This window comes from Rathayibacter tanaceti, assembly GCF_009834165.1.
In the GTDB taxonomy this organism is placed as follows: Bacteria; Actinomycetota; Actinomycetes; order Actinomycetales; family Microbacteriaceae; genus Rathayibacter; species Rathayibacter tanaceti.
The window spans coordinates 623,174-678,102 of sequence record NZ_CP047186.1 but is presented as its reverse complement, the minus strand read 5'-3'; the positions used below and the strand labels follow the sequence as shown (position 1 = coordinate 678,102).

Below are 54,929 nucleotides of genomic sequence, written 5' to 3'. Positions count from 1 at the left end.
GCCAGTCCTGGAGGTAGCTGCCGCGCACCGTGACGAGCCGGCCCGTCTCGCCCGCCGCCACCCGGGCCCGTGCCTCGCGCACCATCGGGTGGAAACGGTAGGCGAAGGGGACTGTCGCGACCACGCGGGCCGACGACGCGGCATCGGCGAGCGCCTGCGCCTCCTGCACAGTCGCGGCGAGCGGCTTCTCGCACACCATGTGCTTGCCCGCCTCGATCGCGGCGAGTGCGAGCTCGGCGTGTGTCGCGTTCGGCGTGCAGACGTGCACGACGTCGATGCTCTCGTCCTCGATCAGGGCGCGGGCGTCCGGGTAGGCGCGCTCGAATCCGAGCTCGGCGGCGGCCCGCTCGCCCTTCGCGGGGCTGGAGGAGGCGACTCCCGCCAGGACCGCGCCGGCGCTGCGGGCCGCACGGCTGTGCACAGCGGCCATGAAGCCTCCGCCGAGCACCCCCGCGCGCAGAGGTGCGTCCATCAAGCGAGGGTCGCTTCGCCCGGGTCCCAGTTCTCGGGGAGCGCGGGTCGCGGCGCCACTGTGCTCGTGACGAGCACCTTCTCGCCGTTCTCGGCGGCGTCGAGAAGCGAGAGCATCACGTCCGTGACGTGGTACGCCAGCTCGCCGGAGGCCGCCTCTGGCCGGTCGGCCCGGATCGCGCGGGCGAGCTCGAGCACGCCGGTGCCGCGAGAGGCGGTCGAGCCCGTCGCCGCGATGACCTCGGGCTCCTCGGAGCCGCGGCGATGCAGTGTGAGCTCGCCGTCGTGCATGTTCGGATCGGGGAGGACGAGGGTTCCCTCCGTGCCGTTGATCTCGACGAAGCCGGTGCGCGGCAGACTCGACTCGAAGCTCCACACGCCCTGGGCGGAGGCGCCGGACTCGAAGCGCAGGAGTCCGCCGATGTGCGTCGGGATGGTCACCGGGAACTCGGTGCCCTCCTTGGGTCCGGAGCCGACGATGCGGCTCGCCCGAGCCTGCGAGGAGACCGCGGTGACGCTCTCGACGGGGCCGAGGTTCTGCACGAGGGTGGTGATGTAGTACGGCCCCATGTCCAGCAGCGGGCCGCCGCCCGGCGCGAAGAAGAACTCGGGGTTCGGGTGCCACGCCTCGGGGCCGGGGCCTTGGAACAGGGTGAGTGCCGAGAGCGGCGTGCCGATCGCTCCGCTCTCGATGACGCGCTGCGCGGTCTGCAGCCCGGCGCCGAGGAAGGTGTCGGGCGCGGTCGCGACACGCACGCCCTTCTCCTTCGCCAGGGCGAGCAGCTCGAGGCCGCTCTCGCGGTCGAGCGAGAACGGCTTCTCGGTCCAGACGTGCTTGCCGGCCTCGACCGCGCGGCGCGCGACCTCGACGTGCGCGGCGGGGATCGTGAGGTTCACGACGATCTCGATGCCCTCGTGGGCGAGGAGCTCGTCGACGCTGCCCGAGGCGGGGACCCCGAACGCCTCGGCCTGGGCCTCCGCTCGTTCCACATCGATGTCGGCCACGAAGAGCACCTCGAGGTCCGGGAACACGGTGAGGTTGGTCAGGTACTGCGTGCTGATAGTGCCGGCGCCGATCACGCCGACACCCACGCGGCCCGCGCCGTTCATGCGCCGAGCCCCGAGACGTAGCGGTGAGCCGACCCCAGGCCCGCGAGGCGGTCGAGCGTGGCGGGGAGGTCTGCGGCGAGCGGCTCGCGGAGCTGGACTGAGAGGTCTGAGGGTGTGGCCACCGGCGGGGCTCCTGATCGACGTCGGACAATGGTTTCCCGACCCTACGCCGACTTTTGCTCGCCTACAAGCAAAACTCCTTCGGGAGGGGTACGCGAAGTCGGGGCTCCGGCGCGCAGAAGAGAGGCCCTGTGGTTGACTCTCGCCATGCCACCGGCCCGCCGATCCTCTGTCAGTGCGGTCGGCGAGATGCTGCTGCTCCTGGCCGACGGTGCCCCGCGCACCCGCGCAGATCTGGTCGCCGAGACCGGCCTGCCCCGCGCTGCGGTCTCGGCGCAGCTTGAGGTACTCACCGCCTCCGGCCTCATCGCCCGGCGAGACGACGCTCCCTCCTCCGGGGGCCGACCCGCCGCCCGGGTGGCCTTCGACCCCGACGCGCGCAGCCTCCTCGCGATCGACCTCGGCGCCGCCCACGCCGTGGTCGCGCTCACCGATCTCGACGGGCGCGTCCTCGCCCGGCGCCGCGAGGTTATCGCCATCGCGGACGGCCCGCTCGCCGTGCTCGGTCACGCCCTCGACGTCGCCGCCGCGCTCCTCGGCAGGACGCCCGAGGCCGGGCCGCTCGCCGGCGTCGGAGTCGGAGTGCCGGGCCCTGTCGAGCATGCGACCGGTCGCCCGGTCAAGCCGCCGATCATGCCCGGCTGGGACCGGTTCGACATCCCCGAGTTCATCGCGCGGCGCCTGCCCGTTCCCGTGCTGGTCGACAACGACGTCAACCTGCTCGCGCTCGGCGAGCACGCGGACCACTACCCCGACGTGGACGACCTCCTCTACGTGAAGGTCTCCACCGGCATCGGCGCCGGGATCGTCAGCGGCGGCGGACTGCAGCGTGGTGCGCTCGGAGCCGCGGGCGACCTGGGCCACGTGCAGGTGCCGGGAGACCGCGGCGAGGCCGACCTCGAGGCGATCGCGAGCGGCTCGGCCATCGCCCGCCGCCTCGCCGAGGCGGGCCGCGACGCCTCCTCCACCTCGGACGTGGTGACCCTGCTGACCGCGGGCGACCCGATGACCGTCGAGCTCACCCGAGCAGCCGGCCGCGACATCGGCGAGGTCCTCGCCACCTGCGTGAACCTGCTCAACCCCTCCGTGATCGTCATCGGCGGCAGCGTCGCAGAAGCGAGCCACGAGGTCCTCGCCGGCGTGCGCGAGGTGGTCTACCGCCGCTCCCTTGCGCTGGCGACCCGCTCCCTCGACATCGTGCAGGCCGCGGCCCAGGGCGGAGGCGTGCGCGGCAGCGCCCTGATGGTGCGCCGCCACCTCCTCTCGCGCGCCCAGGTCGACGCGTTCCTCGCCGCCTGAGGCGCCGGCCGCCTCGCGGATCGACACGGACGCGCGGCGTGCCGATTCGGCGCTGCGAGCGATCGAGCAGAGAATGAATCGGTGCCCGATCTGCAGCTCTCGTTCCCCTGGGAGACTCAGCCCGTCTTCGTGGACGCCGAGCCCCCGCACCTCCGGAGGGTCGTCGCCGACTCCTCGGACCGCGTCGCCTGGCTCCGCGCCCGCTCCCGCGGCATCACAGCGACCGACGTCGCCCGCCTCTCCTCCCCCGCCGCGATCGGTAGGGCGGCGCTCGACAAGCTCTACGGCACCGGCTTCGGCGGCAACGCCTTCACCGATCACGGCCGTGCCCGCGAGCCGGAGATCGCCGCCTGGGTGCGGAGCGAGCACGCGATCGAGCCCAGCAGCACCCTCTTCCACGCGAGCCAGGAGCGCCGCCACCTCGCCACCCCCGACGGCATCGGGCTGCGCGACGACGGACGGCTTGAGCTGTGCGAGATCAAGACCACGACGAAGCCGTGGCGCAGCATTCCCCGCCACTACCTGCGCCAGGTGTTCTGGCAGCAGTACGTCCTCGGCGCCGAGCGGACGCTGGTCGTCTGGGAGCAGCATCGCGACTTCGTGCCGATCGACGACGAGCCGCAGTGCCGCTGGGTCGACCGCGACGAGAACGAAATCCACGTGCTCGTCCGCCTGGCCGGGATGCTGATGGCCGAGCTGCACGAGAGAACCCGCGCGGGCGTGCGGTGACCGTCCTCCTCCTGCACGGCCTGGGCGGCGACCGCTCCCAGCCGCTCGGGCTGCTGCGATCGGCGCTCCCGGTCGGCTCCGAGGTCATCGCCCCCGATGTCCGCGCGCACGGTGCCTCCGAGGTCGAGGGCGCGCCCGGAGACTTCGCCCTCGAGTCTCTGGCGGACGAGGTCACCGAGGAGGTGGTCCGGGCCGGAGCCGCGCACAAGCCGCTCACGGTGCTCGGCATCTCGATGGGCGCCGCCCTCGGCCTGCGGCTTGCCGTGCGCCGGGTGCTACCCATCGACCGAGCGGTGTTCGTCCGCCCCGCCTTCACCGCCGAGCCGCTGCCCGAGAATCTCACGGTGTTCCCCGTGATCGCTCAGCTCCTGCACGATCACGGTCCGAAGCGCGGCGAGCGGATGTTCCGCGCCTCCGGGCTCTTCGCGCGTGCCGCCGAGGTCTCGCCCGCGTCCGCGGAGGTGCTCACTCTGCAGTTCCGCTCTCCGCTCGCGCAGGAACGCGCCGTCCGCCTGGCCGAGGTCCCGCGCAACGCCGCCTACCGCGACTCCGCCGAGCTCGGCGAGGTGATCGCCCGCACGCTGGTGATCGCGGCGGAGCGCGACCCGGTGCATCCGGTCGCGGTCGCGGAGGCGTGGGCTAGCGCTCTCCCCGGCGCGGACCTCGAGCGGGTGCCGTCGCGCGATGAGGGTTTCGCGCAGCAGCAGGACCGGATCCGCGGCCACGTGCGCGACTGGCTCGGGCAGCGCTGAGCTCCTCGACGGCGAGCACCAGGCCCACGGCCGCCAGCCACAGCACGGCGATCGCCGTCGCGACGAACTCGAGCGTGCCGCCGAGCGGGAGCCAGACCCGCAGCAGCGACAGGATCCCTCCTGTGCCGGCGACCACCGCCACCGCGATCCCGGCCGCGAGCGACAGGCGTGCAAGAGCAGGACGCTCCCGTGTCGTCGCCAGCTGGAGCATCGCGACGCACGCCGCCGCGAAGCCGAGCACAGCGGCGGACGTGTGGATCAGGTCCTGCCAACTGAAGGCCGGACCCACCGGCAGCGGGCAGCCCGCCGTGCACGTCACCTGCGAGGCCAGCGCGAAGCAGGCCGCGGCCAGGAGGATCGCCGCGGCCGGCGGGAGCGCGCTCAGCAGGCGCGCCCGCACCGCCCAGGCGCCGGCGGCGATCAGCCCGCCGCCCGCCGCGACCAGCAGCAGCGCGATCTCGAAGGCAGCGGCCGTGGGAAGGTCGGGCGCACCCATCTCGCTGACGTAGACCCAGCGGCTGCTTCCGATGCTGAACCGCGCCGCAAGGAGGACCCCGAGACCCGCTAGCACCAGCAGCGCGCCGCCCGCGAGCAGAGGTCCTCGTCGGCGGCGCATCCCCTCATCGTGCCAGACCGCTCCGGAGGCTCCTCCGCGCGGGCACGCCAATCTTCTCCCACGGGTGACACCCCCGTAACAGGGCCGACTCATTGCGTCGCTTGACTGGAGACGGCGTCGGGATGCGGGCATCGGGGGCGACGCCGGTCGACAGGACCTCCACCGCCGCGACACGAAAGGCGATGATGCACACCAGCGCGCTCGGGCACGGCCTCGCGATTGGCGAGATCCCTGAGGAGGTACTCCTCCCCGACACGATGACCGCAGCGGTGATCGACGCGCCGGGAGACGCCTCCGTCCTGCACCTGGCGACGGTGCCGACACCGTCATCGATCAACGCCGAGTTCACCGTGAAGGTGGTCGCCGCGGGAGTGAACCCGCTCGACGCGACGACGCGGGCCGGCCGAGGAGTCGCCTCGCAGATCGCGTCGTACCCGGCGGTGCTCGGCCACGACTTCTCGGGAGTCGTGGTCTCGAGCCCCTACCCCGCGCATCCGCTCCGCCCGGGCGACGAGGTGTACGGCTTCGTGATGGTGCCTCGGTACTCCGGCTCCTATGCCGAGTACGTCAGCGTCCCGAGTGTCTCGATCGCCAGGAAGCCCTCGACCCTCTCGCACGTCGAGGCGGCGGGCGTGCCGCTCGCGGCTCTGACCGCCTGGGGCATGGTGGTCGAGCTCGCGAAGGCACACGAGGGCCAGCGGATCCTGATCCACGCCGGATCGGGCGGCGTCGGCCACTTCGCCGTGCAGTTCGCCGCCTACTTCGGAGCGTCGGTGATCGCGACCGGCTCGACCCGCAACGTGCAGTGGCTCCGCGAGCTCGGCGCCTCCCGGGTGATCGACCACACCGCCGAGCGCTTCGACGAGGTCCTCGCCGGGATCGACGTGGTGATCGACCTCGTCGGCAACGCGCACGACGACACCGGCTCGCGCTCGCTCAAGGTCCTACGTCCCGGCGGCCTGATGGTCACGGCGCCGACGAGCGGCTGGCCCGGGTTCTTCGAGGAGGCCGCGGCGGCCGGCGTGCGCGCCTCCGGTTACCGCGTCGCGCCCGACGGCGCGACCCTGGCCGTCGTCTCGCGCCTGCTCGAGTCGGGTGACGTGCGCGTCCTCATCGACAGCATCCTCCCGCTCGCCCGAGCCTGCGAAGCCCACGAGCAGCTCGAGACCGGGCACACCCGCGGCAAGATCGTGCTCACCGTCTCCGAGGGCTGACCCGCCGCCATGCACTGAGGGAGCCCCGGACCGTCGAGAGGGCCTGCCCTCACGGGCGGCCTCGACGGTCCGGGTTTCCCTCACTCGCGGTCGCCTCGTCAGAGGGCGCGCTCGAGGACGAAGTCGTCCTCGTAGCGGCCGCCGACCAGGAAGCGCTTCGTGCCCACCACCTCGAAGCCGTGCTTCGCGTAGAAGCGGCGCGCCCGCTCGTTCTCCTGGTTCACGCCGAGCCACATGCCACGCGCCCCGCCCGCCCGCGCGTCGTCGATGCTCGCGACCATCAACCGGGCGGCAACGCCCGAGCCGTGCCAGGCGGGCAGGGCGTAGCACTTGCTCAGCTCGACTCCCGGCCGATGGGTAATCGTGGAATCGGCGTCCGCATCGGCGGGCTCGCCGCGGATGATCATGGTGTACCCGAGCGCCCCGGTCGCGTCCTCGGCGACGAACAGCACCCGAGCGTCATCGGCCAGGTACTCGCGGAACCGCTCGACCGACAGCACCGTGCGGATGAACTCGGCCTTCGCCTCCCGGGTCGTGTGCGGCGGGCAGGCGAGCGGGAAGGTGACCGCCGCGACCGACGAGAGCGCCGCGGCATCAGAGGCGACGGCGCGGCGGATCGTTACAGGCGAGGGGGAGGGATCGGACACTCCGACCAGTATGCCCGCCGCGGGGAGCACCCCGGAGACGACGAGGGAGGGGACCCGCCGAAGCGGGCCCCCTCCCCGTCACTGCCGAGCCGAGGCTCAGGCGAGGACGTTGACGTCCAGCGGGATGCCGGGACCGAAGGTCGTCGAGACGGCGGCCTTCTGGATGTAGCGGCCCTTCGAGGAGGACGGCTTCAGGCGGACGATCTCGTCGAGAGCAGTCTTGAAGTTCTCCTGGAGCTGCTCCTCGGTGAAAGCGGCCTTGCCCACGACGAGGTGCACGTTGGCGTGCTTGTCGACGCGGAACTCGATCTTGCCGCCCTTGATCTCGGTCACGGCCTTCGCGACGTCCGGGGTCACGGTGCCGGTCTTCGGGTTGGGCATGAGGCCGCGGGGGCCGAGCACCTTGCCGAGACGGCCGACCTGGCCCATGAGCTCCGGGGTCGAGACGGCGGAGTCGAACGAGGTGTAGCCGCCCGCGACCTTCTCGATCAGCTCGGAGCCGCCGACCTCGTCGGCACCCGCGGCCAGAGCGGCCTCGGCGGCCGGGCCGGTCGCGAACACGATGACGCGGGCGGTCTTGCCCGTGCCGTGCGGGAGGATGACCGTGCCGCGGACCATCTGGTCGGCCTTGCGCGGGTCGACGCCGAGCTTGAGGGCGACCTCGACGGTGCTGTTGAACTTGGCGGAACCGGTCTCGCGAGCGAGCGCGACGGCCTCATCGGGGCTGTAGAACTTGCCCTCTTCGAGCTTGGCCGCTGCGGCCCGGTAGGCCTTCGACTTCTGTGCCATGTTGTTTCTCCTTGAAACGAGAATGTGGTTCTAGAGCCTGGCGGGCTCTCCCACGGGGAGTTGGAGTTCTGGGTGTGCCGTGATCACGGCCGGGAGTGCTGCTCGTAGGAGGCAGAGAGCTCGCGCGGAGGCTTTTCGAGGCGCGTGATGCGACCCCATTGAGGGGTCGCCGTTGCGTTCTCGAGGCGTCCGCGGTGAGTCCGCGCTTGTCAGCGCGGGGCTGCCGCCTGTGAAGAGCGCTTCGCGCTATTCGACAGTGATGCCCATGCTGCGCGCCGTTCCGGCGATGATCTTCGCCGCGGCGTCGATGTCGTTGGCGTTGAGGTCGACCTGCTTCGCCTCGGCGATCTCGCGGACCTGCGCCTGGGTGAGCTTCGCGACCTTCACGGTGTGCGGGGTCGACGAGCCCTTGGCGACGCCGGCGGCCTTCTTGATGAGCTCCGCCGCGGGCGGGGTCTTCAGGATGAAGGTGAACGAGCGGTCCTCGTAGACGGTGATCTCGACGGGGACGACGTTGCCGCGCTGCGATTCGGTCTGCGCGTTGTACGCCTTGCAGAACTCCATGATGTTGACGCCGTGCTGACCGAGCGCCGGACCGATCGGGGGCGCGGGGTTCGCCGCGCCGGCCTTGATCTGGAGCTTGATCAGGCCGGTGACCTTCTTCTTGGGGGCCATTCTGATTCCTTTTCTCAGGGTTCGAGCGGTCGGGGGCTCCCGACCGCTCTCCCGCTCATCCGACGGTGTCGGATCGCGGTGGAGGCTCGGGCCGGCGCGCACACGGAGGGGCGCCGACACACAACCCCCAAGAGCCTACACGAGGGGCAGCGCCCCCGACAGGTCGAAGACCACCCGCGCGACCCGCAAGAGATCCAGAGCGCGAGGTCACGCTCAGACATGACGTGACCCGCGACGATCCCCTGCGGATCGCGCCCCACCGCTCGCACGGCGAACGCCCCCTCCGATCGAGCGGAGGGGGCGTTCACACGGGCAGTGCGTGGCTCGTCAGAGCTTGGTGACCTGGTCGAACGACAGCTCGACCGGGGTCTCGCGCTCGAAGAGCGACACCAGCACGGTGAGCTTGCCGCTCTCGGGCTTGATCTCGCTGATCGAACCGGGAAGACCCGCGAACGAGCCCTCCTTGATGGTGATGGTCTCGCCGATCTCGAAGTCGACCTCGGCGGGGAGGACGCGCTGGACCTGCTTCTGACCCTTGGCGCCGGGCGCCTTCGAAGGAGCGACGTCCTTGATCTCGACGAGGCTCTTCAGCATGGTGAACGCCTCCTCGAACCGCAGCGGAGTCGGGTTGTGGGCGTTGCCCACGAAGCCGGTCACGCCCGGCGTGTGGCGGACGACCGACCACGAGTCCTCGTTGAGGTCCATGCGCACCAGCACATAGCCGGGGATGCGCACGCGGGTGACCATCTTGCGCTGGCCGTTCTTGATCTCGACCACGTCCTCCATGGGGACCTGGACCTCGAAGATGTAGTCCTCGGCCTCGAGTGAGACCTTGCGGTTCTCGATGTTGGACTTCACACGCTTCTCGAAGCCCGCGTAGGAGTGGATGACGTACCACTTGCCCGGCTTGCCGCGCAGCTCGGCGCGGAAGGCCTCGTAGGGGTCGATGTCGGCCAGCTCCTCGCCGGCGGACTCCGCATCCTCTGCAGCGACCTCGGCCTCGTCCTCGACGGCCTCGAGGGCAGCCTCGGCCTCCTCGACGGTGTCGATGTGGGCCGCTCCGTCGACCGCCGAGTCGGCCTCGGGGTCGTCGACCGAGCCGATGGCGTCCAGCGCGGCCTCGAGGTCGGAGGCGAGATCGTCCTCGGACTCGTTCTCGTCGATGACGCTCAGGGCGCCCTCCTCGGCGGGTTCGACGGCGTCCTCGGCCTGAGTCTGGGTGCCACCCTCCTGCTCCTCCTCGACCTCGGACGACTGCTCGGCAGCCGTCGCCCAGTCGACGTCGTCGCGGTTTCTGTCAGACACTCGTCACAACTCTCTCTCATCGATCGGTCACGCCCCTCGGGGCGCGTCCCGCTGTCGCCGGCACGCTCCGCTCGCGCGGACCGGATGCTCTCGGGTCAGGCGGCGGGTGTGCCGAACACGTAGGTCACGGCCAGGGCGAACACCCAGTCGAGGAAGGACACCAGCGCCATCATGATGACGACGAAGATCAGTACGACCACGACGTAGTTGCCCAGCTCCTTGCGGGTGGGCGTCACGACCTTCTTCAGCTCGGCGATGACCTGCCGGATGAAGAGGGCGATGCGCGCGAACGGATTGCGCCGCGCGGCTCGCTGCTGATTCGCGATCGCGACGACGTCCTCGCTCGGCTCGTCGACTGCTTTCCCGGCCACCTGCACGCACCTTTCCCGCACCGGAACCTCCGGTGTGGCCGGCCACCCGTCCTGGGTGGCCCTGGACCGATGACCGCTGCATCGCGGGAACCGCGTGCGACGGGCATCGATGTGCAGGGCGGACAGGGCTCGAACCTGCAACCTGCGGTTTTGGAGACCGCTGCTCTACCAATTGAGCCACCGCCCTATGGATGCCGTTGCGAGCATCCGAGGAAGGAGACCGACCGACCGCGCCTCGCCGCGCGCCCTTCGCGGGCGCTGTGGATGAGGGCAGAGATCGACTACCTCAGACGAGTGTACGTGGACCCGCAGAGCGTGTCCAGCCGAGCGGCGAGGGCCCCGCGGGCCTCCTGGGCGCGCAGGATACGCTGGCCGTCGTGTCCTCCACCACGCGCATCTCCGCCCGCATCTCCGCCATCGCCGAGTCCGCGACCCTGAAGGTCGATGCGAAGGCGAAGGCCCTCCAGGCCCAGGGCCGCCCGGTCGTCTCGTACGCCGCCGGCGAGCCCGACTTCCGCACCCCCGAGCACGTCGTCGAAGCGGCCTCGGCCGCCGTGCTCGACCCGCGGAACTACCGCTACACGCCCGCCGCCGGCCTCCCGGACCTCCGCGAGGCGATCGCCGTCAAGACGGCACGCGACTCCGGCTGGGACGTCGAGCCCTCGCAGATCGTCGTGACCAACGGCGGCAAGCAGGCCGTGTACCAGGCCTTCCAGACGCTGCTCGACGACGGCGACGAGGTCCTCGTGCCGACCCCCTACTGGACCACCTACCCCGAGGCGATCAAGCTCGCCGGAGGCGTGCAGGTCGACGTGTTCGCGGGCGCCGACCAGGGCTACCTCGTCACCGTCGAACAACTGGAGGCGGCACGGACCGAGCGCACCAAGGTGCTCCTCTTCGTCTCCCCCTCCAACCCGACCGGAGCGGTCTACTCCCCCGAGCAGACCCGCGAGATCGGCGAGTGGGCCGAGGAGCACGACCTCTGGATCATCGCCGACGAGATCTATCAGAACCTCGTCTACGCCACCGGCGACCAGGACGACGCGGGCCCCCTCGAGCGGGCGACATCGATCGTCGAGGCGGTGCCGGCGCTGCGCGACCGCACGATCCTCGTCAACGGAGTCGCCAAGACGTACGCGATGACAGGCTGGCGGGTCGGCTGGATGGTCGGCCCGGCCGACGCGATCGCGGGCGCGGCGAACCTCCAGTCGCACCTCTCGAGCAACGTCTCGAACATCTCGCAGCGCGCGGCCATCGCGGCCCTCACCGGGCCGCAGGAGCCGGCAGAGGAGATGCGTCTGGCCTTCGACCGCCGCCGCCGCACGATCGTGGCCGAGCTGAACGCGATCGACGGAGTCGAGTGCCCCACCCCGGGCGGCGCGTTCTACGTCTACCCCGACGTCACCGGACTGCTGAACCGCGAGTGGGGCGGAGTGACTCCGACGACCTCGCTCGAGCTCGCCGACCTCATCCTCGAGCAGGCCGAGGTCGCGACGGTCCCCGGGGAGGCGTTCGGCCCGAGCGGATACCTTCGCCTCTCGTACGCCCTCGGCGACGACGCGCTGCTCGAAGGAGTGAAGCGCCTTCAAGGGCTGTTCTGCTGAGCCCCTCCTCCTCCGTCGCCGATCGGCCGCGGTCGGCACCACCGACCAGGCGGATCCCCGAGGGCGCCCCGCGATCCGCGAACGTTGACACGCGAATCGCCGGTCACGCTCCGCCAGGGGGCGTCGGGGACGAGGTGCGGAACTGGCATGTCCGGGCGCGGAGGGCAAGAGGGAGGCGGAAATCGGGGAACGGTGTCGCCGGGCGGTCGGGACAGGGCACGCTGGGGGGATGAGCGAAGACTCCGCCGTCCGGGTCCGCGATCTGCGGAAGGACTACGGCAGCGCGCCCGCCCTCGTGGGAGTCTCCTTCGACATCCGACGCGGCGAGACCTTCGCCCTCCTCGGCCCCAACGGCGCCGGCAAGTCGACCACGATCGAGATCCTCGAGGGCTACCGCGACCGCTCAGGAGGCGAGGCCTCGGTACTCGGAGTCGACCCGCGGCACGGCGGGCTCGCCTGGAAGGCGCGGCTCGGCATCGTCCTCCAGTCGAGCGGTGAATCGGGCAACGCCACGGTGCGCGAGCAGATCGCGCACTTCGCGAGCCTCTATCCCCGCCCCCGCGATGTCGACGAGACGATCGAGGCGGTAGGGCTGACGGCGAAGGCACGATCGCGGATCGGCAGGCTCTCCGGCGGCCAGCGCCGACGCGTCGACGTCGCGCTGGGCATCATCGGCCGTCCGGAGCTCGTGTTCCTCGACGAGCCGACGACGGGCTTCGATCCGGAGGCGCGCCACGCTTTCTGGGACCTGATCGCCCTGCTCAAGAGCGAGGGCACGACCATCCTGCTCACCACCCACTACCTCGACGAGGCCGCCCGCCTCGGCGACCGCGCGGCCGTCATCTCCGGTGGGAGGCTGCTGGCGATCGGCCCGATGAGCGCCATCGGCGGCGAGGAGGCGCGCATCCCGATCGTGCAGTGGCGCGAGGACAACGAGCTCCGCCGCCTCCGAACGACGGAGCCGGCGCAGGCGGTGGCCGCGCTCCACGCCCGCCTCGGCGAACCGGCCGCCCTCGAGGTGGTGCGTCCGAGCCTCGAGGACATCTACCTCGACCTGATCCGCGAGGACCGGGCCGGCGACGCAGTCGCTGCGATCGGCGAGCCCGCATGAGCACCCTCGCAGGCCGCGCCCGCACTCTCTCGACCGGGCCTGGCCGCACCCTGCGGCTCGGTCTCTCTCGCGCCCGCTACGAGATCCGCTCCTACTTCAGGGCGCCCGACCAGGTGTTCTTCACCTTCCTGTTCCCGGTCCTGCTGCTGACGATCTTCTCGGTCGCCTTCGGCGACGACGCGGTGATGCAGGCGAACCCGCAGGACCCGGGCATCCCGATGGCGGAGTACTACGTCCCCGGTCTGGCAGCGGCGGGGATCCTCCTCTCGGGCGTGCAGAACCTGGGCGTCGACATCGCCGTCGAGCGCAGCGACGGCACGCTCAAGCGCCTCGCCGGCGCACCGCTGCCGGTGTTCAGCTACTTCCTCGGCAAGTTCGGCCAGGTCCTCGTGACGAGCCTCGCGCAGACGGCGCTGCTCCTACTCGTCGCTGCGACGGTCTTCTCGGTCGAGCTCCCCGCCGACGGCGGTCGCTGGGCGACCTTCACGTGGGTCTACCTCGCCGGAGTCGCGACGTCCGCGATCCTCGGGATCGCCGTCTCGGCCCTGCCGCGCTCGGGCAAGAGCGCCACCGCCGTCATCGTCCCACCGCTGCTGGTGCTCCAGTTCATCTCGGGCTCGTACCTGTCGTTCACGACGCTGCCGGACTGGCTGCAGAACACGGCGAGCGTCTTCCCGCTGAAGTGGATCGCTCAGGGGATGCGCGCGGTGTTCCTGCCGAGCGGCTTCGAGGAGGCGGAGGTCGGCGGGTCCTGGGATCTCGGCGGGGTCGCGCTCGTGCTCGGCGTCTGGCTGGTCGTCGGCCTGATCGCGTGCCGGTTCGGCTTCCGCTGGATCCGGCGCGACAGCTGAGGCGGCGCCGGATGGCGGCCCAGGGCCGTCGACTACGGAAGGGTCAGACGGTGGTGCCGATCACCACGGGCTCGGGATGCAGCAGCACGCCGAACTCGGCGAGGACGCGGCCCTGGACGTAGCGCGCGAGCTCCGCGACCTCCTCGGCGGTCGCGCCTCCGCGGTTCGTCAGGGCCAGAGTGTGCTTGCCCGAGACCGCCGCACGCGAACCGGGCAGCGCGAAGCCGCGCGCGACCCCCGCGTTCTCGATCAGCCAGGCGGCGCTCAGCTTGACCAGGCCGTCGGCAGGAGCGGGAACGGGCAGTCCGACGGGAGCGCCGGCCTCGACGGCGGCGAGCGGAGTGACGACGGCCGCCTCGGCCGTGGGCTCGACCGGCCAGCGCGGTGCGGAGGATGGCAGGCCGTTCGCGAAGGCACTCGTGACCAGGGGGTTGGTGAAGAAGGAACCGGCGCTGGCGGTGTCCGGATCGGCGACATCGAGCACCATGCCCTTCGCGGCGCGCAAACGGAGGACCGTCTCGCGAACCTGCGCGAGCGGGACCCGCTCGCCGAGCGCGACTCCGAGGGCCGAGGCGAGCTGCGCGTAGGCGACGGGCGTGCCCACACCGTCGACCGCCTCCTGAAGCGCGAATTCGACGGCCAGCACAGCGCCGCGGCGGCCCTGCTTGATCACCGACGTGCGGTAGGCCAGTTCGAGTTCGGCCGCTGTCAGCCGGACCGGCTCGCGCGCGCCCTCCTCGAGGAAGTCGACGGCGACGAGCGTGTCGGAGAGTTCTTGGCCGTAGGCGCCGATGTTCTGCACCGGAGAGGCGCCGACCGTGCCGGGGATACCACTCAGCGCCTCCAGACCGGCCCAGCCCCGTTCGACGGTCTCTGCGACGAGCCGGTCCCACGACTCTCCCGCCTGCACGCGCAGGTGCACGGCGCCGGGCTCGATGGAGGGGAGCCGCTCGATGCCCGAGGTGCGCACCCGCACAACCGTGCCCTCGAACGGACCGTCGCCGACGAGGAGGTTCGAGCCGCCGCCGAGTAGCAGCCACGGCTCATCGGCCGACCACAGCCGCACGAGCGTCTCGATGAGCTCGACCTCGGTGATGGGCTCGAGGAGGCGCTCGGCCGGACCGCCCACGCGGAGGGTGGTCAGCGTCGAGAGCAGGGTCGCGGTCATCGGGAGGCGATCACGCGAATCGGACCCTGGCCTGCGCCTTGCCGAGCACGGCCTGACCCTCGACCGAGACGGCTAAGTCGATCCGAGCCCAGCCCTCCTCGACGTCGAGGGCGCCGACCTTGGCCACCACGTCTATCGCGGCGCCGGTACGCGGATCGACGACGACGGGACGGGTGAAGCGCACCTGGTAGTCGACGACGAGGCCGGGGTCGCCGATCCAGTCGACGACGACCTGCGCGGCGGTGCCCATGGTGAGCATCCCGTGCGCGAGGACGCCGGGGAGGCCGACCTCGGCGGCGATGTCGTCGCGGTAGTGGATGGGGTTGAAGTCCCCCGAGGCCCCCGCGTAGCGCACGAGCGTGCCGCGGTCGATCGGGAACCGGCCCTCGGCGACCACCTGGCCGACGCTGAGGTCGGCGAGGACGCGCGGTGCGGCGCTCATTCGTCGCCCCTGACCACGAGGGTCGAGATCGCGGTGACGACGTGCTCGCCGGAGGAGTCGACCATGCGCGACTCGGTGGTGACCATCGAGTGCGCGCCGAGCTTCTTGATGCTCGCGACCGAGAGGGTCGCGGTCAGCTCGTCGCCGGCGACGACGGGACGGGACAGCGCGAACCGCTGGTCTCCGTGCACGACGCGGCTGAAGTCGATCCCGCCGTCGGGCTCGGCGAGCAGCTGGGCGAGCGTGTATTCCTGCACGACGACGGCGAAGGTGGGCGGAGCGACCAGATCGCGGTGGCCGGCGGCGCGCGCAGCCTCGACATCGTGGTGGAGAGGGGAGGTCGCGGAGACGGCGCGCGCGAACTCGCGCACCTTCTCGCGCCCCACCTGATAGGGCTCGGTGGGCGAGAACACGCGCCCGACGAGTTCGGGATTCACTGGCACCAGGACATCCTAGGCGCTGCCGTGGGCGCCCCTCGGGGGCCGACCGCTCGACCGCGAGAGCCATGCACGTATGACCATGGGCGATTTCCCATCTGCATATGGGTGACCCGCGGCCCGACATCTCGGAAGCTGGCGGGCATGCCGACACCGACTCCTGAGCGCGACTGGGCGACATACGCCCGCGAGCTCGGCACCAACATGCACCGCGCCCGGATCGCCAAGGGGGCCAGCCAGGAGCGGATCGCCCACGCGGCGGGTCTCGCCGGGTACACCTACCAGAAGTTCGAGAAGGGCGAGTCGAAGCCGGGATCGCCCGCGAATCCGACGCTGCACACCCTTCTCGCGCTCTGCGAGGCGCTCGAGGTCGACCTGATGGACCTCCTGCCGCCGAACCCGCCGCGGACCTCACGGGGCCTCGAGTAGACGCAGCACCGCTCCGGCCAGTCGCGCCGCCGAGCTGAGGTCGAGGTCGAGCTCGCCGAGACCGTCGGCCTCGAGGCGGAGGCGGTCCTCGGCCGTCCTCCCGGGGCGGCACATCGAGAGATGCACCGTCTCGGCCGACGCCGCACCGCCCGCCCAGAGGACCACGGGGAGCGAGCGCGCCGCCGAGCGGTGCAGGCGATCCTCCACCGCTGCGAGTTCGTCGTGCTCGCCCGCGCACCACCGCGGGCACCCGTCACTGTTCTTGCCGTCCAGTCGTCCATCCACGTTCCGCACCAATCGTTCGAGGCGGCAAGCCCACCAGGCGGTACCGACATCGAGGCCCCGCAAGCCCCGGATCCGGACCGGGGTGTGGACAGGAGTCGCGCTCACGGCCGCTGTGGAGGAGCGTCGATAGGATCCCATACCCGGATGGTCCCGTTTCGGGACTGGCGCGAAGCGTCAGCGGTGCACGATCAGCCACGTCGCCACCGCGGTCGAGGCGCCCGTGTTCATCATCCGGTGCGGTCGCTCACACGGGAAGGTGATCGCGTCGCCGGCACCGAGGACCACCGTCTCGTCCTCGAACTCGATCGTCAGCTCGCCGAGCGTGACCGTCCCCATCTCGAAGCCGTCATGGCGCAGCAGCTGCCGGTGCGCGGTCGAGGTCGAGCCGGGCGGATAGGTCGACTCGAAGAAGTCCACGGCGTCGAGGGGCCGCGGCGCGAGCCGGCGGAACAGCACACCGCCCTCGAGCACCACCGGCGCCGACTCCCGAACTCGCACGACCGCGGTCTCGACCGGCGCCGGCCCGCCCTGGTCGAACACCGCCGACAGCGGGACTCCGAGCGCGTCGACGAGCGCGATCAGACGCCCGACCGACGGCTGCATCGCGCCCCGCTCGATCTGGGACACGGCACTCACCGAGATCCCGAGCCGCTCCGCGAGGGCCTTCAGCGAGAGCCCCGCAGCGAGCCGCAGCTCGCGCAGTCGCACCCCGAGGTCTCGTCCCGCCCTCTCCACCACCGCGCGCGCGGCCTCTTCGCCGCGGGGCTCCGTGCCGTCGGAGAGCATCGCCCGTCCTCTCTCGCAGATCGTCACACAGCCGTAACGGAGCCGAAACGAGCGGCGGACCCCCGGCTCGTAGCGTGGCTTCGCGTGAAGTGATCACTTCATTCGGACCGCTCCTCGCGACGATCGGCCACACCGGCCGACCGCCACGACCACCCTGACACATCCGCTCCGTGCCGCCCCACGCACGACCGCCCGAGAGGTGGATCCACCCCATGACCGACCGCGTCACCGCACCCCCCATCGACCAGCAGCCGTCCGCCGAGCCCGACCTGCCGGCCGGCGCCGCGCTGATCAAGCCCGGCTACGACGACCGTCTCGCCAACGACGACCTCGCACCTCTCGCGAAGCAGCGCTGGTCGAGCTACAACATCTTCGCGTTCTGGATGTCCGACGTGCACAGCGTCGGCGGCTACGTGACCGCCGGCTCCCTCTTCGCCCTCGGACTGGCCGGCTGGCAAGTGCTGGTCGCCCTCGTCGTCGGAATCGTGATCGTGCAGGTGTTCTGCAACCTGGTCGCCAAGCCCAGCCAGGTCACGGGAGTGCCGTACCCGGTGATCAACCGCGCGATCTTCGGCATCCGCGGCGCGAACATCCCGGCGATCATCCGCGGCCTCATCGCGATCGCCTGGTACGGCGTGCAGACCTACCTCGCCGCACAGTCGCTGAACATCGTGTTCCTCAAGTTCTTCCCGGCGATGGCCTCGTGGAACACGCCGGAGGCCTCGTTCCTCGGCCTCTCCGCGCTCGGCTACCTCTCCTACGCGATCCTCTGGGTCGCTCAGGCCGCCCTGTTCTGGCGGGGCATGGAGTCGATCCGCCGCTTCATCGATTGGGCCGGACCCGCGGTCTACATCGTGATGCTCGTCCTGGCCGTATACCTGGTGTCGCAGGCCGGCTGGGAGAACATCTCGCTGAACCTGGGCTCAGGCGAACCGCTGGACTTCGCCGCCTCGCTGCCCGTGATGATCTCGGCCGTCGCGCTCGTCGTCTCCTACTTCTCGGGCCCGATGCTCAACTTCGGCGACTTCTCCCGCTACGCCCGCAGCTACAGCGCCGTCAAGAAGGGGAACCTGCTCGGCCTGCCCATCAACTTCCTCTTCTTCTCCCTTCTGACCGTGATCACCGCCTCCGCCACGGTGCCCGTCTTCGGCGAGCTGATCACCGACCCCATCGAGACGGTCGAGCGGATCGACACCTGGTTCGCGGTGCTCCTCGGCGGCCTCACCTTCGTCATCGCGACCATCGGCATCAACATCGTCGCCAACTTCATCTCTCCCGCCTTCGACTTCTCGAACGTGAACCCCAAGAAGATCAGCTGGCGGATGGGCGGCATGATCGCCGCCGTCGGCTCGGTGCTGCTCACCCCGTGGAACTGGTACTCGAACGACACCGCGATCCACTACACGCTCGGGATCCTCGGTGCACTGATCGGCCCACTGTTCGGCGTCCTGATCGCCGGGTACTACCTGATCAGCCGCCAGCGCGTCTGGGTCGACGACCTGTACTCGATGAGCGAGAAGGGCCGCTACTGGTTCTCGCGGGGGTTCAACCCCAACGCGGTCTGGGCGACAGTGATCGGCGGAGTGCCCTCGGTCGCCTCCGTACTCGTACCGCGCTGGATCGCGGAGGCGGGCGGGGCGGAGTTCACCTGGCTCGGCGACTACAGCTGGTTCCTGGGCTGCGGACTCGGCTTCGCGGCGATGGCGGTGCTTGAGCGGCGTGCGCCGCGCATCACCCGGCTCGAGGAGGACCTCGAGAACGTCAGCGACGGCTCCCACGTCTGACCACCCCTCCGCACGTCAGGACGGAGGCGCCGGATCCCCACCCGACACCTCCGTCCTGACCTGCCGCTCCACCCCGAGGACACCATGCGCATCACCGTCGTCAACCCGAACACCAGCGCCACGATGACCGCGGCCATCGGCCGGGCCGCCCGCTCCGTCGCCTCGCTCGGCACCGAGATCGATGCCGTGACCCCGCCGATGGGTCCGGCCTCGATCGAGAGCCACTACGACGAGGCGCTGGCCGTCCCTGGCGTTCTGCACGAGATCACGCGGGCGGAGGCGGCCGGCAGCGACGGCGCGGTCATCGCTTGCTTCGGCGACCCGGGGGTCGACGCCGCGCGCGAGATCGCGAGCGGCCCCGTGGTGGGCATCGCCGAGGCCGCCATGCACATGGCGACCCTCGTCGGCCGCGGCTTCACGGTGGTGACCACCCTGTCGCGGACCAGCGGGCGCGCCTGGGACATCGCGCGGCGGGCAGGCTTCGGCGAGGCCTGCCGCCAGGTGCGGGCGTGCGACATCCCGGTGCTCGAGCTCGACAACCCGCACTCGGACGCCCGCCGCGTGATCCTCGCGGAGTGCGTCGAGGCGCTGGCCGCCGACGGCTCCGACTCGATCGTCCTGGGCTGCGCGGGCATGGCCGACCTCTGCCGCGACCTCTCGCGCGAGCTGGGGGTCCCGGTGATCGACGGCGTCGCCTCGGCAGTGCGGCTGGTCGAGGGCCTGGTCGCGATGGGGGTCACCACGTCGCGGCGCGACGAGTACGCGGTGCCGCGGGCGAAGAGCGTGACCGGCCTGCTGGCGCCTTTCGCCCTGGGCTGAGTGCCCGCACAGGGCAGGGGAAGCGGCCATCCGGTCTGCGAAGATCGACGCATGGCGATCCTCCGCGACGCGGCGCTCGGCGCCCGGCTCTTCGTGCGCGGCTTCGGCACCTGGGGCCGCTCACCGCGCGCGATGCTCCTGGGCGCGGTCCCGCCCCTCCTCGTGGGCCTGGTCTTCGTCGGCGTCCTGGTCGTGGTGCTCACCCGGGTGCAGGAGGCGGTGTCCGCGCTGACGCCGTTCGCCGACGGCTGGGAGCCGGGCTGGGCGGAGACCGCGCGCCTCCTGCTCGCGATCGCGGTGGTCGGTGCGGTGGTGGCGATCGGAGTGGTGCTCTTCGCGGCGATCACGCTGCTGGTGGGCGCGCCCTTCTACGAGCGGATCTGGCGCCGCGTCGAGGACGGCCTCGGCGGAGTGCCGGACGAGCACGAAACCGGATTCTGGCGCGGGGTCGGACGCGGCCTCCGCGACTCCGCGGTGCTGGTCGCCGCCTCGATCGGGATCGGGGCGGTGCTGGTGCTGCTCGGCCTCGTGCCGGTGGTCGGCTCGATCGCGGGACTGATCGCCGGCGCGCTGGTGGGCGGGCGGGCGCTCGCTCTCGAGCTCACCGGGTTCGCCGGCGATGCCCGCGGGCTCAGCCTCGCCCAGCGACGGCGACTGCTGGGCGAGCACCGCGCCGTCTCGCTCGGCTTCGGCGTCGCGGTCTATCTCGCGTTCCTCGTTCCCGGAGGCGCGATCGTCGCGACACCGGCGGCGACCGCGGGCGCGACCCTCCTGCTGCGAACCCTGCGCGGGGAGCCGACGCTCGCCTCCGACTCCCCGGGAGGTGCCCGCTTGGCCGCCCACCCGACCGTCCCCTAGACTCCCCCCGTGCGCACGTCGATCCGAAGCCCCTGGTGGCCCGCCTCCTAGGCGGACCGACGCGCAGACCCCTCGCACTCGACCGCCTCCTCCGGGCGGTCGTTCTGCATGTCAGGGCCCGGGTGGGGCACGACCCGATTCAAGGACCACGATGACCTCGCTCCTCTCCCGCATCCTCGCCTCCGACGGATCGCTGCCGTTCGCGATCGTCCTCCGCCAGGGACGCTCGGAGGTGGACGTCTTCACGGGCGACGTCCTCGATGTCGAGGGCCTCGCCGACATCCCACTCGTCGGCGACGACGTGCTGACCCTGGTGCCGTACCGCCAGGTGCGCGAGCGTGGCTTCGCGGCGAAGGACGACGGTGCGCCGCTGCGGAACCTCGTCGTCCGCGAGCGCGAGAGCACGCCGCTCGAGGAGGTGCTGCGCCTGCTTCCCGAGCGCGAGATCCCGGTGGAGGAACGCGGGTTCGACGTGCCGGACGACGAGTACGCCGAGATCGTCCGCCGTGTGATCGACGACGAGATCGGACGGGGCGAGGGCGCCAACTTCGTCATCAGCCGCGCGTTCGTCGCGCAGACTGATGCGCCGCCCGTCGAGGCCGTGCTCGCCTGGTTCCGCCGCCTGCTCACCGACGAGTCGGGCGCCTACTGGACCTTCGCGATCCACACCCCCGGACTCGACGGCGCTCAGACGGTCACCGCCGTGGGTGCGACGCCCGAGCGCCACGTCTCGGTGCGCGACGGGGTCGCCATGATGAACCCGATCAGCGGCACCTTCCGCCACCCTGCCGCCGGGCCGACCGGCGAGGAGGTACTCGCGTTCCTCGCCGACGTAAAGGAGAGCGAGGAGCTCTTCATGGTGGTCGACGAGGAGATGAAGATGATGAGCGCGGTCTGCCCGGACGGCGGCCGCATCCTCGGCCCGTTCCTCAAGCAGATGTCGCGCCTCAGCCACACCGAGTACCTGCTCGAGGGCCGCACCGGGCTCGACGTGCGGGAGGTGCTGCGGCTGACCATGTTCGCACCGACCGTCACCGGATCTCCGATGGAGAACGCGTGCGCCGTCATCGCCGAGTACGAGAAGGAGCCGCGCGGCTACTACTCCGGCGTGCTCGCCCTCTTCGAGCCGGAGGAGGAGGGCTACACGGTCGACGCGCCCATCCTCATCCGCACCGCCTACCTCGAACCCGACGGTCGGCTCACCGTGCCCGCCGGAGCGACCCTGGTGCGCCATTCGACGCCGGAGGGGGAGGTCGCCGAGACCCGCGCCAAGGCCTCCGGAGTGCTGTCGGCCCTGGGGCTCCTGCCGCACCGCGACGTGGCGCCGGCGATCGACCTCGCCGCCCAGCCCGGGGTGCAGGAGGCGCTGGAGGCACGGAACGAGCGACTCGCCTCGTTCTGGCTCCGGCCCCAGGCGCCCGAGCACATCGAGGGCCTGACCGGCCACACCGCGCTCATCGTGGACAACGAGGACCAGTTCACGACGATGCTCGCGCACCAGCTGCGTCACCTCGGTATGGATGCACGGGTGGAGCGCTGGTCCGAGGTCGACGACGTGCTGCGCGACGACCTCGTCGTCTTCGGCCCCGGCCCCGGCGATCCCCGCGACGACTCCGAGCCGCGGATCGCTCGCCTGCGCGAGCTGATGACCGCACGGCTGGAGGCGGAGCGCCCGACGCTCGCCGTCTGCCTCAGCCACCAGATGCTGTCGCTGCTGGCGGGTCTCCCGGTCGAGCCGCTGGCGACGCCCCGCCAGGGCGTGCGCCTGGCGGTCGACGTGTTCGGCGAGGACGCGGCGATCGGCTTCTACAACACCTTCGCCGCGGTCGCACCCGGCCTCGAGCGCACCCCGCGACTCGGGCTCGAGATCGCCGTCGACGCCGAGTCCGGGGTCGTCGACGCCCTGCGCGGCGAACATGTCGCATCGGTGCAGGGGCACCTGGAGTCGGTGCTCTCCTCCGACGGCCTGCGCACACTGGAGCGGCTGGTCCGCACCGCGACCGCGCAGCCGGCACGTCCGTGAGCGATGTGCGGCTACTCACCGCCTCGGCCTACTCGCCCGAGCTGCGGGAGGCGGTCGCCGCGAGCGTGCGCGCGGCGGCGGAGGCGGCGCGCGGCTGGTACGGCCGCGGCGACAAGCTCGCTGCGGACGCGGCCTCGGTGGCGGCGATGCGGGCGGTGCTGGCCGAGGCTCCGTTCGACGGCGTCGTCGTGATCGGTGAGGGCGAGAAGGACGAGGCGCCCATGCTCGCGAACGGCGAGCGCCTCGGGCGCGCCGCCGCTCCCTGCTGCGACGTGGCGGTCGATCCGCTGGACGGCACCCGTCTCACGGCCGAGGGGCTGCCCGGCTCGGTGAGTGTCATCGCGCTGGCACCGCGCGGCACACTGTTCGACCCGCGCGACGTGTTCTACATGGACAAGCTGGTCTGCTCCGGGGCGGGGCGCGACGCAGTCTCGCTCGACTTCACCCCGGGTGAGAACGCGGTGCGTCTGGCCGCCGCGCTCGGCAGGCCGGTGGGCGAGCTGGTGGTGGCCGTGCTCGACAAGCCGCGGCACACAGGGCTGGTCGCGGCACTGCGGGAGGCAGGGGTCGCACTCGCGCTGCGCGGCGAGGGCGACGTCTCGGTCGCGATCGAGGCGGCCGATCCTGCAGGTCGGGTCGACCTGGTGCTCGGCGTCGGAGGGACCCCGGAGGGAGTGGTCGCGGCCTGCGCCGTCCGCGCCCTCGGCGGCGTGATGGAGGGCCGCCTCGCCCCGCAGACACCCGGCGAGCGGGCGAACGCCCTGGCCGCGGGCCACGACCTCGACCGTCTGCTCACTCTCGACGACCTCGTCTCCTCCGAGGACGTGCTCTTCGCGGGCTGTACGGTCTGAACCGGCCGCCGCGGGTCGCGCTGTGGAGTCTCACTGGCGTCTCGCGGCCGAGACGAGGGGTGACGGATGTCATGGCTCCGTGGTGACAGAGGGCCGAGGCGCGCGGGCGGGCCCCTCGGCAGGCTGAGGGCATGACCTCGACCGACCTCGCCGTCCAGGCGACCGCCCTCACCAAGAGCTTCAGCTCCGTCGCCGCCGTCGCGGGCGTGGACCTCACGGTCCACGCCGGCGAGATCGTCGCCTTCCTCGGCCCGAACGGCGCGGGCAAGACGACGACCATCGACATGCTCCTCGGCCTCTCGGCCCCGGACTCCGGCGAGGTGAGGGTCTTCGGGCGGCGGCCGCGCGCCGCGATCGCACACGGACTCGTCTCGGCCGTCCTGCAGACCGGCGGGCTGCTGAAGGACCTCAGCAGGTGCAGGACGCCCGAACTCGCCGCGAGCCTTCTCGCCGAGACCCGACCGGTCGAAGTGGTGCTCGAGCGAGCAGACGTCAGGAGTCGGGCGCCGGCGTCGGCCCCTCACGATCGAGCAACAAGCAGACGCCGAGCGCCTCTAGCTCGCAGGTGCGTCGGTTCGGAAGACCGCAGACCGCATGTCCGTCAGCTCCAGCTGCGTGCGTCAACATCTCGGCCGCGCTGGCGTTCCTCGCTGACCGCGTTGAGGGCGACATCCTCGACGTCAGTGGCCTGCGCAGGTCTGCCAGCGTCGATTGCCGCCACCATGGCGGAGGAGCGAGGACGAACGAGAGCCGCACCGCGTCGATTGATTCCGGGCGACGCTCTGCAAGGAGGTTTGACATGTGGGGCAAAAGATTCGAATATCACCGACTCGCAGAGCGTCGCCTACCCTTCGACAACCGGAGCTTTCCACCGCCCTCGATGAATGATCTGCTAGCTATCAATACGCGAAAGCAAAGCGAGAACATCATCATCACCACCGCGAGCAGAGGCCCACTCAAGAAGCTCGCGCGCCTCGTGGACGCGTTGTTGATCGACAAACAACTTGGCGAGATTATAGGCGGAGTACCAGTCACCTAGCTGAATACCGCGCCGATACATTTTTTCCGCTCCGTAAAAATCGGAAAACCCTTCCATTAGAAGATCTGCGAGTTTACGAAATACGCGGGGCTGCTCGCTTGCCAGTTCCAGCTCGAGTAGCTCGCGGGCGGCACTAAATTCACCTCGAGACGCACGCACGTCTGCCAGACCTACCGCAAAATCCCCCGCATAAGGGGCCGCTTCGTTCAGCAGTGCAACGACTTGGTCGCCGGAGTCACCGAGACGTTCAAAACGAATGATTCCCGCGAGGCCCGCAGCAAATACTCTTCCCCGAAACTCTAAGATTCGAAGCTTTTCCGATATTTCGAGAGCTTCCTCCCAGGAATCAGTCCACTCGAGCGCCTCAGCAAGGTGGAGCTGCCGCCACAAGTCGCCGCCCTTCGCGCTAAATCGGAAGAACTCGACAGCCACACCTAGCTCCTCTGCATCCCAGAGAAGAGTGCCAAGGGCGAAAGCCAAATCAGTGGCCGAATCACACTCGAAGAGCGCCTTACTTACATCTGACTCACCTATATCTACATCTGGCCCAAAGTAGTCGGACAAGAAGGCGTGACGGTCTCGGACATAAAGACTGCGCACCTCTTGCAACGCAGCGGCCCGTACGTCACCGCCAAGGAAAGCCAACAATTCGGCCGGCGATCCACTAACCATTCTTATACTCCTGAAATTGGGCTTTGATGCGGCTCGAGGCCCTGTACCTCGCATCCGCCGATGAGGTGAAGCGGAGGCTCGTCGTAGCCTTCTTCGCGAACGACTGTGTCCACGACGATGGCCACCAGACCACCGTCGTGCCCCAGCGACAGCCCGCCCCGAGCGCGATCCGCGACGCCGCGCAGGCACGAGCAACACGAAAAGGCGCCGGAGAGAACTCCGACGCCTCCACCGAGACTGGCCCAGCCGATATCGTGCTGTCATCTGTGTGAATATGACTCTGCGGTAGCGGGAGCGGGACTCGAACCCGCGACACCACGATTATGAGCCGTGTGCTCTAACCACCTGAGCTACCCCGCCGCTCGTTCTCGCAGGCCTGGCCTGCGGGGAACGGAGCCCCCTGTGGGAATCGGACCCACTACCTCTTCCTTACCAAGGAAGTGCTCTACCAATGAGCTAAGGGGGCGCACCTGCGGGTCTGACGGCCCGTTCGAGGGCGCGCCCGCGATTTGGCACCGTTAGACGATAGCACCTCCGGGGCGCGACGATGACCGCGGGAGTCGCGTCCCGCGGCCACCTGGCGGTGCTACGGGCGGCTCGCCGTGTCCAGCGCTGCGAGCTCCTCCGCGCTCAGCTCGAGGGCGGCCGAGGCGGTCAAGGCCGGCAGCTGCTCGACCACCCGGGCGCTCGCGATCGGTGCGACCACTCCGGGCTGCGAGCGGAGCCACGCGAGTGCGACCGTCGCGACCTCGACTCCGTGCGCCTCGGCCGCGGTGTCGAGCGCGGCGAGCACGCGGCGCCCGCGGGCATCGAGGTAGCGGGCGGCGCCGTCGGCGCGCGGGCCCTCGGGCGTCGAGCCGTCGCGGTACTTGCCGGTCAGGAAGCCGGAGGCGAGGGCGTAGTAGGGCACGACGGCCAGGCCCGCCTCACGCGCGAGCGGCAGCAGGTCGGCCTCGATCCCACGCTCGACCAGGTTGTAGTGCGGCTGGAGCGCGACCGGCGCGTGCAGTCCCTCCTCTGCGGCGATGCGCAGCCAGGAGGCGACGCGCTCGGCGCTGACGTTCGAGACTCCGATCGCCCGCACCAGACCCTGGTCGACCAGCTCCGAGAAGACCCGGGCGATGTCCTCCATCGGCACCGCCTCGTCGTCGAAGTGCGCGTAGTAGAGGTCGATGCGGTCGGTCCTCAGGCGCTCGAGCGACGCCCTGGCCGCCGCGCGGACGGTGTCGGGCGCGAGCCCGGTGAACTGCGGGTGGCGGCTCACCTTCGTCGCGATGACCACGTCGTCGCGGGAGCCGGAGCGCCGGCCGAGCCACTCGCCGATGATCGTCTCGGACTCGCCGCCCCGATTGCCCGGGACCCAGGCCGAGTACGAGTCGGCGGTGTCGATGAAATCACCGCCCGCCGCGACGTAGCCGTCGAGGACGTCGAAAGACGTCTGTCTGCCCGCGGTCCAGCCGAAGACGTTGCCGCCGAGCGAGAGCGGGAAGACGTCGATGCCGGAGTCGCCGAGGGGTGCGCGGGTGGTCGAGGGGGAGGCTGCACTGTCGATGCTCATCCTCCGATTCAACTCCTGCGAGCAGGCCCACTCGCTCCCCATCCCGCTCATGCGCGGTAAGCACTCAGGCGTCGTGGAGCGGACCCATCGGGTAGTCCGCGTAGGCGAAGCGGGTCGAGTCAGGAGCCCAGCCCGCGACGTTGATCGTCCCCTGCCCGCCGACGAGCCGCTCCAGCACTCTCCCCGGCGCCGTCGCGGTCCGTCCGGCGAGGTCGAGCAGCCGCAGCTCCACCTCCAGGTTCTCCGGATGCCCCGACGTCCCCGCGGGATAGGACAGGTAGAGGACGTGCCGCCCGTCCGGCGACTCGTGCGGGAACCAGTCGACCGTGTCCGACTCAACCAGCCGGGTGAGCCCCGAGCCGTCGAGGGCCATCCGGAACAACTGGGCGCCCCTGCCCGCACGCTCGGAGTTGAGCAGCAGGGTGCGCCCGTCGGCCGAGAAGTCGACGCCGTCGTCGGGGAACGCGTCATCGGTGAGCGCGGTGAGCGCGCCTCCCTCCGCCGGCATCGTGTAGACGTCCGTCCGCCATTCGCCGGAGGCGTCGCCGCCTCCGATGAGGGCGAGCAGAGTGCCGTCGGGCGAGATCCCGTGCAGGTAGTGCTTGAAGCGGCCACCCTCCCGCTCGCCCGTCAGGCGGCGGGCAGGCACGGAGCCGTCGAGGGCGACCGCGTACAGGTGCCCGTCGCGCGCCGAGACGTAGGCGGTGTCTCCGGACGGAGCGAGCACATGGTCGTTGTTGAGCTCGGCAGGGACTCCGTCGAGCGGGATCGGCTCGAGCACGGGCGCCCCCTCGAGCGGAAGGCGGAAGAGCACGCCGTCGCCGTTGACCACCAGTGCCGTACCGTCCGGCGTCCAGTTCGGCGCCTCGACGAGCATCGAGTCCGAGGCGAAGACGGTCGTCGCGACTCCGCTGGCGAGGTCGTGCACGCGGAGTCGGCAGAGCTGATCGGGCAGGAGGGAGCGGGCCATGACTCCCACGCTAGAGGGCGGCAGCGCCCGTCAAGCCTCCTCCCGCTCAGGTTCTGCCGGAAGGGCCTCCGGTATTCTTGACCGACGACTGCGCTGGGTACACCTTGGGAGGAACATGTGATGCTCCTCATCCTGGTGATCTCGTTCGCTCTCGCGATCGTCACCCCGTGGGTGGTGGACCGGTTCGGCCCGAAGACGTTCTATGCCCTGGCCCTCGTGCCCGCTGCGAGCTTCATCGCCACGGCCACCGCACTGCCTGCGGTCCTCGGCGGCAGTGAGATCCGCGAGACGGTCCCGTGGATCCCAGCGCTCGACATCGCGCTCTCGTTCCGGCTCGACGCGCTCTCGCTCGTGCTCGCCCTCGTCGTCAGCGGAGTCGGCGCGCTCGTGCTCGCCTACTGCGCCGGCTACTTCAGTAGGGACGAGCCCTCGCTCGGTCGCTTCGCCGCGCTGCTCTTCGCCTTCGCCGGAGTGATGTACGGCCTGGTCACGGCTGACGACGTCATCGTGCTCTTCGTCTTCTGGGAGGCGACGAGCGTCCTCTCCTACCTGCTGATCGGCCACTACAGCGGCCGCAAGGAGAGCCGCGGTGCCGGCCTCCAGGCCCTGCTGGTCACGACACTCGGCGGTTTGGCGATGCTGGTCGGCCTCATCGTGCTGATCGTCGAGTCCGGCACCACGAGTCTCGCGAGGATCGTCGCCGCCGCTCCCTCCGGTCCGTCGGTGTCGGTCGCGCTCGTGCTCGTGCTGCTGGGCGCTTTCTCGAAGTCGGCGCTGGTGCCGTTCCACTTCTGGCTGCCTGCCGCAATGGCCGCTCCGACGCCGGTCAGCGCCTACCTGCACGCGGCCGCGATGGTCAAGGCCGGCATTTACCTCGTCGCACGCCTCGCTCCCGGCTTCGCCGACGACTCCGTGTGGCTGCCCGTCGTGGTCAGCGTCGGCGTCTGGACGATGCTCGTCGGCGGCTGGCGGTCGCTCCGCCAGTACGACCTCAAGCTCGTGCTCGCCTACGGCACGGTCAGTCAGCTCGGCTTCCTGACCGTCGCGGTGGGCTTCGGCTCGCGCGACGCGGCGCTGGCCGGGCTGACCCTCCTGCTCGGGCACGCTCTCTTCAAGGCGCTGCTCTTCCTCGTGGTCGGCATCGTCGACCACCGGGCGGGCACCCGCGATCTGCGCAAGCTCAGCGGCCTCGGCCGCCGCTCGCCGGTCCTCGCCGCCGCAGCACTGCTCGGCGTCCTCTCGATGGCGGGCATCCCGCCGCTGCTGGGCTTCGTCGCCAAGGAGGCGGTCTTCACCAGCCTGATCTCGGCGATCGAGCAGGGCTCGTTCTGGGCCTGGGTCGCGCTGATCGGACTCGTCCTCGGCTCGATCCTCACCGTCGCCTACTCGGCCCGCTTCTTCTGGGGGGCCTTCGCCCGGAAGAAGGGCCTCGAGGACACCGAGCTGCACGCCGAGCCGTGGATCTTCACCGCTGCACCGGTGCTGCTCGCCGCGGCCGGCGCCGCTGGCGGGCTCGCCGCCTCCGTGCTCGACCCGCTGGTCGCCGTCTACGCCGACACACTGCCGTACGCCGCTCCCGACGCCGACCCGCAGCTCGCCGCGGCGGCCGAGTCCTCGGCCCACGGCGGATACTACCTCGCACTCTGGCACGGCTTCGAGCCCGCGCTCGGGCTCAGCGCCCTGGTTATCGCGATCGGTCTCCTTCTCTTCGCCAAGCGGGTCGCCGTCGCCCGTGCGCAGTCGGTGCTGCCGAACTGGATCGACTCGGCCGAGGGCTACTGGGCCACCGTCCGCTGGCTCGACCGTGTGGCGAGCACGGTCACCGAGTTCGTGCAGCGGGGCTCGCTCCCCCGCTATCTCACGGTGATCTTCTCGGTGTTCGTGCTCGGAGTCGGCGGCGCGGCGGCGCTGAACCGCACCTGGCCCGGCGACATCGTCTTCTGGGACACCCCGGGTCAGCTCGCGGTCGCGGCCGTGATGATCCTCGCCGCGGTCCTCTGCGCGGTGGCCCGCAACCGTGTCGCCGCCGTGCTGCTGGCCGGCGCCACCGGGTACGGGATGGTCGCCCTCTTCGCCCTGCAGGGCGCGCCCGACCTCGCGCTCACCCAGGCCCTGATCGAGACGGTCACCCTGGTGGTCTTCGTGCTCGTGCTGCGCCGCCTCCCGACCCGCATCGCGGCGAAGCACCAGCCGATGCGCAAGCGCCTGCGTGCGATCATCGGCATCACGGTCGGAGGCGTCATGGCGGTCGCGGCGACGATCGCCCTCGGCGCCAGGACGGCCACGCCGATCTCCGCAGAACTCCCCCGCCTCGCCTACGAGGAGGGCAAAGGCCGCAACATCGTCAATGTGCTGCTCGTCGACATCCGCGCCTGGGACACGATGGGCGAGATCTCGGTACTGGTGGTCGTCGCCACGGGTGTCGCGAGCCTGATCTTCCTCTCCAGCCGGGCCGGAGGCGCTCCCCGCCTCGACACGCAGGGAGCGGGCGACCGCCGCGAGCGGGCGATGGATCTCACGTCCCCCTCCTCAGAGTCCGACACGACCGGCGACCGCGGCTCGTGGCTCGTCGCCGGCCGCACCCTCCGACCCGAGAACCGCTCGATCGTGCTCGAGGTGCTGGTGCGCCTCCTGTTCCACCCCGCGATGATCGTGTCGGTCTATCTGCTCTTCACCGGTCACAACACCCCGGGCGGAGGCTTCGCGGGCGGCCTGCTCGCCGGTCTCGCGCTCGTGGCGCGCTACCTCGCGGGTGGCCGGTTCGAGCTCGGCGAGGCCGCGCCGATCGACGCCGGCAAGGTGCTGGGGCTCGGACTCCTCTTCGCCGTGGGCACCGCGGTGTCCTCCCTCGCCTTCGGCCTCGAGGTGCTGGAATCGAGCTGGCTCGACCTCGAGGTGCCCGTTCTGGGTGAGCTCCACCTCGGCACCTCCACCCTCTTCGACATCGGGGTGTACCTGATCGTGATCGGTCTCACCCTCGACATCCTCCGCAGCCTCGGCGGCGAGGTCGACCGCCACGGCGAGGAGGCCGAGAACGGCGCCCCCTCGGGCGACGGGGTCACGCACTCGACCGAGAGCACCCCCGGCCCCGGCGCGGGCACCGTCGACGGTCTCGAGACGCGGCTCCCCACCGGGTCGACCGTCGTCGGCGGCCCGGGACGGGGGGACGCGTGAGCATCACCGTCGTCCTCGTCGCCGTGATGGCGGTGATGTACGCCGCGGGCGTCTACCAGATGCTTGAGCGGAGCCTCACCCGCATCCTGATCGGCTTTCTGCTGGTCGGCAACGCGACCAACATCCTCATCCTGCTGATGGCCGGACGCTCGGGCACCGCCCCGTTCGTGACCGACGACGGTCGCTCCTACGAGCAGATGGCGGACGAGATGGCTGATCCGCTTCCCCAGGCGCTCATCCTGACGGCGATCGTGATCACCTTCGGGATCTCGGCCTTCCTCCTCGCCATGATCTACCGGCGCTGGCGACTCGCCAACGCCGACCAGGTCGAGGACGACGAGACCGACACCTCGGTGCGAGCGGACGCAGCGGGCATCTCGGCCCAGACCACCGCCGACGACCGGGCCCTCGACGTGCTACTGGAGTCCAGCGACGAGGGCACCGCCGCCAAGCACGGGGAGAGCGCCATGACCGACGACAGGCAGGAGGACCGATGAACGCCCTGATCCCGCTCGTCGTCACCCTCCCCCTCCTGGGAGCGGCCGTCGCGCTGATCCTGGGCCGCCACCGGCGCGCGCAGATCACCGTCAACATCGTGACGCTCTCGACCGTCCTGATCCTCTCGTCGGTCATGCTCGTGCTGGTCCTCACCGGTGACGAGGGCGGCAGCGCCGTCTACGTGGGCGGCTGGGAGCCGCCGTGGGGCATCGTGCTCGTCGTCGATCCACTCGCCGCGCTGATGCTGGTGATCACCTCGATCACGCTCCTGGGCGTCCTGCTCTTCTCGGTGGGCCAGGGCCTCGTCGACGGCAACCGCGAGACACCGGTCACGATCTTCCACCCGACCTACCTGATCCTCTCGGCGGGAATCCTCAACGCCTTCGTCGCGGGCGATCTCTTCAACCTCTACGTCGGCTTCGAGATCCTGCTCGCGGCCAGCTATGTGCTGATCACCCTCGGCGGCACCGCCCCGCGCATCCGAGCGGGCACGACCTACGTGGTTGTGAGCCTGGTCTCCAGCGTCTTCTTCCTCTCGGCCATCGGCCTGCTCTACGGAGCGACCGGCACGGTCAACATGGCGCAGCTCTCGATCCGGATCGCCGAGCTTCCGGCCGATGTGCAGCTCGTGCTGCACGTGGTGCTGCTGCTGGGCTTCGGGATCAAGGCGGCCGTGTTCCCGCTGTCGTTCTGGCTCCCCGACTCCTACCCCACGGCCCCGGCACCGGTGACCGCCGTGTTCGCGGGCCTGCTCACGAAGGTCGGCGTCTACGCCCTGATCCGCACCGAGACGCTGCTGTTCCCGGGCGGCAGACTGCAGGAGGTCCTGCTGGTGGTGGCGCTGCTGACCCTGGTCGTCGGCATCCTCGGCGCCGTCGCGCAGGCCGACATCAAGCGGATGCTGTCGTTCACCCTCGTCTCCCACATCGGCTACATGGTGTTCGGCATCGCGATCGGCACCTCGGCGGGGTACGCCGCGACCATCTTCTACGTGATCCACCACATCACCGTGCAGACGACGCTGTTCCTCGCCACCGGCCTGATCGAGCGGGTCGGCGGCACGACCTCGATCCTCCGCCTCGGCGGGCTACTCAAGGCGTCGCCGCTGCTGGCCCTGCTCTACTTCGTGCCCGCGATGAACCTCGGCGGCATCCCGCCGTTCACCGGCTTCCTCGGCAAGGTCGGCCTGTTCGTGGCGGGCGCGGAGTCGGCGGTCGAGCAGCCGTCGTGGCTGATCTGGGCTGTGATCGCCGCTGGGGCCGTCACCTCGCTGCTCACGCTCTACGCGGTCGCCCGGGTTTGGAACATGGCCTTCTGGCGCCGCCAGGAGGAGGTGCCCGGCTACGAGTCGCCCCTCATCGACCAGCTCCAGGAGGACCCTCACGACACGGGCAGCATCCGCACCCGCCACTCCCCGCCGATGATGGTGCTCGCCACCGCCGGCATGGTCGTGGTCGGAGTCGCGCTGACGATCGGCGCCGGCCCGCTCTACGACGCCAGCGCGCACGCCGCACGCGACGTCGCCGACCCCGCGACCTACATCGCGACCGTCTACCGCGACTCGTCCTTCGGCGAGGAGGGACCGCGATGAGCCCGCGCCGCCGCGTCGACGTCTGGAACCGCGTCGCGATGTTCGTCACCCTCGTCGGCATCTGGGTGCTGCTCTGGGACGACGTCTCGGTGCTCTCGATCGTCTCGGGATTCCTGGTCGCCCTGCTGATCACACGGGTCTTCTACCTGCCTCCGGTCGAGTTCTCGAACCGGGTGAACCCGTGGTTCGTGCTGGTGTTCCTCCTCCGGCTGCTCGTCGACATCGCGGTCGCCTCGGTCCGCGTCTCCTGGCAGATCCTCACCCTGCCCGTCCCGGTGCACAACGCGATCGTCGCCGTGCACCTGCGCAGCCGCTCCGAAGGGATGCTGGTGTGGACGACGGAGGCCGTCTCGCTCGTCCCGGGCTCGCTCGTGATCGACGTCGACCCGCAGCTGAACGTGCTCTACCTGCACGTGCTCGGCGTCACCCACGACGAGGACGAGCGGATCGAGGAGGTGCGCCGCACGGTGCTGGAGTCGGAGGCGCGCATCGTCCGCGCGATCGGCTCGCGCGAGGACGTGCAGCGCGTGAACCAGCCGCTCGACAGGGGAGCGGGGGCGGTCCGATGATCGGCTGGCTGGTCTGGATCCTGGTGCCCGTGTTCGGCGCGGCGTGCCTGCTCGCACTGGTGCGCATCCTCCGAGGCCCGTCGGTGCTCGACCGGGTGGTCGCCGCCGACGTGCTCGTCGCGACGATCATCTGCGGGATCGGCGCCGAGATGGCGGTCAACCACCATGCGCGCACCCTGCCCGTCGCTCTCGGGCTGGCCCTGTTCGCCGTGTTCGGATCGATCAGCGTCGCCAAGTTCATGGCCAACCGCGAGGAGGACTGACGTGGAGCTGTTCCTGGATGTCCTGACCGCCGTGCTTCTCATCGCCGGCGGGCTGCTCTCGCTGATCGCGGCGGTCGGCCTGCTCCGCTTCGGCGACCTCCTCTCGCGGATGCACGCGGGCACCAAGCCTCAGGTGCTCGGTCTCATCTGCGTGATGCTGGCCGTCGCGATCCGCAATCCTGGCTTCGCCGCCGCGGGGACGATCGTGCTCGTGATCGGCTTCCAGCTGCTGACGGTGCCGGTCTCGGCCCACATGGTCGGGCGGGCGGCGTACCGGGCCGAGGCCGTCTCGCCGGGCTTCCTCGTGGTCGACGAGCTGGCGGAGGCGGTCAGCCGCGCCGACGAGCAGGCCCGCGCGACGGGCGCCGAGACCGGGCACGCATCCGGGGAGGCGGCACGCACCTCCTCCGAACCGGAGCCCGAGGATGAGGGCGGCCCGGCCGCCACGGCCTGAGCCGCGGCACGTCCGGGTCAGAGGACGGCGCGCAACTTCTCGCGCGCCCACTCGCTCTCGGCAGCAGAGCGCGCTCAGGCCGACGGGAAGAGGACCGCGGAGACACTCCCGGCACCGGTCATGCTCCGCACGGCGAAACCGCCGAGCGCGAGCGTCACCGCGAGGAGGCCGCCGATCAGCAGCACCAGCAGCGGGACCACCCAGAGCAGTGCCCTGCGGCGTCGGGCGCGGGCGGCGTCGGGGGTCTCTTCGCTCACTCATCGACCCTAGGGCAGAGAGTCGATCGCGGCGTCCGGCCCTGCCGATCGCGACGTCCGGCCCTCCCGATAAACTCGACGCATGACCCTGGACTCCGCTCTCTTCGGCGCGCCCGAGAACTCCGCCGGCCCCCTCCCCGAGGCCGAGCGCCGCCCGGGCACCGAATGGTGGCGCACCGCCGTGATCTATCAGATCTACCCCCGCTCCTTCGCGGATGCGGACGGCGACGGCATCGGCGACCTGCCCGGCATCACCTCGCGACTCCCGAGCCTCGCGGAGCTGGGGGTCGACGCGGTCTGGCTCTCGCCGTTCATGACCTCACCGCAGAAGGATGCGGGCTACGACGTCGCCGACTACTGCGACGTCGATCCGCTCTTCGGCACCCTCGCCGACTTCGACGCGATGCTCGCCCGGGCGCACGCGCTCGGAATCCGCATCATCGTCGACCTCGTCCCCAACCACTCCTCGAGCGCGCACCGCTGGTTCCAGGAGGCGCTCGCCGCTCCCGCCGGAAGCGCCGAGCGTGCGCGCTACCTGTTCCGCGACGGCCGCGGCGCCGCCGGTGAGCTGCCACCCAACAACTGGGAGTCGGTCTTCGGAGGCCCCGCCTGGACGCGCGTCACCGAGCCGGACGGCGCGCCGGGCCAGTGGTACCTGCACCTCTTCGACAGCTCGCAGCCCGACTTCGACTGGACGAACGCGTGGGTCCGTGAGCGCTTCCGCGAGGTGCTGCGCTTCTGGCTCGACCGCGGAGTCGACGGCTTCCGCGTCGACGTCGCCCACGGCATGATCAAGGCCGAGGGCCTGCCCGACTACACGCCGCCGGCCGACAGCGGCTCGATGGGCGGAGTCGCCCCCGCCGACGGCGAGGAGCCCGCCACCGCGCCGTACTGGGCGCAGGACGGCGTGCACGAGATCTACCGTGACTGGCACTCCCTCCTCGCCGAGTACCCGGACGACCGCGTGCTCTGCGCCGAGGCGTGGGTGCAGCCGCTCTCGAAGCTCGCGCGCTGGGTGCGCCCGGACGAGATGCACCAGGCTTTCAACTTCGCCTACCTCGAGACCCCGTGGAACGGCCCTGCCCTGCGCGACATCATCGACTCCTCGGTCGAGGCCTTCGCTGCGGTCGACGCCCCCTCGACGTGGGTGCTCTCGAATCACGACGTCGTGCGTCACGCCAGCAGGCTCGCGCTCACGAGGGACAACCCGCAGGGCTACGGCATCGGCCCGCGCACGCCGGGCCTCCCGGACCCGGTGCTGGGGTTGCGCCGGGCACGCGCCGCGACGGCCCTGATGCTCGCGCTCCCCGGCTCCGCCTACGTCTACCAGGGCGAGGAGCTGGGGCTCCCAGAAGCGATCGACCTGCCCGACTCCGCACGCCAGGACCCGACGTGGTTCCGGACCGGCGGTGAGCGATACGGCCGCGACGGCTGCCGAGTGCCGATCCCCTGGGAGGCGGATGCGCCCGCCTATGGCTTCAGCCCCACCGGTGACTCGTGGCTGCCTCAGCCCGACGATTGGGCACTGCTCGCTCGTGACCGTCAGCTCGGCGTCGAGGGGTCGACCCTCGAGCTGTACCGCGCACTGCTCTCGGTCCGCCGCTCGGAGGATCTGGGCTCGGGCGCGATCGAGTGGCTCGACGGCTACCCCGACGGCGTGCTTGCGTTCCGCAATGGCGGGATCACGGTGATCGCGAACATCGGAGCGGCTCCGGTCGAGCTGCCGGTCGGCTCGGTCGTGCTCTCGTCGGAGGAGCTGCTGGAGCCAGCGCTGGCCGCTGACACCACGGTCTGGCTGCGGGCGGAGTAGCGCTGGCTGCCGCTCGGCGGTGGCCCGGGCGATCGGCGGGGGTGACGACTCCACGGGAACCGCCGTTGCAGAGGCGCGTGGCGATCAGGTGCGCATCGCACCGGGTCGTGCGCACCGCGCCCGTGCCCCGCAGCTCGCGCGGGGCACGGGCGGGTGGGGCGCCGCGGCTCAGCGCCCGGCGTTCGCCTTGAGCCAGAGGTAGGAGTCGACCTTCGTGACTCCGTCGAGGCGGATCTCGAAGTGCAGGTGCGGGCCGGTCGACATGCCGGTCGAACCGACCAGGCCGAGCAGCTGCCCGACCTTCACCGGGTCGCCCTCGTTGACAGCCGCAGAGCCGTGCTGCATGTGCGCGTAAACGCTGGACACGAGCTGCCCGTCGATCTCGTGGTCGACGATCACGTGGACGCCGAGCGAGCCCTCGCCGTCGATCACCGTGCGGACGACGCCGTCCGCGATGGACTGGATCGGCGAGCCGTTGCCGGGGTTGAAGTCGGTGCCGCCGTGGTTCACGGAGCAGCCCGCGCAGTTGCGGTAGCCGAAGCGGTCGCCGACCGGCACGCCGACGGCGAACGGCCACTGGATCGACGCGTTCGGGTCGTTGGTGAAGCCGGTGTCCGAGGTGCGGACGATGTCAGCGACGTTGGTCTGGGTCTTGCGCTCCTGCACTCCGAAGCCGTCGCGGGCGACGGCCTCGCCGGTGACCTCGCCGGCGACGAACGACTGGGATCCGCGGCTCAGATCGGCGTCCATCGGCGACGTGGGGCTGAGCGCCTGCACGTCCTCGGCGGTGAGGAGGGAGGTGGCGGGCAGCGAGGTGGCCGCGACGATCGCGGCGACGAACGAGAGCGCGACCAGGCCACCGACGCGGGCGCGCCGCGCCGGCCGCAACGGCGTGACGCGCGGGGCGGAGACGGGAACCGGAGCATCGCGGAGTGAGGCGACGCGGCGCTCGGCCTCGCGCAGCTGCTCCGCGGTGGCCGTGAGCACGCTCTCCTCCACGCCCTCGTGCCCGCTCTCCGTGACGCCCTCCGCCGGGGCGAGTGCGCGCTCGCGGGCGCGCAGCTCGCGGCGGGTGAGGGGCGGAGTCGATTCGCCGAGGGTCGATGCGGGGGCAGCGGAGGCGGGCGAATCGGGGCTCACGAAATCGGTGTCTTCCGTCGGGGGCAGGCGGGCGAGCGCACTCCGCAGGGGGACGGAACTCGGCTCGGGTCTCCGTGATCGCATCCTGTGCGACTATCACGAATTCATAAAGGATAGCCACGGGCTGCCGGTTCGGCCAGAGCCGCGCGAGCAGAGGCACGATCGAGGCTCGCCACGCCGCGAGAAGATGCCGGATCGTGCGCTTTAACTCGTCGCAGCGCTCGTATCGTGCGCCGACCGGCCCTCAGAGAGCGTTTACACGTCGTCCGCGCGCAGGCGGCGCAGCAGATCCTCGAGCTCGCCGAAGAGCGGATCGGGGGCCGCGATCAGCAGGCCCGACCCGGCGGCGGCACCGTCGAAGCCTGCGACCCGCGCACCCGCCTCCTGAGCGATAAGAGCGCCGGCGGCCAAATCCCAGGGGTTGAGGCCGCGCTCGTAGTAGGCGTCGAGCTGCCCGGTCGCCACCGAGCACAGGTCCAGCGCCGCCGAACCGATGCGGCGGATGTCGCGGACCGAGCCGAGCAGCTCCTGCACAACAGCGCCCTGCCGCATCCGCCGGGCCGCGTCGTAGCCGAACCCGGTGCCGACCAGGGCGAGGGAGAGGGAGGCGGGTGCGACCGCGCGCAACGCGACTCCGTCCCGCTCCGCCCCTCCCCCGAGGCTCGCAGTGGTGACCTCGCCGCTCGCTCCGTTCACGACCGCACCCGCGAGCGCCGTCCACGTCGCCGGATCCGGGTCCCCCTCGACCACCGCGATGCTGACCGCGTAGGAGGGGATGCCGTAGAGGTAGTTGACCGTGCCGTCGATCGGATCGACCACCCAGGTGAGCCCGCTGGTCCCCCCGCCGGTGCCGGACTCCTCGCCGAGGAACCCGTCGTCGGGCCGCGCCTCGGCGAGACGGCGGCGGATGAGCTGCTCGACCTCGCGGTCCGCCGCGGTCACGACGTCCTCGGGCGACGACTTCGAGGCGGCGATCTCGACTCCGTCCTGTCGCCGCTGACGAGCGAGGTGGGCGGCCTCGACGGCGATCGAGCGGGCGATGGCGAGAAGGGAGGCGTGGGCGCTCATGGCTTCAGCCTAGGGACAGGCCGCATCATGGGGCCATGAGCACACCGATCGTCCTCACGGGAACCACCGGAGCCGTGGGCGGTCGCGTCGCCCGCGCGCTCGCCGACGCCGGTCTCCCCCTCCGCTTGCTCGTGCGCGACCCCTCCCGGGCGCCCCGACTGCCGGGAGCCGAGGTGGTGCGAGCCTCGTTCGCCGAACCCGGCGCCGCGCTCGAGGGGGCCCGCCTGCTCCTGATGGTCTCGGCGTCCGAGAACGAGGACCGCCTCGCGGAGCACCGCTCCCTCATCGCCACCGCCGCGGCCTCGGGGGTCGAGCACGTGGTCTACACCTCCTTCGCCGGAGCCGCGCACGACGCGGTCTTCACCCTCGCGCGCGACCACGCCGCCACGGAGGACGCGATCCGCGACTCCGGAATGGCGTGGACCTTCCTCCGCGACAATCTGTACCTCGACTTCCTGCCCGCGATGCTCGGCGAGGACGGCGCGATCCGCGGTCCGGCCGGAGCCGGACGCGCCGCAGTCGTCGCGCGCGCCGATGTCGCCCGCGCCGCCGCCGCGGTCCTCCGCTCGCCCGACGAGCACCGCGGAGCCGTCTACGAGCTCACCGGGCCGGCGGCGCTCACCCTCCACGAGTTCGCGGCGATCCTCACCGCGGCAGGACGCCCAGCCGTCTTCGTCGACGAGACGCTCGAGGAGGCGTACTCGTCGCGTCGCCGCTGGAACGCGCCCGCGTGGCAACTCGACGCCTGGGTGAGCACCTACACGGCGATCGCGGCGGGGCAGCTGGAGCACGTCTCAGGAGACGTGGAGCGCCTGACCGGGCGGCCGCCGCTTTCGCTGGCCGGGTTCCTGGCGGAGGAGCCACGGGGCTGATCGGCGGCCGATGAGGGGCATCGGGCCACTACAGCGACGGCACCGAACCGCCATCACCCCGGACATGCAGAACGCCCGCGCATTTCTCGATGCCGGGGCGGTTCACGACACGGATGTGGCGAGTGAGGGATTCGAACCCCCGAAGGCTACGCCGTCTGATTTACAGTCAGATCCCTTTGGCCGCTAGGGTAACTCGCCGTGGCGCACCCGACCGCGTGATCACAACCGGAGGCGCTGGACAAGGATACCCGCGGGGCGGGCGGATCGGAAATCGGCGCCGCCCCTCAGCCGGCGTCAGCGGCATAGCGGGACGCCGCCGCCGCGACGGAGCCGGCGTAGCTGGTGGCGGGGTTGTAGGCCGCGATCGCCGCGCGCCAGCCCGACTCTGTCGAGAGGTCTCCGCCCGCCTGGCAGAGGTAGCGCGCCGCGGTCACCGCCTGCTGATCGACGTTCTGCGGGTCCCAACCGCTGGACGCCCAGGCCATCCAGGTCGCCGGGATGATCTGCAGAGGACCCATCGCCCGGTCGACCTCGGCATCGCCGTCGAGCGCGCCTGCGTCGTTGTCCTCGACGCGGTCGAAACGGGTACCGTCGAGCCGCGGGCCGTAGATCGGCTCGGTCGGACGCCCGTCGGCTCCGAGTTCACCGCCGTCGATCGTGCCGTGTCGGCTCTCGACGTAGCCGATGCCCGCCAGAGTCGACCAGTCGAGCCCGCAGCCGGGGTCGACGGCGGAGGTGAGCAGGGCAGCGCCTGCGTAGGCGGTCAGCGCGCGCAGCGGGACTCCGCTCGCCTCGGACGTTCCTGCGAGCCACGCTTCTTCGGCGAGGAACCGCACCGGAGTCTGCTCGGTCAGCTCCGCATCCTGCAGCACCGCGGGGTCGGCGGCGACCGGCGCCGTCGCGGCGGGCGGCACTGCCGCACGTCCCTCCTCTTGCTGGAGCGAGGGCGTCGGCAGGCCGCAGCCCGCGAGGAGCAGTCCGACGAGCGGGAGCAGGAGGAGGACCGGGAGGCGGCGCACCCCTCAGAGGTACCAGCCACGCCTGGGGCCGGGCCCGGCTGCACCTGAAAGCTAAACTCGGGGCCATGGCAGATTCAACGTTCGACGTCGTCAGCAAGATCGACAAGATGGAGGCGGACAACGCCCTGAACCAGGCCCACAAGGAGGTCGAGCAGCGCTACGACTTCAAAAACGTCGGCGCGTCGATCGCCTGGAGCGGCGAGAAGATCCTGATCAAGGCCAACACCGAGGAGCGGGCGAACGCCATCCTCGATGTCTTCCAGTCGAAACTGATCAAGCGCGGCATCAGCCTCAAGAGCCTCGACTCCGGCGAGCCCTTCGCCTCGGGCAAGGAGTACCGGATCGAGGCGACCCTCAAGGAGGGGATCGATCAGGAGCACGCCAAGAAAATCAACAAGCTGATCCGCGACGAGGCACCCAAGTCGGTCAAGTCGCAGATCCAGGGCGACGAGCTCCGGGTCTCATCGAAGAGCCGCGACGACCTCCAGGCGACCATGGCGCTGCTGCGCGGAGCCGATCTCGAGCTCGACCTCCAGTTCGTCAACTTCCGCTGAGGGATGCCGCACACGGGAGCACGCGCATGACCGCCGGGATCGACGAGCCCGATCGCCGGGGCCGGACCGGCCTCGACCGGGAGGGTCTCGATCTCACCGGCAATCCGGACGTCGTCGTGAAAGAGGTGACCCTCCTCTCGAGCCACTGGTACGTCCTCCGCACAACCGAGTTCGAGTACCGGCACCGCGACGGGAGCTGGACCACCGAGCACCGCGAGACGTACGACCGCGGCGACGGCGCGGCCGTGCTGCTCTACGACCCCGACGCACACACAGTCGTGCTGGTGCGCCAGTTCCGGTATCCGACCTATGTCAACGGCAACCTCGACGGCATGCTCCTCGAGGTGCCGGCCGGACTCCTCGACGAGGACGGTCCGGAGGAGGGTGCACGCCGCGAGGCGGAGGAGGAGACGGGTCTCGAGGTCGGCCGCCTCGAGCACGTCTTCGACTCATACATGAGCCCGGGCTCGATCACCGAGAAGCTGCACTTCTTCGCCGGCCGCTACCGCGCGGGCTCGCGGGAGGGCGCCTACGCGGGTCTCGCCGACGAGGGCGAGGACACCGAGCTGGTCGAGCTGTCGTTCGACGAGGCCCTCACGCAGATCGGCGTGCAGATCGTCGACGCCAAGACGATCATGCTGCTGCAGTGGGCCGCCCTCCGCGGCCCGTTCGCCCGCTGACCGCTCGGCTCAGCCCACGTAGGCGCGCAGCGCACGAGCGGTGAGTGTGTCGGCGTCCGCGACGAGTGAGGCGGGCGTGCCCTCGAAGACGATCGAGCCGCCCTCGTGGCCCGCGCCAGGGCCCACGTCGATGATCCAGTCGGCGTGGGCCATCAGCGCCTGATGATGCTCGATCACGATCACCGAGTTGCCGGAGTCGACCAACCGGTCGAGCAGGCCGAGCAGGTTGTCGACATCGGCCAGGTGCAGCCCGGTCGTCGGCTCATCGAGGATGTAGACCGAGCCCTTCGACGCCATGTTGATGGCGAGCTTGAGCCGCTGCCGCTCGCCGCCCGAGAGCGTGTTGAGCGGCTGGCCAAGGGTGAGGTAGCCGAGACCGACGTCGACGAGGCGGGCGAGGATCGTGTGCGACGGACCGGAGCCGAAGAATTCCTCCGCGTCGACGATGGGCATCGAGAGCACCTCGTGGATGTTCCGGCCGTAGAGCCGGTACTCGAGCACCTCGGCGGTGAACCGTTTGCCCTCGCACTCCTCGCAGACCGACGAGACGGTCGCCGCGGGCCCGAGCTCGGTGAAGATCAGACCTGCCCCCTTGCAGATCGGGCACGCGCCCGCGGAGTTGGCGCTGAAGAGCGCCGCCTTCACGCCGTTGGCCTTGGCGAAAGCGGTGCGGATGGAGTCGAGCACTCCGGTGTAGGTCGCGGGATTGCTGCGCCGGGAGCCACGGATCGGCGATTGGTCGGCGACGATCACCCCCTCGCGCTTCGCGAGCGAACCGTGGATGAGCGACGACTTGCCCGATCCGGCCACCCCGGTGATCACGGCGAGCACGCCCAGCGGCACGTCGACGTCGACCCCGCGGAGGTTGTGCGTCGACGCTCCGCGGATCTCGGCCGCTCCTCGCGGCGCTCGCACCGACTCCTTCAGGGGGACGCGGTGGCCGAGGTGCCGCCCGGTCAGAGTGTCGGAGGCACGCAGCCCCTCGACCGTGCCCTGGTAGCAGATCTCGCCTCCGTGCCCGCCCGCCCGCGGGCCCAGGTCGACCACGTGGTCGGCGATCACCACGATCTCGGGCTTGTGCTCGACGACGAGCACGGTGTTGCCCTTGTCGCGGAGGCGACGGAGCAGCTCGATCGTGCGTGAGACGTCGTGCGGGTGCAGGCCCGCCGTCGGCTCGTCGAAGACGTAGGTGATGTCGGTGAGGCTCGAGCCCAGGTGCCGCACCATCTTGACGCGCTGCGCCTCGCCCCCGGAGAGCGTGCCCGACTCTCGGTCGAGGGAGAGGTAGCCCAGGCCGACCTGCACGAGCGAGTCGAGGGTGCCGAGCAGCGTCTCGATGATCGGGGCGACGGAGGGGTCGGTCACCTCGCGGAGCCATGCGGCCAGGTCGGTCGCCTGCATCGATGAGCACTGGGCGATGGTGCGGCCCTCGATGAGCGAGGAGAGGGCCGCCCGGTTGAGTCGCGCTCCCCCGCACTCGGGGCAGTCGGCGAAGGTCGCCACCCGCTCGGCGAAAGCGCGGATGTGCGGCTGGGCCGCCTCCTTCGCGAGGTAGAGGCGGGTGACCTTGACCAGCAGCCCCTCGTAGGTCATGGTGATGCCCGCGATCGGCATCTTCGTGGCCGGTTTGTGCAGGAAGTCGTCGAGCTGCTCGGGAGTGAAGCCGGCGATCGGCACGTCGGCCGGGTACAGGCCCGATTCGGCGAGGCTCTTCCAGTACCAGCCGCCGACGACGAAGTTGGGGATGGCGTCGAGCGCCCCGCCCTCGAGCGACTTCGAGCGATCGAACAGAGCGTCGAGATCGATGTCGGAGACCCGCCCCGTGCCCTCGCAACGCGGGCACATCCCCTCGGGGAGGTTGAACGAGAAGGCGCCGCTCGTGCCCGCGTGCGGCTCGCCGAGTCGGCTGAACAGGATGCGCAGCATCGTGTACGCGTCGGTCGCCGTGCCGACCGTCGACCGGGCGCTTGCGCCCATCCGCTCCTGATCGACCACGATCGTCGCCGAGAGCCCGTCGAGCGACTCGACATCGGGCCGAGCCGGAGAGCCCATGAACTGCTGCACGAAGGCGGAGTACGTCTCGTTGATCAGCCGCTGGGACTCGGCCGCGATGGTGCCGAAGACGAGCGACGACTTGCCCGAGCCCGAGACGCCGGTGAAGACGGTGATCCGTCGCTTCGGGATGTCGACGTCTATCCCGCGCAGGTTGTTCTGACGCGCGCCGCGCACCCTGATGACGTCGTGGGGCGCGGTGTCCATCGTGTCTCCGTCCGGGGCGGTGCCCGAAGCATAGGCGACACGTGTGACATCCGCGCAGGTCGACGGCGGCCTCCGGCGCGCGCCGGAGGCCGTCGATCACGCGGCGAGTGTCAGACCACCGGCTCCGCGCGCGAGATCGCGATCATCTCCTCGCGCGGTACGACCTTCACACGGGCACGCCCCTCGGGCTCGCCCAGCGCCATCTCGTGCTCGTCGAGCCGGTGCCAGCCATCGAGGTCGGTGAACGCGACCTCGCGCTCCTCGAGCAGGGCGACGACGGCCGACTCCTCCGGATGCTCGGGCGCCCACCACGAGGCCTGATCGTTGAGCACGTGCGCGACGGTCTCCATCGCGTCGGACTTGGTGTGCCCGATGAGCCCCACCGGACCGCGCTTGATCCAGCCGGTCGCGTACACGCCGTGGACCTGCTCGTCCTGGTCGTCGAGGACCTGGCCCTCGCGATTCGGGATCACCCCGCGCATCTCGTCGAACGGCAGCCCGTCGAGCGGCGAACCGAAGTAGCCGACCGCTCGGTAGACGGCCTGGACAGCGATCTCGCGGATCTCGCCGGTGCCGCGGACCCCGCCCTCGCTGTCGGGCTCTGTGCGCTCGTAGCGGATGGCGCCGACGCGCCCGCTGCCGTCGTCGACGAACTCGAGCGGCTTGGCCCAGAAGTGCAGGTGCAGGCGACGCGAGGCGCTGCCCACCTCGCGGGTGCGCCACTGGTTGAGCACACGGTTGATGACCATGACCTGCTTGTTGGTCGCGATCGCCGCCTCGGAGGCGGGATCGAGGTCGAAGTCCTCATCGGCCACGATCATGTCGACGTCGCGCAGCTCGCCCAGCTCGCGCAACTCGAGCGGCGTGAACTTCACCTGCGCCGGACCGCGGCGGCCGAAGACATGCACGTCGGTGACCGGAGACGCCTTCAGCCCCTCATAGACGTTCGGCGGCACCTCCGTGGGCAGCAGGTCCTCGGCGTGCTTCGCCAGCATCCGCGAGACGTCGAGCGCCACGTTGCCGTTACCGATCACCGCGACGGAGGAGGCCTCGAGGGGCCAGGTGCGCGGCACATCGGGATGTCCGTCGAACCAGCTGACGAAGTCGGCAGCGCCGTACGAGCCCTCGAGGCCGACGCCCGGGATGTCGAGCGGAGCATCGCGCACGGCCCCGGTCGCGAAGATCACCGCGTGGTAGTGCCGCTTGAGATCCTCGAGCGTGATGTCGGTGCCGAAGTGCACGTTGCCGAAGATCCGGATGTCGCCGCGGTCGAGCACCTCGCGCAGAGCCGTGACGATCCCCTTGATCCGCGGGTGGTCGGGGGCGACTCCGTACCGCACGAGGCCGTAGGGCGCCGGCAGGTGCTCGAACAGGTCGATCGAGACGTCGTACTTCTTCTCGGCCTTGATCATGAGGTCGGCGGCGTAGATACCCGCGGGCCCCGCACCGACGATGGCCAGCCTGAGCTTGGTCATTGCGTTCCTCCTGCCGGGGCGCCGAGGCGCACATCCGGTCTCATTCCTGCGGCGCAGGGAGCGCCGCGACGATCGGGGTCAGCCGTTACGGTCGACGACGGTGTCGGCGAAACGCGTGAGCGCCTTGCGGACCGAGCCGTCGGGCAGCGGAGCCAGCGCGGAGACGGCCTCATCGGCCCAGCGATGGGCCTCGGCGAGCGTCTGCTCGGTGACGTCATGGTCGCGCAGCTGCGCGATGGCGTCCGAGATGTCGGCACTCTGCTCCTCCGTGTGCGCGATCTCGTCGTTCGACCGGCTCACATAGCTCTCGATGCGCGCCAGCAGCACCGCCGCCGCGCGGTCGGAGGAGGCGCGCTCGCGCAGCCGCAGGATCGGCATCGTCGAGACGCCCGCGCGGATGTCGGTACCGGGGTTCTTGCCGGTCTCCTCCGGCTGCGGGGAGAGGTCGATCACATCGTCGACGATCTGGAAGGCGACGCCGATCTTCTCGCCGAAGACGCGCATGGCCTCCTCGTACTCTTCGGGGGCGTCGGCGAAAGCCACACCCGTGCGGCCCGCCGCGGCGATGAGGGAGCCCGTCTTGTCGGCCAGGACCGAGAGGTAGTGCTCGACCGGGTCCTCGCCGTCGGTCGGACCGACGGTCTCGTGCAGCTGTCCGAGGACGAGCCGCTCGAAGGTGTCGGCCTGGAGCCGGATGGCCTTGTCGCCCAGTTCGACCATGATCTGGTTGGCCCGGGCGAAGAGCAGATCGCCCGTGAGGATCGCGACGTTGTTGCCCCACACGGTCTGCGCCGAGGGCACGCCGCGACGCTTCTCCGCCTCGTCCATGACGTCGTCGTGGTAGAGGGAGGCCAGGTGCGTGATCTCGATCGCCTGCGCACCGAGCAGGACCTGCGGCGCGTTTCCGCGCCCCAGCTGCGCGGCGAGGAGCGTGAGCATCGGGCGCACCCGCTTGCCGCCGGCCTCGAGGAGGTAGCGGGTCGAGACGTCGGCCACAGCGTCCGCGAACGAGAGCTGCGACACCAGACCCGCCTCGACCTGCTCGAGCCCGTCGTCGATCGTGCGCGCGAGGGCGCGGTCGGAGGCGGACGAGAAGATGCGCTCGGAGAGGCCGAGCTGCGCCGTCAGGGAGGGGCTGCGGCGGGCGACGGGCGCAGAGGCGTTCACAGGGAAACCCTAACGTCTCGGCCTGTGCGGACCCCGGCGGTCATCGACCCGCTGCGATCGGCTTGACGCCGCGGTGCAGGGCGACGATTCCGGCCGTCAGATCGCGGTGGGCGACGCGCTCGAAGCCCGCGGCGCGCAGCCAGCCCGCGACGATCCTCTGCTCGGGCCAGGCGCGGATCGAGTCGCCGAGGTAGTCGTAGGCCGGGTTGTTCGAGGAGGCGAGACGCACGACCGCGGGCATCACGGTGGAGAGGTAGAAGTCGTAGGCGGCGGCGAGCGGTACCAGCGGCGGGGTCGAGAACTCGCAGATCACGAGGCGGCCGCCCGGCTTGACCACCCGCAGGAACTCGGCGAGCGCCGTGCGCGGCTCGACCACGTTGCGCAGGCCGAACGAGATGGTGACAGCGTCGAAGGAGTCGTCCTCGAAGGGGAGGTCCATCGCGTCGGCCTGGACGAACTCGATCCGCTCGTTGCCGGCCTGACGGCGTCGGCCGACCTCGATCATCCCCGGCGAGAAGTCGGCGGCGACGACGTGGGCCCCCGAGCGCGCGAGGGAGGCGCTGGAGGTACCGGTGCCGGCAGCCACATCGAGGATCCGCTCGCCGGGCGCCGGGTTGACCGCCCGCGTGGTCGCGATGCGCCACAGATGGTCGTTGCCGAGCGAGAGCAGGGTGTTGACCAGGTCGTAGGCGGGCGCCACCGTGTCGAACATCGAGGCGACCTCGTCGGGCCGCTTGGTGAGGTCTGCCTTCGTCACGATCGTCGAGTCTACGGCGAGACGCGGGACGGCGGCTGTGCATCCGCCGTCCCGCCTCCTGTCGATGCGCTCCCTGATGAGGAGGAGCGCCGGGGTCGCCCCGCTCCGCCTCGCGCGGCGGCCCCGGACGGCATCACGGTAGCAACGGCGGACGTTCCGGAATCCGAAAGGCGTAGGATGTCTCATCTTTTGGCGCGGCGTACCCTGCAGACGTGACGCTCATCGGCACCGGCGCTCCTCCTCTTCACGTCGAGACGACCCCGCTGGACTCCCCACTGGCACCCCTCCCCCTCTCGGATCGGCGCCGTCCTCTCCTCTGGCAGCGCGGCGGAGCAGCGATGAGCGGCCGCGGAGAGACGCTGCGGCTGGAGTTCTCCGGCCCGGGGCGCCTGCGCGAGGCGGCGGAGACGTGGCGCGCACTGGCCGCCTCCGCGACCGTCGACGACCCGCTGGGTCTGCCGGGGACGGGGCTCGTCGCATTCGGAGCCTTCACCTTCTCGAGCGACTCGCGCGCCACCAGCGTCCTGATCGTCCCGCGGACGATCGTCGGGTCCCGCGACGGCCGATCCTGGCTGACCAGGATCGCGCCGGTGGGCTCGTCCCTACCGGACCTGCCCGTGGAGCAGGCGCTCGGTCAGGAGTACCGGGTCGCCCTCGAGCCGGGGGCGATGTCGCCGGAGGCGTACCGCGCGGCCGTCGCCTCCGCCGTTGCCACCGTCCGTGCCGGGCACCTCGAGAAGGTGGTGCTCGCCCGCGATCTGACGGGCCGTCTCCCTCGCGATGCCGATCTGCGGCGCGTGCTCGGCACGCTGGCCAGCGGCTATCCCGACTGCTGGACCTTCGCCGTCGACGGATTCGTCGGCGCCAGCCCCGAAACGCTCGTCGCCGTCGATCGCGGGATCGTCTCGGCGCGGGTGCTCGCCGGGACGAGCGCCCGCGGAGCCGACGCTGCTGACGACGCGGCTGCCGCCTCCGCGCTGCTTGCGAGCGCCAAGGATCGCTCGGAGCACGCCTTCGCCCTCGCCAGCCTGCTGCACGAGCTGCACCCGCACACCCGCGAACTCTCGGCCGGCGCGGAGCCGTTCACCCTCCGCCTGCCGAACCTCTGGCACCTCGCCACCGACGTGCGCGGCCTGCTCGGCGACGCCTCCACTGCCCTCGACCTCGTCGGAGCACTCCATCCGACAGCTGCCGTCGCCGGCACCCCGACCACGGAGGCTCTGGCACTGCTGAAGCGGCTGGAGCCCTTCGACCGAGGACGCTACGCGGGCCCGGTCGGCTGGATCGACGGCCACGGCGACGGCGAGTGGGCCGTCGGCCTCCGCAGCGCCGAGGTCTCCCCCGACGGCACGATCACGGCGTGGGCAGGGGCGGGCATCGTCGCGGACAGCGATCCCGACTCCGAGCTGGCCGAGACGGGCATGAAGCTCCGCCCGATGCTCGACGCGCTGGGCTGACGCCGATCAGCGCGCGAGCCGGATCTCGACGATGCCGGGGCCGTCTCCGGGTGAGGTCAGGGCCTGCTCCAGCTCCCCGCGAGTGGCGGCGAGACGGTGGGTCCAGCCGTAGGCGCGCGCGAGGGCCCCGAGGTCGGCGTTGTGCGGGGTGAACTGCACTCGGTCGAACGCGTCGGGGTGCGAGCTGGAGGCGACCTCGAGGCCGTCGAAGATGGTGCCGCCTCCGTCGTTCACCACGATGAGCTGCACGCGCGGGCGCCGTTCGCCGGGCGGAAGAAGCAGACCACCGGCCTCATGGAGCAGGGTGAGGTCGCCCAGGACGGCACGGGTGACGCCTCCGGAGCCCTGCTCGGACCCCTGAGACGCCGTTGCGATGCCGAGGGCCGTCGAGACGGTGCCGTCGATGCCGGCGAGCCCGCGATTGGAGTGCACGGTGATCCGCTTGCCGGGGAGCGAACCGTCGGCCACGCGGATCAGGCGGGAGGCGCCGAAGAGCAGGCGGTCGTGCGGCCAGGTGATCCTCCACACCGCGGCGACCACGAACTCGCGCGTGAGGGGCGCGCGGATCGCGGCGAGGGCGTTGCGCGCGTAGCCGCGGCGGTCCTCCAGCGACATCGAGCCGGTGTCGGGGACCTCGTCGAGTGCGTCGGGATCGATCGCCAGAGCACGGCTCGCCGACACCCAGGAACCCGCCCAGGCGCGCTCGCTCCGCTCCGGCCGCGGCGACTCCTCGGCCCGGACGACCTCCACCCCCGCGACGCGGCGGGCGCGATGCCCGGGGTTGTAGAACTGCTCACGCCCGGAATCCACCACGATCACCTCGACGTCCTCGCGGCGCAGAAGCTCGGGCACCTCGCGGGAGAGCGTCGGGTGGCCCAGGACGATCGCCCGCCGGATCCGCCCGCCGAACTCCGGCTCGGCCAGAAGTCGACGCCAGGCGACCACGAGCTGCGGGCCGAAGCGGGCGCCGGAGGAGACCTCGGCCAGGAGCGGCCAGTCGCCCGCGCGCGCGATCGCCTCGGCCGCGGGCCCGGCCTTGTCGCCGGCGACGACGACGGTGAGCGGTTCAGCGGGGCCGGCCGTGAGCGGCTCACCAGCAGTCCGGGCGGGGACGGGTTCGACCGAGGTCCGAGCCGGGGAGTCGAAGGCCGGCAGCGCGGAGGAGAGCGGATCGCGGAAGGCAAGGTTGAGGTGCACGGGGCCGCGGCGGGCTGCCGCCACAGCACGGTCGGCGAGTGCCTGCGCCTGCTCCGGTCGCGACCACTCGTCGGGAGCGGCGACGTCCTCAAAGAGGCGGACAGCGCGGCCGTAGAGCTCGCGCTGCTCGGTGGTCTGGTTCGAGCGGATGCCGCGGAGCTCTGCGGGGCGATCGGCCGTGAGCACGATCATCGGCACGTCCGACGCGTCGGCCTCGAGCACCGACGGGTGCAGGTTGGCCGTCGCGGTGCCGGAGGTCGTCACGACCAGAGCGGGCAGACCCGACTCGAGCGACAGGCCGAGTGCGAGGAAGCCAGCTGAGCGCTCGTCGATCCGCACGTGCAGACGGAGGTCGCCACGGGTCTCGAGCTCGGCGGCGACGAGCGCGAGCGCTTGTGAGCGGGATCCGGGAGCGACGACCACGTCGCGGACGCCAAGCGCGACGAAGCGGCTGAGGAGGTCGACCGCGAAACGGGTGGAGGGGGCGACCGTAGAGTGTTCAGGCATCCCGGCGGCCGGGGCCGTCCGACTCTCCGTGCTCGTCCATGTCGGCGAGGTCGCGCTCGAGCTGGGCGATGCGCTCGGCCTGCAGTCGCTCCTCCTCGGGATCGCGCTCGGTGCGGAGGGTGCCGAGGAAGTCCGGGTCGTCATCGGGAGCCGTGTAGCGGCGCCCTGCGGACCTGTCCTTCCGCGGACGGCCGATCCAGAACCAGAGGCCCGCACCGATGACCGGCAGGAGCACGACCACCAGCAACCAGGCCCACTTGGGGATCGCGCGCACCGCGTGCCGGTTGCTCATGGCGCAGTCGATCACGGTGTAGACCGTGAAGACGGCGAGGGCCACGAGCAGGCCGATGACGAGGCGGATCATGGACGCAAGTCTACGTCCGGCGCCCGTTCAGGGGTGGTCCGCACGGAGGCTGGACAGGAGGCTCCCACAATGCTCACGGAACGGTGTGCAGGGGCCGACGTACACTTGCCCGGTGAAACTGAGCCGCGCGGTCATCGTCTACTCGCTCCTGCGCCTGGGCATGTTCGCCGGCGTCTTCGTGCTGGTCTACCTCCCGGCGCGCACGTTCCTCGACTCCGAGCTCACGGCCGCAGTCACCGCGGGCTTCGTCGCCGCCATCGCGAGCCTCTCGCTCTCGTACATCGTGCTGCGCAAGCCTCGCGAGCGCATCGCTGAGGCGATCTACGAGCGCCGGAAGGACGTTCCGCGTGCGCCGACCGACGACGACATCGAGGACGCGGCCGTCGACTCCTCCCGCGACGAGCGCTGAGAACCCGGACCGACACGCAGAGCCCGGACCGACGGTGCCCGGCTCGTCAGAAGGCGAGGGCCGCCCCGAGGATCGCCGCGTAGGCCAGGCCGCCCAGGCTCGTGAGCTGCAGGGCGAGGATCAGCTCCTTGGCCGTCCGCGCGGTGAGAGTGATCAGGATGGCCGGCAGGATCATCAGCAGCACGAACAGCGTGAGCCAGGCCAGCGGATAGAAGAGGGCGAGAATCACCGCGATCCCGAACGGCACCAGCACGAAGCCGGTGTAGGCGGCCCGGGCGACGGCCGGCCCGACCAGCACCGCGAGGGTGCGCTTGCCTGAGAGGCGGTCCGTCGGGATGTCGCGGATGTTGTTCACCATCAGCACCGCGCAGGCAAAGAGGCCCGCAGCGACCGCGCCGAGCCACGACTCCTGATTGGTGCGGCCGATCTGCACGAAGGTGGTGCCGAGAGTGGCGACCAGGCCGAAGAAGACGAAGACGAACAGCTCGCCGAGCCCGAGGTAGCCGTAGGGACGGCGCCCACCGGTGTAGAACCAGCCGGCGGCGATGGCGGCCGCGCCGACAATCAGGAACCACCAGTGGCCCGAGAGGGCGGTCAGCACGAGCCCCGCGACCGCGGCGATGCCGAAGAAGACCAGGGCGACGGTCAGCACGTGTTTCGGCTTCGCGGCGCCCGAGCCGGTGAGACGCGAGGGCCCGACACGGTTCGCGTCCGTGCCGCGGACGCCGTCGGAGTAGTCGTTCGCGTAGTTGACGCCGATCTGCAGCGCGAGCGAGACGGCGAGGCAGAGCAGAGCACGCACCCAGTGCCAGCCCTCGTCGACCACCTGAGTCGCGCCGGTTCCGATCAGCACGGGGGCGATCGCCAGCGGGAGAGTGCGCAACCGGGCGCCCGCGATCCACTCGCGCGGACCGGCAGGCTTCACGACGACCGCGCGGGGGCTGCCCCCGGGCCGCCCGCTGCGGGGCTTCGCCGACGACTTCTTCTTGCGACTCGTACTCGACACGGAGGGAATCCTACCCAGTGGCCCCTCAGCGGCCGGGCGCGAACGGGCGGGTCAGCCGGCCCCGGCCGCGAGGCGCTCGAGAGCCCGCCGGTCGGGTTTGCCCGACGCGAGCAGTGGGAGGGCGGGCACACGCAGGACAGCGGCCGGAGCAGCAGCGCGCCCCAGCCGAGCGGCGACCAGGGAGCGCAGGACCGCGAGCGGCAGCGCCTCCTCGACCGTGACCACCACCGGAACTTCACCCCACTGTTCGTCCTGACGGCGCACGACGACGGCATCCGGGACCGCCTCCTCCCGGAGCACGCTCTCGAGCGCGTCGAGCGACACCTTCTCGCCGCCCGAGACGATCACCCGGTCGAGCCGCCCCGTCACCCGGAGGCGTCCGTCGACGATAGAGCCGGCGTCGCCCGTGCGGTACCAGCGCTCACCGTCGAGCTCGACGAAGGCCGCAGTGCTGCGCTCGAGGGCGCCGTCGGCGTCGAGGTAGCCCTCGGCGAGGGTCGGGCCGCCGAGCAGGACCTGACCGTCCTCGACGCGCATCCGGACGTCGTGCAACGGCACGCCGTCGTAGACGCAGCCGCCCGAGGTCTCGCTCGAGCCGTAGGTGAGGCGGATCCGCGCGCCCAGTGCGGCAGCACGCTCGCGCAGAGTCGCGGGAGTCGACTGCCCGCCGATCAGAAGCGCGTCGAACGAGCGCAGGGCCTCGGCGTCGTCGGGATCCTGCTCCGCCCGATCGAGGAGGCGCGCAAGCTGGACCGGCACGAGGGAGGAGTAGCGCCGCTCCCCCGCGGGCATCGTGCGGGCGAGGGCGAGGAACGCGGCAGGATCGAAGCCGCCGGTCGGCAGGACCACGGGATCCGACTCCGCCGTGAGCGAGCGCACCAGCACCTGGAGGCCGGCCACGTAGTGCGTCGGCAGGCAGAGCAGCCAGTGGCCCGGGCCGCCGAGCTCGGCGAGGGTCGCGGAGGCGCTGGTGAGCAGGGCTGAGGTCGCGAGGGCGACCCGCTTGGGCGGGCCGGAGGAGCCGGAGGTCTCGACGACGACCGCGACGCGCTGCGGCACGACCGCCTCCGCCGTCGCCAGAGCGCCACCGGGCGCCGAGACGCGGATCGCAGGTCCGCTGCCGTCGAGAGCCGCGCGCAGAGCGACGAGCACCGACTCCGGTGCCGGAGTGACGCGGACGAGCGGGCGGGTCACCTCGGCACCGCGCCGCTCAGAACTGCCACGGGAAGGGCGACCAGTCCGGCTCGCGCTTCTCGAGGAAGGAGTCGCGGCCCTCGACGGCCTCGTCGGTGCCGTAGGCGAGGCGGGTGGTCTCGCCCGCGAAGAGCTGCTGGCCGACCAGGCCGTCGTCCACCGCGTTGAAGGCGTACTTCAGCATCCGGATCGCGGTCGGCGACTTGGTGAGGATCGTCTCCGCCCACTCCACCGCCGTCGTCTCGAGCTCGGCGTGCGGGACGACGGCGTTCACGGCTCCCATCTCGTAGGCGCGCTGAGCCGAGTACTCGCGGGCGAGGAAGAACACCTCGCGGGCGGCCTTCTGGCCGATCTGCCGGGCGAAGTAGGCCGAGCCGTAGCCCGCGTCGAACGAACCGACATCGGCATCCGTCTGCTTGAAGCGGCCGTGCTCGGCCGAGGCGATCGTGAGGTCGCAGACCACGTGCAGCGAGTGCCCTCCTCCGGCCGCCCAGCCGGGGACGGCCGCGATGACGACCTTCGGCATGAAGCGGATCAGACGCTGCACCTCGAGGATGTGCAGACGGCCGTTGCGGGCGGAGTCGATCCCCTCGGCCGTCTCGCCGTCGGAGTAGCGGTAGCCGTCCCGACCGCGGATCCGCTGGTCGCCGCCGGAGCAGAACGCCCAGCCGCCGTCCTTCGGGCTCGGGCCGTTGCCGGTGAGGACCACCACACCGATGCGCGGGTTCGTCCGGGCGTCCTCGAGCGCACGGAACAGCTCGTCGACCGTGCGCGGGCGGAACGCGTTGCGCACCTCAGGGCGGTCGAACGCGACGCGCGCGATACGGCCGGAGCGGTCGTGATGGTAAGTGATGTCCTCGAGTGCGTCGAAGCCGTCGACGGGCGCCCAGCGGTGCGCGTCGAACAGTTCGGAGACCTGCGTGCTCATGCCCTCGACCCTACTGATGCCCGCCGAGTCCCGAGGCGAGCGCAGATCAGGCGGGGCTCCGGAACGCAGAAGAGGGACCCCGCCTCGGCGGGACCCCTCTTCGGCGCGGTGCGTTACTTCGCGGTGGACGTGCGGCGGTTCTCTGCCGACACCATCCAGGCGTACTGCTCGAGGCTCTGGATGATCGCGTGCAGGAGATCCGCGCTGGTCGGGTCTTCCTCGTCCACCGAGTCGTGGACCTCGCGCATGGTGGCGGCGGTGTTCTCGAGGCGGATCGTGATCAGGTCGACGGTCTCGGCCGTGTCGATCTCACCGTGCGGGTACTCGGGGAGGGTCGTGGTCGCCGCGACGGTGTCGCTGCGGCCGTCCGGGATGCCGTGCAGCGCACGCATCCGCTCGGCGACGTCGTCGCTGAACTCGCGCGCCGACTCGATGATCTCGTCGAGCTGGAGGTGGAGGTCGCGGAAGTTCTTGC

Annotated in this window: 57 protein-coding genes and 4 tRNA genes (2 of these 61 running past the window's edge); 26 read left to right on the top strand and 35 right to left on the bottom strand. The window is 71.0% G+C overall.

Going from position 1 to position 54,929, the window contains the following annotated elements; all coding sequences use genetic code 11:
• The 3 genes in view from GSU10_RS03210 to GSU10_RS15600 are tightly spaced (each overlapping or abutting the next) and all read right to left on the bottom strand, a layout consistent with a single transcriptional unit that may run on beyond the window.
• Positions 1-472 carry the 5' portion of a Gfo/Idh/MocA family protein gene (locus GSU10_RS03210; RefSeq protein ID WP_068207761.1) on the bottom strand. The gene continues 662 nt to the left of window position 1, outside the view, so 472 of the gene's 1,134 nt are visible here — the first part of the coding sequence; it begins with the start codon at positions 470-472; its stop codon lies beyond the left edge, outside the window.
• The gene (locus GSU10_RS03205) at positions 472-1,581 is read right to left on the bottom strand and encodes a Gfo/Idh/MocA family protein (RefSeq protein WP_068207762.1); all 1,110 of its coding nucleotides are present in this window, start codon (positions 1,579-1,581) and stop codon (positions 472-474) included. The genes GSU10_RS03210 and GSU10_RS03205 overlap by 1 nt, the downstream gene beginning before the upstream one ends.
• Positions 1,578-1,703 carry a hypothetical protein gene (locus tag GSU10_RS15600; protein WP_269085047.1) on the bottom strand — a complete coding sequence of 42 codons (126 nt, stop codon included), beginning with the start codon at positions 1,701-1,703 and terminating at the stop codon, positions 1,578-1,580. The genes GSU10_RS03205 and GSU10_RS15600 overlap by 4 nt, the downstream gene beginning before the upstream one ends.
• Before the next feature lie 145 nt (positions 1,704-1,848).
• On the opposite strand from GSU10_RS15600, the gene GSU10_RS03200 reads away from it, so the two are divergent.
• The 3 genes from GSU10_RS03200 (at position 1,849) to GSU10_RS03190 (ending at position 4,481) form a co-directional block, all read left to right on the top strand.
• The gene (locus GSU10_RS03200) at positions 1,849-3,000 is read left to right on the top strand and encodes an ROK family protein (protein ID WP_068207765.1); all 1,152 of its coding nucleotides are present in this window, start codon (positions 1,849-1,851) and stop codon (positions 2,998-3,000) included.
• A 129-nt stretch (positions 3,001-3,129) separates the two neighbouring features.
• A complete protein-coding gene (locus GSU10_RS03195; protein ID WP_241972905.1) occupies positions 3,130-3,729 on the top strand; it encodes a YqaJ viral recombinase family protein in 600 nt (199 codons plus the stop codon).
• Positions 3,726-4,481 carry an alpha/beta fold hydrolase gene (locus GSU10_RS03190; protein ID WP_068207774.1) on the top strand — a complete coding sequence of 252 codons (756 nt, stop codon included), beginning with the start codon at positions 3,726-3,728 and terminating at the stop codon, positions 4,479-4,481. The genes GSU10_RS03195 and GSU10_RS03190 overlap by 4 nt, the downstream gene beginning before the upstream one ends.
• Here GSU10_RS03190 and GSU10_RS03185 read toward each other — a convergent pair.
• Positions 4,369-5,097, bottom strand: coding sequence for a DUF998 domain-containing protein (locus tag GSU10_RS03185; protein ID WP_158286091.1), 729 nt, complete (start codon positions 5,095-5,097; stop codon positions 4,369-4,371). The genes GSU10_RS03190 and GSU10_RS03185 overlap by 113 nt on opposite strands.
• Positions 5,098-5,282: 185 nt before the next feature.
• Between GSU10_RS03185 and GSU10_RS03180 the strand changes: the two genes are divergently transcribed.
• Positions 5,283-6,311, top strand: coding sequence for an NADP-dependent oxidoreductase (locus GSU10_RS03180; RefSeq protein ID WP_422395425.1), 1,029 nt, complete (start codon positions 5,283-5,285; stop codon positions 6,309-6,311).
• Between the two features lie 98 nt (positions 6,312-6,409).
• Here the strand turns inward: GSU10_RS03180 and GSU10_RS03175 are convergent, their stop codons facing one another.
• The 6 genes from GSU10_RS03175 to GSU10_RS03150 all read right to left on the bottom strand — a co-directional run bounded on the left by GSU10_RS03175 (position 6,410) and on the right by GSU10_RS03150 (position 10,285).
• The gene (locus tag GSU10_RS03175) at positions 6,410-6,958 is read right to left on the bottom strand and encodes a GNAT family N-acetyltransferase (RefSeq protein WP_082844997.1); all 549 of its coding nucleotides are present in this window, start codon (positions 6,956-6,958) and stop codon (positions 6,410-6,412) included.
• A gap of 96 nt (positions 6,959-7,054) precedes the next feature.
• Entirely contained in the window at positions 7,055-7,747 is a 693-nt protein-coding gene (rplA, locus tag GSU10_RS03170) for a 50S ribosomal protein L1 (RefSeq protein ID WP_132504756.1), read from the bottom strand.
• Positions 7,748-7,993: 246 nt separating this feature from the next.
• A complete protein-coding gene (gene rplK / locus GSU10_RS03165) occupies positions 7,994-8,422 on the bottom strand; it encodes a 50S ribosomal protein L11 (protein WP_068208795.1) in 429 nt (142 codons plus the stop codon).
• Between the two features lie 327 nt (positions 8,423-8,749).
• Positions 8,750-9,727, bottom strand: a complete 978-nt coding sequence (nusG, locus tag GSU10_RS03160; protein WP_068208794.1) for a transcription termination/antitermination protein NusG — start codon at positions 9,725-9,727, stop codon at positions 8,750-8,752.
• Between the two features lie 95 nt (positions 9,728-9,822).
• Positions 9,823-10,098, bottom strand: a complete 276-nt coding sequence (secE, locus tag GSU10_RS03155; protein WP_068208793.1) for a preprotein translocase subunit SecE — start codon at positions 10,096-10,098, stop codon at positions 9,823-9,825.
• Positions 10,099-10,212: 114 nt separating this feature from the next.
• Positions 10,213-10,285 (bottom strand) — tRNA-Trp (locus GSU10_RS03150).
• 190 nt (positions 10,286-10,475) lie between these two features.
• Here GSU10_RS03150 and GSU10_RS03145 point away from each other — a divergent pair.
• The 3 genes from GSU10_RS03145 (at position 10,476) to GSU10_RS03135 (ending at position 13,664) form a co-directional block, all read left to right on the top strand.
• Positions 10,476-11,702: a pyridoxal phosphate-dependent aminotransferase gene (locus GSU10_RS03145; RefSeq protein WP_082844995.1), complete on the top strand. Its 1,227-nt coding sequence runs from the start codon at positions 10,476-10,478 to the stop codon at positions 11,700-11,702.
• A 229-nt stretch (positions 11,703-11,931) separates the two neighbouring features.
• Positions 11,932-12,813: an ABC transporter ATP-binding protein gene (locus tag GSU10_RS03140; protein ID WP_068208792.1), complete on the top strand. Its 882-nt coding sequence runs from the start codon at positions 11,932-11,934 to the stop codon at positions 12,811-12,813.
• On the top strand, positions 12,810-13,664 hold the full coding sequence (locus GSU10_RS03135) for an ABC transporter permease (protein ID WP_132504758.1): 855 nt from the start codon (positions 12,810-12,812) through the stop codon (positions 13,662-13,664). The genes GSU10_RS03140 and GSU10_RS03135 overlap by 4 nt, the downstream gene beginning before the upstream one ends.
• A gap of 43 nt (positions 13,665-13,707) precedes the next feature.
• Here GSU10_RS03135 and GSU10_RS03130 read toward each other — a convergent pair whose 3' ends face one another.
• The 3 genes from GSU10_RS03130 to GSU10_RS03120 are packed head-to-tail and all read right to left on the bottom strand — an operon-like array spanning position 13,708 to position 15,717.
• The gene (locus GSU10_RS03130) at positions 13,708-14,832 is read right to left on the bottom strand and encodes a UDP-N-acetylmuramate dehydrogenase (protein ID WP_068208787.1); all 1,125 of its coding nucleotides are present in this window, start codon (positions 14,830-14,832) and stop codon (positions 13,708-13,710) included.
• 10 nt (positions 14,833-14,842) lie between these two features.
• Entirely contained in the window at positions 14,843-15,274 is a 432-nt protein-coding gene (locus GSU10_RS03125) for a MaoC/PaaZ C-terminal domain-containing protein (protein ID WP_068208786.1), read from the bottom strand.
• Entirely contained in the window at positions 15,271-15,717 is a 447-nt protein-coding gene (locus tag GSU10_RS03120; protein ID WP_068208785.1) for a MaoC family dehydratase N-terminal domain-containing protein, read from the bottom strand. Before GSU10_RS03120 ends, GSU10_RS03125 begins: the two co-directional genes overlap by 4 nt.
• A gap of 138 nt (positions 15,718-15,855) precedes the next feature.
• On the opposite strand from GSU10_RS03120, the gene GSU10_RS03115 reads away from it, so the two are divergent.
• Positions 15,856-16,140 (top strand): helix-turn-helix domain-containing protein, encoded by a 285-nt coding sequence (locus tag GSU10_RS03115; RefSeq protein WP_068208784.1) that lies wholly within the window; start codon positions 15,856-15,858, stop codon positions 16,138-16,140.
• Here GSU10_RS03115 and GSU10_RS03110 read toward each other — a convergent pair.
• Together GSU10_RS03110 and GSU10_RS03105 are read right to left on the bottom strand one after the other, a co-directional pair.
• Positions 16,123-16,425, bottom strand: a complete 303-nt coding sequence (locus GSU10_RS03110; RefSeq protein ID WP_132504760.1) for a DUF6907 domain-containing protein — start codon at positions 16,423-16,425, stop codon at positions 16,123-16,125. The two genes, GSU10_RS03115 and GSU10_RS03110, sit on opposite strands and share 18 nt — an antisense overlap.
• A gap of 174 nt (positions 16,426-16,599) precedes the next feature.
• Complete coding sequence (locus GSU10_RS03105; protein ID WP_082844994.1) at positions 16,600-17,211, bottom strand: helix-turn-helix domain-containing protein; 612 nt, start codon at positions 17,209-17,211, stop codon at positions 16,600-16,602.
• A 212-nt stretch (positions 17,212-17,423) separates the two neighbouring features.
• Here GSU10_RS03105 and GSU10_RS03100 point away from each other — a divergent pair, with 212 nt between their 5' ends.
• The 6 genes from GSU10_RS03100 to GSU10_RS15595 all read left to right on the top strand — a co-directional run bounded on the left by GSU10_RS03100 (position 17,424) and on the right by GSU10_RS15595 (position 24,430).
• A complete protein-coding gene (locus GSU10_RS03100) occupies positions 17,424-18,995 on the top strand; it encodes an NCS1 family nucleobase:cation symporter-1 (protein WP_082844993.1) in 1,572 nt (523 codons plus the stop codon).
• Between the two features lie 84 nt (positions 18,996-19,079).
• Complete coding sequence (locus tag GSU10_RS03095) at positions 19,080-19,814, top strand: aspartate/glutamate racemase family protein (RefSeq protein WP_068208782.1); 735 nt, start codon at positions 19,080-19,082, stop codon at positions 19,812-19,814.
• Positions 19,815-19,865: 51 nt separating this feature from the next.
• Positions 19,866-20,672: an EI24 domain-containing protein gene (locus GSU10_RS03090; protein ID WP_068208781.1), complete on the top strand. Its 807-nt coding sequence runs from the start codon at positions 19,866-19,868 to the stop codon at positions 20,670-20,672.
• Between the two features lie 151 nt (positions 20,673-20,823).
• Positions 20,824-22,695 carry an anthranilate synthase family protein gene (locus GSU10_RS03085; RefSeq protein WP_132504762.1) on the top strand — a complete coding sequence of 624 codons (1,872 nt, stop codon included), beginning with the start codon at positions 20,824-20,826 and terminating at the stop codon, positions 22,693-22,695.
• Positions 22,692-23,546 (top strand): fructose-bisphosphatase class II family protein, encoded by an 855-nt coding sequence (locus tag GSU10_RS03080; protein ID WP_158286092.1) that lies wholly within the window; start codon positions 22,692-22,694, stop codon positions 23,544-23,546. Before GSU10_RS03085 ends, GSU10_RS03080 begins: the two co-directional genes overlap by 4 nt.
• Before the next feature lie 131 nt (positions 23,547-23,677).
• Positions 23,678-24,430: an ATP-binding cassette domain-containing protein gene (locus GSU10_RS15595; protein ID WP_082844991.1), complete on the top strand. Its 753-nt coding sequence runs from the start codon at positions 23,678-23,680 to the stop codon at positions 24,428-24,430.
• Between the two features lie 8 nt (positions 24,431-24,438).
• On the opposite strand, the gene GSU10_RS03070 is transcribed toward GSU10_RS15595, so the two are convergent.
• The 5 genes from GSU10_RS03070 to GSU10_RS03050 all read right to left on the bottom strand — a co-directional run bounded on the left by GSU10_RS03070 (position 24,439) and on the right by GSU10_RS03050 (position 27,785).
• On the bottom strand, positions 24,439-25,257 hold the full coding sequence (locus tag GSU10_RS03070; protein WP_132504764.1) for a tetratricopeptide repeat protein: 819 nt from the start codon (positions 25,255-25,257) through the stop codon (positions 24,439-24,441).
• Between the two features lie 286 nt (positions 25,258-25,543).
• A tRNA-Met gene (locus GSU10_RS03065) sits at positions 25,544-25,617 on the bottom strand.
• A gap of 34 nt (positions 25,618-25,651) precedes the next feature.
• Positions 25,652-25,723 (bottom strand) — tRNA-Thr (locus tag GSU10_RS03060).
• A 120-nt stretch (positions 25,724-25,843) separates the two neighbouring features.
• Positions 25,844-26,815, bottom strand: coding sequence for an aldo/keto reductase (locus GSU10_RS03055; protein WP_132504766.1), 972 nt, complete (start codon positions 26,813-26,815; stop codon positions 25,844-25,846).
• A gap of 64 nt (positions 26,816-26,879) precedes the next feature.
• Positions 26,880-27,785 carry a TolB family protein gene (locus GSU10_RS03050; RefSeq protein ID WP_068208800.1) on the bottom strand — a complete coding sequence of 302 codons (906 nt, stop codon included), beginning with the start codon at positions 27,783-27,785 and terminating at the stop codon, positions 26,880-26,882.
• Between the two features lie 120 nt (positions 27,786-27,905).
• Between GSU10_RS03050 and GSU10_RS03045 the strand changes: the two genes are divergently transcribed.
• Genes GSU10_RS03045 through mnhG form a run of 6 tightly spaced genes read left to right on the top strand, consistent with a single transcriptional unit; the run spans position 27,906 to position 34,334 of the window.
• Positions 27,906-30,959, top strand: coding sequence for a Na+/H+ antiporter subunit A (locus tag GSU10_RS03045; RefSeq protein ID WP_132504768.1), 3,054 nt, complete (start codon positions 27,906-27,908; stop codon positions 30,957-30,959).
• On the top strand, positions 30,956-31,456 hold the full coding sequence (locus GSU10_RS03040; RefSeq protein ID WP_068208774.1) for a Na(+)/H(+) antiporter subunit C: 501 nt from the start codon (positions 30,956-30,958) through the stop codon (positions 31,454-31,456). Before GSU10_RS03045 ends, GSU10_RS03040 begins: the two co-directional genes overlap by 4 nt.
• Positions 31,453-33,048, top strand: coding sequence for a Na+/H+ antiporter subunit D (locus tag GSU10_RS03035; protein WP_068208773.1), 1,596 nt, complete (start codon positions 31,453-31,455; stop codon positions 33,046-33,048). Before GSU10_RS03040 ends, GSU10_RS03035 begins: the two co-directional genes overlap by 4 nt.
• A complete protein-coding gene (locus GSU10_RS03030) occupies positions 33,045-33,617 on the top strand; it encodes a Na+/H+ antiporter subunit E (RefSeq protein WP_068208771.1) in 573 nt (190 codons plus the stop codon). Before GSU10_RS03035 ends, GSU10_RS03030 begins: the two co-directional genes overlap by 4 nt.
• A complete protein-coding gene (locus GSU10_RS03025; protein ID WP_068208760.1) occupies positions 33,614-33,880 on the top strand; it encodes an MrpF/PhaF family protein in 267 nt (88 codons plus the stop codon). Before GSU10_RS03030 ends, GSU10_RS03025 begins: the two co-directional genes overlap by 4 nt.
• 1 nt (position 33,881) lies before the next feature.
• Complete coding sequence (mnhG, locus tag GSU10_RS03020; RefSeq protein WP_068208755.1) at positions 33,882-34,334, top strand: monovalent cation/H(+) antiporter subunit G; 453 nt, start codon at positions 33,882-33,884, stop codon at positions 34,332-34,334.
• A 74-nt stretch (positions 34,335-34,408) separates the two neighbouring features.
• Here mnhG and GSU10_RS03015 read toward each other — a convergent pair whose 3' ends face one another.
• Entirely contained in the window at positions 34,409-34,591 is a 183-nt protein-coding gene (locus GSU10_RS03015; protein WP_068208752.1) for a hypothetical protein, read from the bottom strand.
• An 82-nt stretch (positions 34,592-34,673) separates the two neighbouring features.
• Here GSU10_RS03015 and GSU10_RS03010 point away from each other — a divergent pair, with 82 nt between their 5' ends.
• Positions 34,674-36,401, top strand: a complete 1,728-nt coding sequence (locus GSU10_RS03010; RefSeq protein WP_132504770.1) for a glycoside hydrolase family 13 protein — start codon at positions 34,674-34,676, stop codon at positions 36,399-36,401.
• Positions 36,402-36,569: 168 nt separating this feature from the next.
• Here GSU10_RS03010 and GSU10_RS15590 read toward each other — a convergent pair whose 3' ends face one another.
• Together GSU10_RS15590 and GSU10_RS03000 are read right to left on the bottom strand one after the other, a co-directional pair.
• Positions 36,570-37,541 carry a M23 family metallopeptidase gene (locus GSU10_RS15590; protein ID WP_132504772.1) on the bottom strand — a complete coding sequence of 324 codons (972 nt, stop codon included), beginning with the start codon at positions 37,539-37,541 and terminating at the stop codon, positions 36,570-36,572.
• A gap of 255 nt (positions 37,542-37,796) precedes the next feature.
• Positions 37,797-38,609, bottom strand: coding sequence for an inositol monophosphatase family protein (locus tag GSU10_RS03000; RefSeq protein WP_068209956.1), 813 nt, complete (start codon positions 38,607-38,609; stop codon positions 37,797-37,799).
• Between the two features lie 35 nt (positions 38,610-38,644).
• On the opposite strand from GSU10_RS03000, the gene GSU10_RS02995 reads away from it, so the two are divergent.
• A complete protein-coding gene (locus GSU10_RS02995; protein ID WP_068209953.1) occupies positions 38,645-39,481 on the top strand; it encodes an NAD(P)H-binding protein in 837 nt (278 codons plus the stop codon).
• A gap of 116 nt (positions 39,482-39,597) precedes the next feature.
• Here the strand turns inward: GSU10_RS02995 and GSU10_RS02990 are convergent.
• Both GSU10_RS02990 and GSU10_RS02985 read right to left on the bottom strand, forming a co-directional pair.
• Positions 39,598-39,679, bottom strand: a tRNA-Tyr gene (locus tag GSU10_RS02990).
• 86 nt (positions 39,680-39,765) lie between these two features.
• Entirely contained in the window at positions 39,766-40,500 is a 735-nt protein-coding gene (locus tag GSU10_RS02985) for a lysozyme family protein (protein ID WP_068209950.1), read from the bottom strand.
• Positions 40,501-40,565: 65 nt separating this feature from the next.
• Here GSU10_RS02985 and GSU10_RS02980 point away from each other — a divergent pair, with 65 nt between their 5' ends.
• Together GSU10_RS02980 and GSU10_RS02975 are read left to right on the top strand one after the other, a co-directional pair.
• Positions 40,566-41,054, top strand: coding sequence for a YajQ family cyclic di-GMP-binding protein (locus tag GSU10_RS02980; RefSeq protein ID WP_068209949.1), 489 nt, complete (start codon positions 40,566-40,568; stop codon positions 41,052-41,054).
• Positions 41,055-41,080: 26 nt separating this feature from the next.
• Positions 41,081-41,734 carry an NUDIX domain-containing protein gene (locus GSU10_RS02975; protein WP_068209946.1) on the top strand — a complete coding sequence of 218 codons (654 nt, stop codon included), beginning with the start codon at positions 41,081-41,083 and terminating at the stop codon, positions 41,732-41,734.
• 9 nt (positions 41,735-41,743) lie between these two features.
• On the opposite strand, the gene GSU10_RS02970 is transcribed toward GSU10_RS02975, so the two are convergent.
• The 4 genes from GSU10_RS02970 to ubiE all read right to left on the bottom strand — a co-directional run bounded on the left by GSU10_RS02970 (position 41,744) and on the right by ubiE (position 47,392).
• A complete protein-coding gene (locus GSU10_RS02970) occupies positions 41,744-43,993 on the bottom strand; it encodes an ATP-binding cassette domain-containing protein (RefSeq protein WP_068209944.1) in 2,250 nt (749 codons plus the stop codon).
• Between the two features lie 110 nt (positions 43,994-44,103).
• A complete protein-coding gene (locus GSU10_RS02965) occupies positions 44,104-45,468 on the bottom strand; it encodes an FAD-dependent oxidoreductase (protein WP_068209941.1) in 1,365 nt (454 codons plus the stop codon).
• Between the two features lie 78 nt (positions 45,469-45,546).
• A complete protein-coding gene (locus GSU10_RS02960) occupies positions 45,547-46,635 on the bottom strand; it encodes a polyprenyl synthetase family protein (RefSeq protein WP_068209938.1) in 1,089 nt (362 codons plus the stop codon).
• Positions 46,636-46,675: 40 nt separating this feature from the next.
• Entirely contained in the window at positions 46,676-47,392 is a 717-nt protein-coding gene (gene ubiE / locus GSU10_RS02955; RefSeq protein WP_236713574.1) for a bifunctional demethylmenaquinone methyltransferase/2-methoxy-6-polyprenyl-1,4-benzoquinol methylase UbiE, read from the bottom strand.
• A 338-nt stretch (positions 47,393-47,730) separates the two neighbouring features.
• Here ubiE and GSU10_RS02950 point away from each other — a divergent pair, with 338 nt between their 5' ends.
• Entirely contained in the window at positions 47,731-48,849 is a 1,119-nt protein-coding gene (locus GSU10_RS02950; RefSeq protein ID WP_236713573.1) for an isochorismate synthase, read from the top strand.
• 6 nt (positions 48,850-48,855) lie between these two features.
• Here GSU10_RS02950 and menD read toward each other — a convergent pair whose 3' ends face one another.
• Both menD and GSU10_RS02940 read right to left on the bottom strand, forming a co-directional pair.
• On the bottom strand, positions 48,856-50,553 hold the full coding sequence (menD, locus tag GSU10_RS02945) for a 2-succinyl-5-enolpyruvyl-6-hydroxy-3-cyclohexene-1-carboxylic-acid synthase (RefSeq protein ID WP_068209936.1): 1,698 nt from the start codon (positions 50,551-50,553) through the stop codon (positions 48,856-48,858).
• Positions 50,546-50,917, bottom strand: coding sequence for a PLDc N-terminal domain-containing protein (locus GSU10_RS02940; protein ID WP_068209933.1), 372 nt, complete (start codon positions 50,915-50,917; stop codon positions 50,546-50,548). Before GSU10_RS02940 ends, menD begins: the two co-directional genes overlap by 8 nt.
• 112 nt (positions 50,918-51,029) lie before the next feature.
• On the opposite strand from GSU10_RS02940, the gene GSU10_RS02935 reads away from it, so the two are divergent.
• On the top strand, positions 51,030-51,326 hold the full coding sequence (locus tag GSU10_RS02935; RefSeq protein WP_068209931.1) for a DUF4229 domain-containing protein: 297 nt from the start codon (positions 51,030-51,032) through the stop codon (positions 51,324-51,326).
• A 46-nt stretch (positions 51,327-51,372) separates the two neighbouring features.
• On the opposite strand, the gene GSU10_RS02930 is transcribed toward GSU10_RS02935, so the two are convergent.
• From GSU10_RS02930 to GSU10_RS02915, 4 genes are all read right to left on the bottom strand, one after another.
• Positions 51,373-52,332: a 1,4-dihydroxy-2-naphthoate polyprenyltransferase gene (locus tag GSU10_RS02930; RefSeq protein ID WP_068209928.1), complete on the bottom strand. Its 960-nt coding sequence runs from the start codon at positions 52,330-52,332 to the stop codon at positions 51,373-51,375.
• Between the two features lie 51 nt (positions 52,333-52,383).
• Positions 52,384-53,526 (bottom strand): AMP-binding protein, encoded by a 1,143-nt coding sequence (locus GSU10_RS02925; RefSeq protein ID WP_082845062.1) that lies wholly within the window; start codon positions 53,524-53,526, stop codon positions 52,384-52,386.
• A 16-nt stretch (positions 53,527-53,542) separates the two neighbouring features.
• Complete coding sequence (locus GSU10_RS02920) at positions 53,543-54,454, bottom strand: 1,4-dihydroxy-2-naphthoyl-CoA synthase (RefSeq protein ID WP_068209925.1); 912 nt, start codon at positions 54,452-54,454, stop codon at positions 53,543-53,545.
• Positions 54,455-54,567: 113 nt separating this feature from the next.
• A protein-coding gene (locus GSU10_RS02915; protein ID WP_068209922.1) for a Dps family protein crosses the window boundary here: on the bottom strand, positions 54,568-54,929 show its 3' portion. 184 nt of this gene lie beyond the right edge of the window; only the last 362 of its 546 coding nucleotides appear in the window; the start codon falls outside the window, past its right edge — the gene reads right to left on this strand; the stop codon is at positions 54,568-54,570.

Coding starts and splice junctions, on each gene's coding strand:
- GSU10_RS03205 (WP_068207762.1), bottom strand. CDS start 1,581: ATGAACGGCGCGGGCCGCGTGGGTGTCGGCGTGATCGGCGCCGGCACT.
- GSU10_RS03200 (WP_068207765.1), top strand. CDS start 1,849: ATGCCACCGGCCCGCCGATCCTCTGTCAGTGCGGTCGGCGAGATGCTG.
- GSU10_RS03185 (WP_158286091.1), bottom strand. CDS start 5,097: ATGCGCCGCCGACGAGGACCTCTGCTCGCGGGCGGCGCGCTGCTGGTG.
- GSU10_RS03180 (WP_422395425.1), top strand. CDS start 5,283: ATGCACACCAGCGCGCTCGGGCACGGCCTCGCGATTGGCGAGATCCCT.
- rplA (WP_132504756.1), bottom strand. CDS start 7,747: ATGGCACAGAAGTCGAAGGCCTACCGGGCCGCAGCGGCCAAGCTCGAA.
- rplK (WP_068208795.1), bottom strand. CDS start 8,422: ATGGCCCCCAAGAAGAAGGTCACCGGCCTGATCAAGCTCCAGATCAAG.
- GSU10_RS03140 (WP_068208792.1), top strand. CDS start 11,932: ATGAGCGAAGACTCCGCCGTCCGGGTCCGCGATCTGCGGAAGGACTAC.
- GSU10_RS03135 (WP_132504758.1), top strand. CDS start 12,810: ATGAGCACCCTCGCAGGCCGCGCCCGCACTCTCTCGACCGGGCCTGGC.
- GSU10_RS03130 (WP_068208787.1), bottom strand. CDS start 14,832: ATGACCGCGACCCTGCTCTCGACGCTGACCACCCTCCGCGTGGGCGGT.
- GSU10_RS03125 (WP_068208786.1), bottom strand. CDS start 15,274: ATGAGCGCCGCACCGCGCGTCCTCGCCGACCTCAGCGTCGGCCAGGTG.
- GSU10_RS03115 (WP_068208784.1), top strand. CDS start 15,856: ATGCCGACACCGACTCCTGAGCGCGACTGGGCGACATACGCCCGCGAG.
- GSU10_RS03105 (WP_082844994.1), bottom strand. CDS start 17,211: ATGCTCTCCGACGGCACGGAGCCCCGCGGCGAAGAGGCCGCGCGCGCG.
- GSU10_RS03100 (WP_082844993.1), top strand. CDS start 17,424: ATGACCGACCGCGTCACCGCACCCCCCATCGACCAGCAGCCGTCCGCC.
- GSU10_RS03095 (WP_068208782.1), top strand. CDS start 19,080: ATGCGCATCACCGTCGTCAACCCGAACACCAGCGCCACGATGACCGCG.
- GSU10_RS03090 (WP_068208781.1), top strand. CDS start 19,866: ATGGCGATCCTCCGCGACGCGGCGCTCGGCGCCCGGCTCTTCGTGCGC.
- GSU10_RS03085 (WP_132504762.1), top strand. CDS start 20,824: ATGACCTCGCTCCTCTCCCGCATCCTCGCCTCCGACGGATCGCTGCCG.
- GSU10_RS15595 (WP_082844991.1), top strand. CDS start 23,678: ATGACCTCGACCGACCTCGCCGTCCAGGCGACCGCCCTCACCAAGAGC.
- GSU10_RS03070 (WP_132504764.1), bottom strand. CDS start 25,257: ATGGTTAGTGGATCGCCGGCCGAATTGTTGGCTTTCCTTGGCGGTGAC.
- GSU10_RS03055 (WP_132504766.1), bottom strand. CDS start 26,815: ATGAGCATCGACAGTGCAGCCTCCCCCTCGACCACCCGCGCACCCCTC.
- GSU10_RS03050 (WP_068208800.1), bottom strand. CDS start 27,785: ATGGCCCGCTCCCTCCTGCCCGATCAGCTCTGCCGACTCCGCGTGCAC.
- GSU10_RS03045 (WP_132504768.1), top strand. CDS start 27,906: ATGCTCCTCATCCTGGTGATCTCGTTCGCTCTCGCGATCGTCACCCCG.
- GSU10_RS03035 (WP_068208773.1), top strand. CDS start 31,453: ATGAACGCCCTGATCCCGCTCGTCGTCACCCTCCCCCTCCTGGGAGCG.
- GSU10_RS03030 (WP_068208771.1), top strand. CDS start 33,045: ATGAGCCCGCGCCGCCGCGTCGACGTCTGGAACCGCGTCGCGATGTTC.
- GSU10_RS03025 (WP_068208760.1), top strand. CDS start 33,614: ATGATCGGCTGGCTGGTCTGGATCCTGGTGCCCGTGTTCGGCGCGGCG.
- GSU10_RS03010 (WP_132504770.1), top strand. CDS start 34,674: ATGACCCTGGACTCCGCTCTCTTCGGCGCGCCCGAGAACTCCGCCGGC.
- GSU10_RS03000 (WP_068209956.1), bottom strand. CDS start 38,609: ATGAGCGCCCACGCCTCCCTTCTCGCCATCGCCCGCTCGATCGCCGTC.
- GSU10_RS02995 (WP_068209953.1), top strand. CDS start 38,645: ATGAGCACACCGATCGTCCTCACGGGAACCACCGGAGCCGTGGGCGGT.
- GSU10_RS02980 (WP_068209949.1), top strand. CDS start 40,566: ATGGCAGATTCAACGTTCGACGTCGTCAGCAAGATCGACAAGATGGAG.
- GSU10_RS02975 (WP_068209946.1), top strand. CDS start 41,081: ATGACCGCCGGGATCGACGAGCCCGATCGCCGGGGCCGGACCGGCCTC.
- GSU10_RS02970 (WP_068209944.1), bottom strand. CDS start 43,993: ATGGACACCGCGCCCCACGACGTCATCAGGGTGCGCGGCGCGCGTCAG.
- GSU10_RS02965 (WP_068209941.1), bottom strand. CDS start 45,468: ATGACCAAGCTCAGGCTGGCCATCGTCGGTGCGGGGCCCGCGGGTATC.
- GSU10_RS02950 (WP_236713573.1), top strand. CDS start 47,731: ATGAGCGGCCGCGGAGAGACGCTGCGGCTGGAGTTCTCCGGCCCGGGG.
- menD (WP_068209936.1), bottom strand. CDS start 50,553: ATGCCTGAACACTCTACGGTCGCCCCCTCCACCCGTTTCGCGGTCGAC.
- GSU10_RS02940 (WP_068209933.1), bottom strand. CDS start 50,917: ATGATCCGCCTCGTCATCGGCCTGCTCGTGGCCCTCGCCGTCTTCACG.
- GSU10_RS02920 (WP_068209925.1), bottom strand. CDS start 54,454: ATGAGCACGCAGGTCTCCGAACTGTTCGACGCGCACCGCTGGGCGCCC.